Source organism: Thalassovita mediterranea (assembly GCF_001458435.1).
Classification (GTDB): domain Bacteria; phylum Pseudomonadota; class Alphaproteobacteria; order Rhodobacterales; family Rhodobacteraceae; genus Thalassobius; species Thalassobius mediterraneus.
On the sequence record NZ_CYSF01000005.1, the window covers coordinates 115343 to 170936 of the forward strand.

The window sequence follows — 55594 nt, forward strand, 5'->3', positions numbered from 1 at the left end:
ATCCGCAGTGCGGCTGGCACGGATAATGTCCGTGTAGGTACTGTCGGCCTCGACTTCGATGGCGACGTTGTTCATGGTGGTGACGGCCTCGATCGGGAAGGAGCCCGCGGCGGATTCCGCACTCAGCATGATCGCGTCAGAGCCTTCGTAAATGGCGGTCGCAACATCCGACACCTCGGCCCGCGTGGGCATGGGCGAGTCGATCATCGATTCCAGCATCTGCGTGGCAACAATCACCGGTTTCGCCGCCTTACGGCATTTGCGGATCAGACGTTTCTGGATTGGCGGCACGTTCTGCACCGGCAGCTCCACCCCCAGATCGCCGCGCGCAACCATGATCCCGTCAGAGACATCAAGAATCTCATCAAAGGCTTTCACCGCGGCGGGCTTTTCAATTTTGGACAGGATGGCAGCGCGTCCATCAGCCAAGGTGCGCGCTTCCCACACATCTTCGGGACGCTGCACGAAACTCAGCGCCAGCCAGTCCACACCAAGATCACAGACAAATTCCAGATCCGCCTTATCCTTTTCCGACAGCGCCGCCAGTGGCAGCACCACGTCGGGGACGTTCACGCCCTTACGGTTCGAAATTGTGCCACCGGCAACCACCTCGGTATCGGCAAAGTCAGGGCCGCAGGCGGTGACCTTGAGACGGATTTTACCGTCATTCACCAGCAGCGTGGTCCCCACCTCTAACGCATCAAAGATTTCTTTGTGCGGCAGGCAAACGCGCGTCACGTCCCCCGGCGTTTCGTCCAAATCCAGACGGAACGCGGCACCGTTCACCAGCTCTTCGGCGTCGTTGGCAAACACACCCACGCGCAGCTTCGGCCCCTGCAGGTCAGCCAGAATGGCGATCGGATTGTTCAGGTCGGCCTCAACCTGACGGATCATGGCGTGACGTTCGCGGATTTCCTCGTGGCTGCCGTGGCTCATATTCAGACGGAACACATCCGCCCCTGCCTCATGTAGGGCGCGAATTGTAGCATAGTCATTCGATGCCGGGCCCAGCGTGGCCACGATTTTCACATTGCGAAAGCGTCTCATCCTCGGTTTTCCTTCCTTCGCGGTCGGCGCATCAATACACCAATGTTACCGCTAACAATATCCGCTTTATACGCATGACGCAAAGCAGAAACAATTCCATTCCGTTGCAAATTGGCATAGAGCGTTTTCAAACCAAGTGAAAGTTTCATGACCTATCAGCCCTTCGACATTCACGGCGGCGATCGCGATAGCCGTTTCCTAATAACCTGCGACCATGCTGCCAATACCGTGCCAGATTTCATCAATGGTGGGGATCTGGGGATCAGTGCTGCGGATATGTCACGCCACATTGCCTATGACGTGGGCGCGGCAGGTGTGACACGCGCACTGGCGGATGTCTTGGGCTGTGCGGCGGTTCTATCCAACTTCTCACGTCTTGTGATTGATCCCAATCGTGGCGCCGATGACCCGACCCTGCTGATGAAACTGTCAGATGGCGCGATCATTCCTGCCAACCGCCATGCAGATGCCGATGAGGTCGAACGCCGCCGCAGCGCGCTCTACGATCCCTATCATGGCGCGCTAGCGGATCTGGCAGCACGACGTGAGGATACGATCATCATCGCCATGCATTCCTTCACCCCACAAATGCAGGGCCGCGCGCCACGCCCGTGGCACATCGGCGTTCTGTGGGCCGAAGATGGCCGTTATGCGCAACCGCTGATCCAACGTCTTGAGGAAGAGGACGATCTGTGTGTCGGCGATAACGAACCATACACCGGCTACCTGCCAGGCGATGCGATCGACACCCACGCCACAACCCACGGCCGCCCGAACGCACTAGTGGAAATCCGCAACGATCTGATCGAAACCGAACAGCAGCAAACCGGCTGGGCCAATCGCTTGGCGCCGATCCTGCTGGATGCCCTACATCGCAGCGGCGTTTAACCAAAGGAGCGCACAATGCCCCATCTTGTCCTAGAGTTTTCCAATGGTCTGGACGAAAGCCACGACATGCCGGCCCTGTGTCAGGCGCTGTTTGACACACTCGCCAAGCACACGACCTTTCCGCAGCCCGCAAACCTCAAGATCCGTGCCAGTGCAGCAACCTACAGCGTTATCGGCACAGATCCACAAAGTTTCGTGCATGCCACACTACGCCTCTTGCCGGGACGCGATGATGACACCAAATCGCAACTGACAAGCGCTGTACTGTCCACGCTACAATCCCACCTCCCTCAAGTGGGCAGCCTGACAGTCGAAACCGTGGAACTGCATGGCGCATCATATGCCAAACGTGTGCTGTAACCCCAGCACACGTCTTCAAAGGAGACCGGAATGGACGACCAAACCCGTATTGAGCTGGAAGCCGCAGCCTTCCGCACACTGCGCGAACACCTGATGGAAAAGCGCACCGATGTGCAGAACATCGACATGATGAACCTCGCCGGATTTTGCCGCAACTGCCTGAGCCGCTGGTATCAGGAAGCTGCCAACGAACGCGGGATTGAAATGGACAAAAACGAAGCGCGCGAAATTTTCTATGGCATGACCATGGATGAGTGGAAGGCGAACTACCAGACCGACGCCAGCCCGGAAAAGCAGGCTGAGTTCAAACAGGCGTTTGCAGAAAACGTCGGCGAACCCAAATCCTGAGCGGTTTCAAACACGCCCTATCGCGATACAACCTATAGGCAGCTTCTGCCCGCCCCCCGGCGGACAGAAGCCTAGGGCAACTCTCGCTGAAACAGCGCCACTCACATGAGTTGCCCCGGCAGTTGGTTATCTGCAATCCCACAAGCATTTCAACTGAAAAGCGCAAATGCTAAGGATTATAATCGTATATATTACATATATCTTTTTGATATTGATGCCTTATTCCGCAGGCCGTCGTAGGCTAAGTGTATGTCACAACGAAAAAAGGCGCCCCGAAGGAGCGCCTTGATATTTACGTAAAATGATCGCCTCAGACCTCAGATTGCGGTCTTCAGGCTTTCGTCCAAATAGATCTCGCGCAGGCGTTTGGCCACGGGGCCAACCTGACCATCGCCAACAGCGGCGCCATCGATTTCTACAACCGGCATAACGAAGGTCGAGGCCGAGGTTACAAACGCCTCATCCGCAGCCTGTGCTTCTTCGATCGTGTAGGGGCGTTCAACCACTTCCATCTGCGCCTCTTGGGCAAAGCGCAGAACAGCGGCGCGGGTGATGCCGTGCAGGATGTCGTTGCTAAGTCCACGGGTGATGATTTTACCATCCTTGACGATATAGGCGTTGTTAGAGGTGCCTTCGGTCACATAGCCATCCTCAACCATCCACGCATCATCGCAGCCTGCCTTCTTGGCCATCATCTTGCCCATCGACGGGTAGAGAAGCTGTACGGTTTTAATATCACGACGGCCCCAACGGATATCCTCGATCGAGATCACTTTGATGCCTTTGTCAGCCACAGGATTTGCCGCCAGACCGGGTTTGTTCTGGGTGAACAGTACCAGCGTCGGGCGGGTCGCTTCGGGATCGGGGAAGACGAAATCACGATCATCCGGCGCGCCACGGGTGATCTGCAGGTAGATCATGCCCTCTTCGATGCCGTTCAGCTCGACCAGTTTGCGGTGGATGTCCAAGAGATCATCAAATTCTTCGGGCTTCTGCATATCCAGTTCATTCAGCGAACGTTCCAGACGTTTAGCGTGGCCTTCAAAATCAATCAGCTTGCCGCCCAGAACACTGGTGACTTCATAAACGCCATCCGCCATCAGGAAACCACGGTCAAAGATCGACACTTTGGCCTCGGTCTCTGGCAGGTATTCGCCATTTACAAATACGGTACGGGTCATGCTGTTTCTCCTATGCTAGGCCCCTGTCGATGATTGACGCGGTGCCCCTCTCCTGTTTTGGCTTGGTTATCGGCCTAACGGCAAATCTCACAAAGGGGAAGTACCGATGCCTGCGACACACTCTGCCTTGATTATGCTGATCGCCGGGATCGGCGTGCCCATGTTGGCCGCGCTGAACGCTGCGCTGGGGCAAAAATTGGGGTCGCCGGTGGCGGCAGCGGTGATCCTTTTTGTTGTGGCCCTGTCCACGGCACTGGTGGTGTTCGCGGTTGCAAACCTGACAACAGGCGCCTCGATGAGGGGCGCGCTGAGCGCGCCGCCGCATCTGTTTCTGGGCGGCAGTCTGATTGCCTTTTACGTTTTGTCGATCACCTGGATTGCCCCCAGTTTCGGGGTCGGCAATGCGGTGTTCTTTGTGCTGCTGGGGCAGCTGATTTCGGCCGCGATCATCGACCATTTCGGCCTGTTTGGCGCAACGCCGAACCCGTTGACCGCAACCCGCATGGCCGGAATTGCGGTGATGGGCGCAGGCGTTTTCCTGACCCAAATCGCAGGGCGCGGTTAAACCGGCGCCCCGCAACGATCACCCCCAAAGCGCCGCATCAGGCCCATGCACCCCCGCATCATCAAAACGCAGCGGGCAGTCGCGATCTTCGGCCAGCAACAGCGGGCCATCCAGATCAGTGACCATCGCGCCCTGTGCCACAAGGGTCGCAGGTGCCATCGCCAGCGAGGATCCGACCATACAGCCAACCATTACCTTGTAACCCTCAGCCAGCGCCGCTTCGCGCAGTTTCAACGCCTCGGTCAGCCCGCCGGTTTTATCGAGCTTGATGTTCACCACGTCATATTTGCCTTTGAGCTTGGGCAGCGACGTGCGGTCGTGGCAGCTTTCGTCGGCGCAAACGGGAACGGGGCGTTCCATGCCGATCAGCGCATCATCTTCGCCTGCGGGCAATGGTTGTTCGACCAGATCAACGCCCAAACGCACCAGATGCGGCGCCAGATCGGCGTAGACCTCAGCGCTCCACCCCTCGTTGGCGTCCACAATAATCCGCGCATCCGGCGCGCCGGCGCGTACGGCCTCTAGACGGGCCATATCATCGGGCGTGCCCAACTTGATCTTCAGCAACGGACGATGGGCGTTCTTCGCCGCCTGTTCGCGCATCTCTTCGGGTGCGGCCAGCGACAAAGTGTAAGCGGTGATTTCAGGACGCGGCGCAGGCAGTCCAGCCAATTCCCAAACGCGCTTTCCGGCCTGTTTCGCCTCAAGATCCCACAGCGCACAATCCACCGCATTGCGCGCCGCGCCAGCGGGTAGCAACCCCTGCAAGGCCTCGCGCGTCACGTCACTATGCAGCGATGCGATTTCAGCAGCGACAGAATCCAGTGTTTCATTGTAGCGCGCATAAGGTACGCATTCGCCCCAACCGACATGACCGTCCCGTTCCACGCGCACCGTCAGCACCTGTGCTTCGGTGCGGCTGCCGCGGCTGATGGTAAAGACCTGCGCCAGTTTAAAGACGTCTTTCTGAACGGTGATGGTCACGCGCCATCCTCCCACTTTCAATGTTCTTCAAATACTCAAAAGGCCGGAGGGTTCTGCACACTCCGGCCTCTCAGAAAGGATTAGATCAGATCGCGTCCAACGCATCCACCAGTTTGCCCGCACCAAAGCGGAACGGATCGGTGGCGGGCAGGCCCAGCTCTGCCTCGACCTTGGCGCAATAGGCGCGCGCCTCATCCTCGGGCATGTTCTGGGTGTTGATCGAATAGCCGACAACCTGACAGGCAGGGTTTGCCACCTTGGCCAGCGACAGCGCCATGTCGCGCACCGCTTCCAGCGTCGGCAGTTGGTAATCGGGCAGACCGCGCATATGATCGCGGGTCGGTTCATGACACACCACCAGCGCGTCGGGTTGACCACCGTGGATCAGCGCCATGGTCACGCCCGAGTAGGACACGTGGAACAGGCTGCCCTGCCCTTCGATGATGTCCCAGTGATCGGCGTCATTGTCGGGGGTGATGTATTCAACGGAACCCGCCATGAAATCGGCAATCACCGCGTCCAGCGGCACACCGTCGCCGGTGATCAGGATGCCCGTCTGGCCGGTGGCGCGGAAGGATGCTTTCATCCCGCGTTCACGCATTTCCTTTTCCATGCACAGGGCGGTGTACATCTTGCCCACGGAACAGTCGGTGCCGACCGCCAGCAGACGTTTACCGGTGCGTTTCTTGCCGTTGGCAATTGGGTAATCCACCTCGGGCACGCGGACATCGTGCAGGTCCTGACCGGTGGCTTTGGCCACGGCAACCAGATCCTCTTCGTCCTGCAGCAGGTTGTGCAGGCCGGACGCCAGATCGAAACCCTCTTCCAGTGCCGTAACCAGCACCTTTTTCCACGCTTGGCTGATCACGCCGCCACGGTTGGCCACGCCGATCACCAGCGTCTTGGCGCCAGCGGCTTTCGCCTCTTCCAGCGTCATGTCCGGCAGGCCCATATCGGCCTTGCAGCCGTCCATACGGAATTGGCCAACGGCGAACTCAGGACGCCAGTCCTTGATGCCTTGGGCCACTTTGGCCGCCAGTTGGTCGGGCGCGTCGCCCAGGAACAGCAGATAGGGTGTCTTGATCATGGTCGCGCCTTTCCTTCATGTAGCCGACGCAGTTTTCCGGCTTTCGCGCGGGATTGTTTTGCGAATTTGAGTAAATTCTGCACCGCCACACAAAATATCATCACAAATGCGCAAAAAATCGGGAGCATCTTTCAAGTTTTCACTCTGCTTCCGAATTAATCACCGTCACGTATCGTAAAATGCCGCAGCTGCAAAATAACCTTGCGAGGCATCGCGCAATTTAATAACCCTATCTCAAATCAATCTGTAATTTCGTTACTCAGAGGAATCGCGATATGAGCTTCCGCCTGCAACCCGCTGCACCTGCCCGCCCCAACCGCTGTCAGCTGTTCGGCCCGGCCTCGAACACCAAACTGTTCGCCAAAATGGCGGCGTCCGCTGCGGATGTGATCAACATCGACCTCGAAGATTCGGTCGCGCCTTCGGACAAGGACATGGCCCGCGCCAACGCGATTGAGGCGATCAACACCATCGACTGGGGCAACAAGACTATTTCGGTCCGTATCAACGGCCTCGACACCCCGTATTGGTACCGCGATGTTGTGGACCTGATGGAACAAACCGGCGACCGTCTGGATCAGATCATGATCCCCAAAGTGGGCTGCGCCGCAGACATCTACGCCGTTGACGCGCTGGTCACCGCGATTGAGGCTGCCAAAGGCCGCACCAAGCGCATCGATTTTGAGGTGATCATCGAATCCGCCGCCGGCATCGCCCACGTCGAAGAGATCGCCGCAGCCTCCCCCCGTATGGCCGCGATGAGCCTGGGCGCTGCGGACTTCGCCGCCTCCATGGGTATGCAGACCACCGGCATCGGCGGCACGCAGGAAAACTACTACATGCTGCACGAAGGCCAAAAACACTGGTCCGATCCGTGGCACTGGGCACAGGCCGCCATCGTCGCCGCCTGCCGCACCCACGGTGTTCTGCCGGTGGACGGTCCGTTCGGCGACTTCTCCGATGATGAAGGCTACATCGCGCAGGCGAAACGTTCGGCCACGCTGGGCATGGTTGGCAAATGGGCCATCCACCCCAAACAGATCGCACTGGCAAACGAAGTGTTCACCCCGTCCGAGGAGGCCGTGACCGAAGCGCGCGAAATTCTGGCGGCGATGGAACAGGCCAAAGCCAACGGCGAAGGCGCCACTGTTTACAAAGGCCGTCTGGTGGACATCGCATCCATCAAACAGGCCGAGGTGATCGTTGCCCAGGCCGAGCTGATCGCAAACAGCTAAGACTGTGCCACAACATCAAAAACAAAGGGCGCCCCTGCACGGGCGCCCTTTTTCATGGGTTGCACGCGACCTAGCGCGTCATTTCAAAACGACACAGACCTCGGTCAGCAGATCCTCTGCCGCCGTGTCGATGGGGGAATTCAAATAGACCTCAAACGGCGCCAGGTCCGCCGCCTCTTCCCCACTTTCGGGCAACCAGCGGCCGTAAAGGTAATGATAGGCCTCTGACATGTTGGAATAGGGTCCCTTGTAGGTCAGCTTCGCCACCCGACCGGCGGGATATGTCTGCGCCTCCAGCCCCTCTGGCACATCCGCGTCTGGCCCCAGAATCAGCGCCGCATAGCTGCGCAGGTCCGCCTCTGGCGTTTCGCTCGGATCATGGCAGTAGATCCCCACCATACCCTGCATCTGCGGCCACAGCCCCCGCGTGGTGGCCAAGGCTGCCAATTCCTCAAACTTGGCACCGATACCGTTATAAGACCCCTCATGGGACAGCCCCGCAAACCGCGCTTCCTTACGCTCTTCAATCACAACTTCAAACATCCTGAACTCCTCTGGTTTCATCTGGCGCAGCGCCACCAGCGGCACGCCTTGTTTGCGAAACGTCAGAGGGGTCACGCCATAGGCGGCACGGAAGGCACGGCCAAAGCTCTGCGGGGTGGGATAGCCCACCTGCCGGGCCACCTCGGCCACAGGCAATTCACCACGCGCTAACATCAATGACGCCTGATGCAGCCGCACCCGCCGCACCATATCGGCGCAGGTTTCCCCCATCATGGCGTGAAACACCCGGTGCCAGTGAAACCGCGACATCGCCGCCACATCCGCCAGACGATCCAGCGACAGATCCCCCGCGGGGTTTTCGTGGATATAGCGCACCACACGGCGAATCCGGTCCTCGTAATTCTGGCTCATCACGCCCTCATCTCATTTCGCATGACCTGAATGCCTCACCTAGGATGAACAAGTCTTGCTGACCTGCCCCGCGCCTTTTCAATGTTCCAAAAATACTCTGGGGGAATGCGCCACAGGCGCAGGGGGCAAAGCCCCAACACACTCAAGCCCTCTCATCCTTAGGGGATCCCATGACGACAAAGGTGGTGATCGAATTCACCTGATCCAGCGTGCCCAGAACATCGGTGTGAAAACGTTTGTAATCCACCAGATCGCGCGCCTCGACCCGCAGCAGGTATTCAACCGTGCCGGTAATGTTGTGACACTCCCGCACCTCAGGCGCCAACGCGATCGAGCGTTCAAATGCCTCCTGCGCCTGTTTGGTGTGCAGGTTCAGCCCCACGGTCATATAAGCCACGAACCCTACATCCCGCGCTGCTGGGCTGATCACCGCGCGGTAGCCCTGAATGACGCCGCTGCGCTCCAGCTCTTGCACCCGACGCAGACAGGCCGAAGGCGACAGGCCCACACGATCCGCCAGTTCCAGATTGGACAGGCGGCCATCGCGCGACAACTCTTGCAATATCTTGTCGTTAATTCGGTCCTGCTTCGCCATTAGTTGCACCTTTTCCTATCACACACCATCAATCGCAATTTCATGGCGCAATCACCAGCATAATGTTGCCGTCATGACTTACGACCTGATCCCCGCCCTCGCCGCCTTTGCTTTTGTCACCTCGGTCACGCCGGGGCCGAATAACCTGATGCTGATGACCTCTGGCGCGAACTACGGGTTTCGCCGGTCAATCCCGCATATGCTGGGGATCGCGGTTGGGTTCACGGTGATGGTGGCATTGGTCGGCGTCGGGTTGATGGGGCTGTTTGATGCGGTCCCTGTGACCTACACCGTGCTGAAAGTGGCTGGCATCGCCTATCTGCTATGGCTGGCGTGGAAAATCGCAAATGCCGGCATGCCAGACACCAGCGGGCGTACGGGCAAACCGATGACCTTCCTACAGGCTGCGGCCTTTCAGTGGGTGAACCCCAAGGCGTGGCAAATGGCGCTGACCGCGATCACGCTGTATGCGCCAGATCGCAGCATGTGGTCGGTGCTGGTGGTGGCCATGATCTTTGGCGCGATTAACCTGCCCACGGTCAGCAGCTGGACCATCCTAGGCCAACAGATGAGTCGCGTGCTGTCGTCACCACTACGCTTGCGGGTGTTCAACGTCACGATGGCTGCTTTGCTAGTCGCGTCGCTGTTGCCCGTACTGTAATGCGCGATTTTACGGGGAATTTCCCGCTGCAAACGCCCTTACGTCACTTGGGATGTTGCATCTAGGGCCGCACAACGCCATATATCCTGCGTTCCAATACTGGAGAGTGACAGAACATGACCAACTACCTCGACTTTGAACGCCCGCTTGCCGAGATTGAAGGCAAAGCCGAAGAGCTGCGCGCCATGGCCCGCCAGAACGAGGAGATGGACATCGAAGAGGAAGCCGCCGCGCTGGACAAGAAAGCGTCCGACATGCTGGCCGACCTCTACAAGTCGCTGACGCCGTGGCGCAAATGTCAGGTGGCCCGCCACCCCGACCGCCCGCATTGCAAAGATTACATCGACGCGCTGTTCACCGAATACACCCCGCTGGCCGGCGACCGTAACTTTGCCGATGACCATGCGGTCATGGGCGGTCTGGCACGTTTTGGTGACACCCCCGTGGTGGTGATCGGCCATGAAAAGGGCAACGACACCAAGAGCCGCATTGAACGCAACTTCGGCATGGCGCGCCCTGAGGGCTACCGCAAGGCCGTGCGTCTGCTGGAAATGGCCGACAAGTTCAACCTGCCCGTCGTCACGCTGGTGGACACCCCCGGCGCTTACCCCGGCAAAGGCGCCGAAGAGCGTGGTCAGTCCGAGGCCATCGCGCGTTCCACAGAGAAATGCCTGCAAATCGGTGTGCCGCTGATTTCCATCGTCATCGGCGAAGGCGGATCGGGCGGCGCGGTTGCCTTTGCCACCGCGAACCGCGTGGCGATGCTGGAACATTCGGTTTACTCGGTCATCAGCCCCGAAGGCTGCGCGTCGATCCTGTGGAAAGACGCCGAAAAGATGCGCGAAGCGGCCGAGGCCCTGCGCCTGACCGCGCAGGATCTGAACAAACTGGGCGTAGCTGACCGCGTGATCGGCGAACCGCTGGGTGGCGCACACCGTGACGCAGACGCCTCGATCAAGGCCGTCGGTGACGCGATCCAGACCATGCTGAACGAACTGTCCGGTCAATCGCGTGAGAAACTGGTGAAAGATCGTCGCCAGAAATTCCTCGACATGGGCAGCAAGGGGCTGGCGGCGTAACGCCTCCCTTTCCTCGAAATAGAAAAGGCCGCGTCGCTACAAACGACGTGGCCTTTTTCTTACGGTGAGGCCCCGGGTCAGGCCCGGGGCGGGAGTGGCCTTGTTCGCGCCCCGGACGTGATCCGGGGCCTCACGCCCATCGCGTCAGATCAAACCCACTTCGCCATCGGCGGCAGGCTCATCAACACGGCGTTGGCGTCATGGCCAGTTTCCAGACCGAACTTGGTCCCGCGATCATAAACAAGGTTATATTCCGCATAGAGGCCGCGGTGCTGGAGCTGCTGATCCTTGTCAGCATCCGACCACTCTTGCGTCCGGCGCTTTTCCGTTACTGGCAGGAAGGCGGGCAGGAAGGCACGGCCAACGTCCTGAATGAAGGCAAAATCCTTTTCCCAGTCACCAGAGTTGTGATCATCAAGGAAGATCCCCCCAACCCCACGCGCACGGCCACGGTGCGGCACGAAGAAGTATTCGTCGGCCCATTCCTTCAGCCGCGGATAAAAGGCGGTATCGTGCTTGTCGCAGTATTCCTGCTGCACGGCGTGGAAGTGCGCCGTGTCCTCATCATATTCGATGCAGGGGTTCAGGTCCGACCCGCCACCGAACCACCACGCATGCGGGGTCCAGAACATGCGGGTGTTCATATGCACCGCAGGGGTATGGGGGTTCTGCATATGTGCGACCAGCGAAATGCCCGACGCCCAGAAGCGCGGATCCTCTTTCATCCCCGGAATGCCCTTGCGTGCGGCCATGGCGTTTTGCGCGCGTTCGCCCAACTCACCATAAACGGTGGAGATATTCACGCCGACCTTTTCGAACACACGGCCGCCGCGCATCACGCTCATCAAACCGCCGCCAGCATCTGATCCGTCCGCAGAGGCGCGTTTGGTTTCCGTCACTTCAAACCGGCCCGCAGGTTGATCTGCGAAGGGGCCGGTCGCCTGACTGTCCTCTAGCGCCTCAAAGGCGGTGACGATCTGATCCCGCAATTCGCGGAACCACGTACTGGCGCGTTGCTTTTCCTGTGCAAACTCTTCCGACATCTCGGCGCTCCTTCATCCTGTTGCAAGGGGTGTAGCAGGTGCGGCGAAGGGCGGAAAGCGTGCGATAGGTCGCGTGGAGATAAGAGTGCTACGGGAGGTTCGCGTCCGCCCCGAAGGCGGCTTGATATCTAGCTCTACCGCGCATCCAAACGAAACGCTTGCGTACTATGCAGTCGTCGGAAATTCGCGCCCGCCTTGGGGGCGGCCAGTTTTATTTTGGGGTGCGCGAACCGGCTCACTTCGTGACCCGGGCAGTTAACTCAGATCAGTGCGCAGGTGCCGTCACCGGATCCATCAGCGTACGACCACCATCCACGGTCATGATCTGACCGGTCATGAACCCCGATGCGTCAGAGGCCAGGAATTGCGCCGCCTCGGTCAATTCAGTGGGGGCAGCAATGCGGCCCAGTGGGGTGCGGTTTTCAATTTCATCGCGGAACTCACCGTTTTCGCGCAGGGTTTCCTTCAGGCTGTTCGACATAACAGACCCAAAAGCCAGACCGTTCACCCGAATGCGGTTCGGTGCCAGCGCCACGGCCATCGACCGGGTCATCTGATCCAGCGCCGCAGTGGACACCGAATAGGCCAGCAACTCTGGGCTGGTGCGTCGTGCCGCGATGCAGGAGATGTTTACGATGGTCCCCACCGTGCCTTCACCACCCTCTTCCGCCTGTTTGATCATCCGCTTCGCCACCAATTGCGACAGCTTGAGCGATGTCAGCAGGTTCTGCTGCAACATCATCTCCATCGCGTCGTCACTGTTCAATGGATCGGCGGCGATGATCTGGCGCGAGGCGTTGACCAGAATATCGACACTGTCAAAGGCATCCAAAGTGGCCGACAGGAGATTCGCTAGCGTCAGCTTTTCGCGCAGATCACCCGCGAAATAGCGATGCGCATTGCCTTCCTCATTCGGGCCAAGTTCCCGGATCAGGTTTTCCTCATCCATATCGGCAAAGATGACATTGGCACCCTTGTCCAAGAAGTGGCGGCCGATTGCCAGACCAATGCCGTTGGCCCCGCCAGTGACGATGGCCGTCTTGCCCGAAATCGCAAATGACATGGATGTCTCCTAAACGAAGCCTGAACTAGAGTTGCGTCTTACGCTTTGCCCACGCGACGCTTGCGCGCCGCATGTAGAACCTTGAATCGGTTATCGCCAGCTATTTCTTCCACATCCAGAAACAGTTGGGCAAGTGTTGCCTCATAGGGCAATTGGCGGTTTGCCACCAACCACAGCTGACCAGACAGCGCCAGATTGCGCGCCGCATTGGCGATAAACGCCTGACCTAATTGCGGTTCTGCCGCCCGTCCGGTGTGAAACGGCGGGTTCATGATCACCCCGTCCAGCAAACGGTCTGAGCGCCAATTGGTGGCATCTGCCCAATAAAACGACGCCCGTTCATCTGTCACGTTCTCACGGGCGCAGGACAGGCTGGTGTGATCTGCCTCAACCAGTGCCAGCGATTTCACCGTGTCACGGGATAGGATCGCGCGGGACAGATAGCCCCAACCAGCACCGAGGTCGGCCAGATGTTTGCCCAGTTTCGCAGGCAGCGCATCGACCAAGAGGCGCGACGCGGGATCAATGCCATCGGCGGAAAAGACGCCGGGCGCGGTGATCAACCCATCGCCAACCTCTTGCCGCGCAGGGGCGGCCCAAGCGTTGAGCGCATCGCCCAGATCACTTGCCGCAACCCAGAACAATTTGCCATGCGCCTTGGAGATGGAGTTTTGCAGCGGTGCGGCCTTGCGCACCTCTTTCAGCAGGCTGTCGATGCCTTCGGTCTTCAACCCGTCGATCACCAAGGTCTGCACGCCAAGGCCCAGCGCCTCGGCCACCATCGCCTTGGCCAGCTTCTTCGCACGAGGCAGGAAAACCAAACCAGTGGCAAAATCGCCTGACGGCGCGGTCACCACATCCCAGCCTGCGGCAGCGAAACGATCGTGGTCAGGCTTATACCCCACCACCAGCTGACATTGATCCTGCGGCAGGTCACGCAGATCCAGATCGCTGCGGGCGCCGAAAACAACAATGCGCCCCTCAGACAGGGACAGACCGCCCCCGTTCAGGGCCAGCGACAAACGCGGATGAGACATCAAATTAACCGGCGATCCGTGAACGGATCACTCCTTTTCCATGGTGCATTGCAGCGGGTGCTGATGGCGGCGGGCGAAATCCATCACCTGCGTCACCTTGGTTTCCGCGATCTCGTGGCTGAACACGCCCACGACGGCAACGCCCTTTTTGTGCACGGTCAGCATGATCTCAAACGCTTGCGAATGGTTCATGCCAAAGAAACGCTCTAGGATCTGCACCACAAATTCCATCGGGGTGTAGTCGTCGTTCAGCAGCATCACCTTATACATCGGCGGGCGTTTGGTTTTGGGGCGGGTCTGAAGCGCGACAGAGCTGTCACCGCCGAAATCGTCGTCTTTGTCCGAAGTCATCACGGTGATCTGTACATTGGGGTCAATCATGAGAAACGTCTTCAGCAATCATTTACAGGTTTTGCACGGCGTGCTTTTGAACGGTCTATATAACCTGTGTTTTAGGTTAGAAAAGAGGTCAGCCATCCGCTAGGCCCTGAAGGCACGCGATTCGAGGGTATTTTTCATGCAGAAGCTCACCACAATCGGCTTTGATGCCGATGACACGCTTTGGCACAACGAACGGTTTTTCCGCATCACGCAGGACCGATTCGCAGAATTGCTGCGCGAACACGTGGATGGCGACCATCTGAGCGACCGCCTACTGGCGGCAGAACGGCGGAATCTGGGCCACTATGGTTTCGGGGTGAAGGGCTTTGTCCTGTCGATGATCGAAACCGCCTTGGAGGTAACGGAAAATCGTGTGCCCGGTGAGGTGTTGCGCGAACTGATCGATGCCGGACAGGATATGTTGCAGCACCCGATCGAACTGCTGCCCCACGCAAAGGAGGCGGTAGAGGCCATCGCCAGCACCCACCGCGTGTTGCTGATCACCAAGGGCGACCTGTTGGATCAGGAACGCAAACTGGCACAGTCGGGTCTGGGCGATCTGTTTGATGGGGTCGAAATCGTCAGCGACAAAACCCCTGCCGTTTACACCCGTATCTTTGCCGATCATGGCGACGGAGCCGCGCGTGGATTGATGGCGGGAAATTCGATGAAATCCGATGTCGTGCCGATGGTGGATGCCGGTGGCTGGGGAATTTACGTCCCGCATGGCGAAGAATGGGCCTTTGAAAAGGCCCCTGCCCCAGACGCTTCGCCCAAATATCAGGCACTGGATCACTTGGGGCAGCTGCCAGCGTTGATTGAACGGATTGAACAAGGCTAAAGGTTGCCTTCTCTTTTGTGGTCAATATTCTCTTTTTTGAGAATCCCTAAGAGAACAACCCATGGATACCCTTCTCGCCCAACAGTTATGCCAGCTGCGCGGCCACTCAGGGTGGACGCTGGATCAGCTGGCGCAGGAAACCGGCGTCAGTCGTGCCACGTTGGCCCGTTTGGAAAAGGCACAGGTCAGCCCGACCACCGATACGCTTGCCAAGCTGTGCCGCGCCTATGGCACCTCTATGTCGCGCCTTTTGGCATTGGTGGAGGATCAGGCGCCCGCTGTCATTCCTGCCACGGCACGCAAATCATGGTCTGATCCCAAAACCGGATTTCAGCGCAGCGTGGTTTCCCCGCCCAGCGCCGATCTGGCAGGCGAATGGCTGGACTGCCGCCTGCCTGCTGGCCAACGGCTGAGCTATGACGCACCTCCGCGGGCGGGGCTGGAACACCACCTGTTGCTTCTGTCGGGACAGTTGGCCGTGACGGTCCAGGGTCATGCACACCACCTGAACACCGGCGACTGCCTGCGATACCGGCTCTACGGCGCCACCTGTTTTGAAACCAGCGCCGAGGACGCGCATTATCACCTGTTTTTACTGTGAGAGGGATCATGATCACCGAATGGACCGCTGAAGAGTTGCGCGCGGGGCTGGATGACCTAGCCGACATCTTGCACGCCTGTGTGCTGGATGGCGCCAGCGTTGGCTTTATCCTGCCTCATGATCTAAGCGACGCCCGCGCGTTCTGGCAGGGCCTGCTGGCAGAGGTGCAAACCGGCGCACGACGTCTGTTTGTGGCGGTGGAGGCAGGGCGCGCCGTTGCAGTGGTCACGCTGATCACCGCGATGCCGGGCAATCAGCCCCATCGTGCAGAGGTGTCCAAACTGTTGGTGCACCCCACACACCGCCGCAAAGGTCTGGCGCGGCAGTTGATGCAGCATCTGGAACAGGCAGCGCGGAATATGTGCAAGAGCCTGCTAACCCTAGACACCCGCACCGGTGACAGCGCTGAACCGCTTTACCGCGATCTGGGATTTCAGACCGCTGGGGTGATTCCCGGTTACTGCCTAGACATCACGGGCCAACAACTCGATTCGACCACCTATATGTTCAAGCCACTTAACTAGGGCCACCTCAGTGTCGTCAGGCCTGCCTAGGGCTACAGGCGGGATTGGATACCAAATCTGCCCAATTTTGACGTTTCCGACCACTGTTTACATCCGAAAGCGGTAACGCGGATGTAACAATGCGCGCTTTATTCAAAGGCCTCTCTATGCTAGCCTTAGGGAAAGCAAATTTAGCCAGACCGGACCAAATCCGGCAGTGCAGAGGCAGATATGGCAGTTACCGAACGACTCCGTCAGGGGCGGCATGTTCTATTTGGCATGCTGATTCTCACCCTCATTACGACCTTTGCTGCGCTTCCGCAGCGGGTGCAGGCAGCGCCCTATGCAGCGATGGTTGTCGACGCCCGCGATGGGCGCGTGATCCATTCGCGCAATGCTGACACACGGTTGCATCCCGCATCCCTCACCAAAATGATGACCCTCTACATCGCCTTTGAAGCGGTAGAGCGCGGTGAGATCAGTCTGGACACCAAGGTCCGCATTTCCAAACATGCAGCCTCTGAACCACCCTCGAAACTGGGGCTGGTGGCTGGTCAGCGCATCAAGCTGCGTTACCTGATCCGCGCGGCCGCGGTCAAATCCGCCAATGACGCCGCAACTGCGATCGGCGAAGCGATCTCAGGTTCGGAAAAAGCATTCGCAGCCCGGATGAACCGCACGGCCAAGGCCCTGGGAATGTCGCGCACCACCTTCAAGAACGCTCATGGCTTGACCCAAAACGGCCACATGTCCACCGCACGGGATATGACCACGCTGGGGCGGCACATCTTTTATGACTACCCAGAATACTACAACCTGTTCTCACGCAAATCGACCGACGCTGGCGTCAAGAAGGTGAACAACACCAACCGCCGCCTGCTTGCAAACTATCGCGGCGCGGATGGGATCAAGACCGGTTACACCCGCGCGGCAGGTTTCAATCTGGTGGCCTCCGCAGAGCGCGGCAAGGAACGCATTATTGCAACCGTTTTTGGTGGCCGCTCCACCGCGACGCGCAACAAACGGGTAGCGGAGCTGCTGGACATGGGTTTCCGCAAGGCGCCGACCCGCGTGGCGGTGCGCAAACCTGCACGCCCTGTCTATGGCGCAGAACCCGGCACTGGCAAAACCATCCGCACGGTCACCACGGTGAAGAAGAGCCTACGCCCCGTCGCCCGCCCAGGCGCTGCCCCTGAAAAGGCACCCGTACTGCTGGCGCTGAGTGATGAAATCAACCAAGCCGTAGCAGAAGCCAAAGCAAACACCCGCCCCAAACCCAAAATGGAGGCGAAAGAGGTCGTTCTGGCCAGCACCGCGCCCGCCGAACCTGTCGCCCCCGCGCCTACCCTGACCCCCACCCTAACCGAAGATGGGCAAGAGGTGGTTGCGCGCCTGTCCACATCGGGCGGCAACCATTGGGGCATCAACGTGGGCCGTTTCCCCAGCCGTTATGCGGCAGAACGGATGCTGGTCAAAACCGCACTGACGGAGATGACCACGCTGGACGGTTCGCTGCGCAAGGTAGTGAAACGCAAAGCAGGCTTTGACGCGCAGTTCATGGGCATGCCACGGGAAAAGGCCGATCTGGCCTGCCGCCGCCTACAGGCGCGGCAAGTAACCTGCTTCATGGTTGGGCCGGGTTAAATCGCCCCCGCAACAGCACAAAACAAAGCCCCCGCTGCGCATACGCCAGCGGGGGCTTTGTTTTGACGACCTGCAGAGCGTTAGCCTTTCGGCTTGTCGTCATACTCATCACTGAGAATACGCTGACTGTTGCCCTCGGGGTCGTCATACTGATTGCTGCGCACCGTGTAGACAAAAGCGCCAAGCCCCACGCCCCCAAGAAGGAGGGAGATCGGGATCAGATAGGCGATGATTTCCATCGAAAGGTTCCTTTGGTGCGGATGCCATAGCGGCGGTCAGACGCGCACCCTAACGATGACTGCAAACCGCCGCTTTGAGGTAGCGCAAGTTTTGCCGCGAAGTGGTTAACGCAGACGCAGCGCGTTCAAGGACACTGTAATCGAACTGGACGACATGGCCAAGGCCGCGACCAAGGGTGTGGCCAGACCAATCACCGCAATCGGCACAGCGATTACGTTGTAAAGCGTAGCAATCTGGAAGTTTTCGCGGATCCGTTTCGTCGCCGATTGCGCCGTGTCCAGCGCATCCGCGATGGGCGACAGGTCCCCGCCCAGCAGCACGATATCAGATGCCACCCGCGCCGCATCCAGGGCAGATGCAGGCGAAATAGACACATGCGCCGCCGACAAAGCGGCCGTGTCGTTCAGGCCGTCACCGACCATCAGCACCTTTTTGTCCTGCTGGGTCAGCATCTGCACCCGCGCGGATTTATCGGCAGGCAGTGCCTCGGCCATCCAGTTCTTGATGCCCAGCCGGTCTGCCAGCGCCTCCACCGCGCCGGTGGTATCACCAGAGATCAGCAACACGTCCTTACCTGCCGCTTGCAGGGCAGATACCGCCTCTGCCGCACCATCACGCAGACGGTCGGTGAAGGTGAAGGCCACGGGCGCCTCGCCCTCAATCGCCAACCAGCTAACGGTCAATGCGGCACTAACACTGGCGTTTTCCGCGCCCACCCATGCGGCACGCCCCAGACGGACCTGTTTGCCGTTCCAAACCGCCTCGGTCCCGTAGCCCGGAACCTCGCGCAGATCTGTCACCTCAGCCACATCTGCGCCCTCTGCAGCAGCGACCAGCGCGCGTGACAGCGGGTGCGATGACCCAGCCGCCAATGCCAGCGCCACAGATACATGCGCAGGCGTATGGTCGGACAGGTTGGTCAGTTCCGGCGTGCCAGCGGTCAGCGTGCCGGTTTTGTCGAACACCACCGTGTCTACCTGTGCCAGCCGCTCTAACGCGGTGGAGTGTTTGATCAGCATTCCCTTGCGGAACAACCGGCCAGAGGCCGCAGTGGTCACCGCAGGCACAGCCAGACCCAACGCACAAGGACAGGTGATGATCAAAACCGCAGCCGCAATATTCAGCGAGGTGCGCATGTCACCGGAATAAATCAGCCAACCAAGGAAGCTAAGCGCCGACAGGATATGCACACCGGGCGCATAGAGTTTCGCCGCACTATCCGCCAGCGAGGTGTAGCGCGACCGTCCCGATTCCGCGATGGCGACCAGTTCGGCCATCTGATGCAGCGACGTATCCTTACCCACGGCGGTGGCACGCACCACCAGCGGGCCGGTCAGGTTGACCTCCCCGCTGGACACGATCTGTCCGGCGGCTGCGAAGACCGGCAGGGTTTCACCCGTCAGCAGCGACCGGTCCAGTTCTGAGGTGCCTTCGACAATTTCCCCGTCCACCGGCATCCGCCCACCCGGGCGCACCAGCACCAGATCGCCAACGGCAACTTCGGCCACGGGCACGGTTACCTCTTCGCCGTCACGCAGCAGGATCGCGCGGGGCACCTCAAGCGCGGCCAGCTCTTCGGCGGCAGAACGGGCAACGGCGCGGGTGCGATGGTCCAGATAACGGCCCGCCAACAGGAAAAACACCAATGTTAGAGCCGCATCAAAATAGGCATGTTCGCCCGACAGCGAGGTTTCCCAAAGCGATGTGACAACCGCCAGCACAATCGCCAGCACAATCGGCACATCCATATTCAGACGCCCCGCCTTCAGCGCAGACCAAGCATTGCGGAAAAATGGCTGACCGGAAAACACAATGGTCGGCAGTGCAATTGCGGCAGAGATCCAGTGGAACATGTCCCGCGTCGCGGCCTCTGCCCCCGACCAGACGGACACCGACAGCAACATCACGTTCATCGAGGCAAAGCCAGCAACCGCCAGCCGCATCAACAGTTCGCGCCCTGCCTTATCCGTTTCAGTCGCGCTCAGCGCGCCTGCATCCAGCTCATGCGCTTGATAACCCACATCCTCCAACGCGGCGATCAGCGGGGTTGGCGTCACCTCTGGATCCGCCTCGACCAATGCCCGTTTCAGCGTCAGGTTGACCCGTGCCTCACGCACCCCTGGCACCGCCGCCAATGCCTTTTCCACCGTGGTGATACAGGCGGCGCAATGCACCGCAGGTACGGACAACGCCAGCCGCGCCTCTGTCGGGGCACTAGCATCAGCAATTGCGTCGGCCGAGGGCGCGGCGACACAGGCGGGACAGGCTGCCAGTTGGGGACGCAGGGCTTCGGTCATGGGATCAGCGCACCACGCTTACAATGACGCGCTGATTGAACGGCGTACCATCCGCCGATTCAGCCCGCATGCGCAGGTTCCAGTTGCCATCGGCCAATTCCATCGGCGCCACATAATCCGTGCCATCGAAGGTAAAGGCAGGTTCGACGTCATCGGCCACATGGGTCGCGCGCCCCAGCACCGCATAGAGCGACGACACCTCAACAGGGGTGCCGTCAGCGTTGCGGATCGACAGGCGCAGTACGCCTGCCTCATGGGTGCCGGCCACATCCCAGCCCAGCGCCTCTTGCGCCGCTTTGCGTTCGTCGAACTGCTGCGAAGCGACGTAAGAGTTCTTTACCTCCAGCCCAGGGAAGGTTTTCACCGCGTTCACCGCAAGGGTGATGTTCACCGCGATGATGACCCCGAAGGCCACGACAAAGATTGCCAGAACATGTTTACCGGTCAGTTCCTTGGTCACGGTCAGTTTCCTTTTCCGTTAAAGATAGTGTCTTTGAACGCACGATCCCCATTGCTGGTGTCTTCGACCCAAATACGGAAATCGACACGTTCTGACAGCGACGCCTCTGTGCCCTTGGGCGCAGTCACGTAGACACGTTGCAGGCTCATGGTATCAGCCGGAACGTTTACAGTCTGCCCTTCGACACCTTCTAGGCGGACCGACAGGTCGTCGTTGCCGGAAATGGTAATCTCGAACAGGCGATCATCGCCATTTTTGTTCCGCAAACGCACATCATAGGTGTTGCGGATGGTTCCATCAGACAACAGCACATAGGTCGGGTTGCGCACCGGTGCGACGGTCAGTTCAATGACCGGACGAATGAACAGCGCCACCAACAGCGCCACACCCACGGCAGACCACAACGAGGTGTAGAGGATCGTACGCGGACGGAAGATGTGCTTCCACACCGATTTGGGCGGTTTGCCAGCCTGTTCGGCGGTCTCATCGGTCAGCGCCAGATAATCGATCAGACCACGCGGCTTGCCGATTTTGGCCATCACATCGTCACAGGCGTCGATGCACAGACCACAGGTGATACATTCCATCTGCTGCCCATCGCGAATGTCGATGCCCATCGGGCAGACGTTCACACAGGCCATACAGTCGATACAATCACCCTGCGGTGCTGCATCCGCAGCCTGCGCCTTCTTACCCTTCAGCTTGCCGCGCGGCTCACCACGCCAGTGGCGGTAGCCGATGGTCAGGGTGTCTTCGTCCATCATCGCGGCCTGAATACGCGGCCAGGGGCACGCGTAGATACAGATCTGTTCACGCGCGATCCCACCAAAGAAGAAGGTGGTCGCAGTCAGGATCAGCATGGTGGAATAAGCAATCGGGTGCGCATTCATTGTCACCAGATCCATCGCCAGCTGCGGTGCATCGGTGAAGTAGAAGACCCACGCACCGCCCGTGGCCAGCGCGATCAGGAACCACAGGACAAACTTGGTCACACGCAGCCGAAGCTTACGCGCGTCCCACTTTTTCTGACGGTGCAAACGCAGACGGGCGTTACGGTCGCCCTCGACCCAGCGTTCAACCAGAATGAACAGGTCGGTCCAAACAGTCTGTGGACAGGCATAGCCACACCATACACGCCCCAATGCCGAGGTGAACAGGAACAGCCCCAATCCCGCCATCACCAAGAGGCCGGCAACAAAGTAAAATTCGTGCGGCCAGATCTCGATCCAGAAGAAATAGAAGCGGCGGTGCGCCAGATCGACCAAAACAGCCTGATCAGGCAGATTCGGGCCACGATCCCAGCGGATCCAAGGCGTCAGGTAATAGATACCCAAAGTGATCGCCATGATCACCCATTTCATATTGCGAAAGGCACCGCTGACACGACGCGGGAAGACAGGCTCGCGGGCGGCATAAAGGCTCGGGGGGGTATCGGGTTGGGTTTGCGACACGGACTCGCTCCGTTTGGCTAGAGAATTCAGTATCTTTTCACAGACTCACCCGACTGAATACTTTGACCTGCATCAAACTCACATCTGGAATTCACCTATTGGCCGCTTTGTCGCACCAACCAATTCGCAAATATCTTTAGCGGCGGACGCTGCACACCGGGTCGGGTGACCATATGATAGCCCTTGGCGCGCTCTGTACTTTTGTCTTCTTCGAACAACACGCGCAGGCGGCCTGCCTGAATATCAGGTTCGATCAAGGCGCGGGCGCAAACCCCTACCCCTTGCCCCATGCGCAGCGCCTCAAGCATCAGGTTGCCCGGCATCGACGACATACCCAATGCGGGATCGCTCATCACACCGCGCTGGCGCAACAATTTGCTGGCCTCATGCGTGCCCAACTCTTGCAACCACGGCAGGCCCAGTAAATCTTCGGGCAGTAGGTCCGGCGTTTTGGGCACCAGATCTGACGCTGCAACCAAAACTACCGGCGATGGAACCAATAATCGCACCGCGAGCCCAGGCCAAATCCCGTCGCCATAGCGCAACGCAACATCAATCCCGCCCGGTTCCAACGGTTTCAGATCTGCCGAGGGATCAATCATCAGCGCAACATCTGGGTGCTTGCTACGAAAATCCGCCAATCGTGGCATCAACCAAGCTGCGGCAAACGACGGTGTGACCGAGATTTGCAAGGGCCGCGTCGAATCGCCTGCGGTCAACTCCTCAACCACGCGCTCCATTTCCCCAAATCCGCGCGCTGTTGCCTCTGCCAGCTGTTGCCCGGCAGCGGTTAGATGGGTCTGCCGCCCACGCCGATCCAGCAGGGTCAGCCCCAGCTCCGCCTCTAGGGCCTTGATCTGCTGTGATATTGCCGCATGGCTGACATTCAACGACCGACCAGCGGCAGACATATTGCCGGTTTCATGAAAGGCCAGAAAGGCCCGCAATGCCGTCATCGGCGGTAGGGAGCGCCAACCCATATGTAACACCACCTTACATATCAAAATCCTAAGTGCAGTCGTCAAAGCCTAACTAACAGGCCAAAGATTACCAGGACAGCACACAGAAGGATTAGATCATGTTTAACATCTTTGCACAAAGCTTCCTGACTGCAACCCGCCAAACAGGTCAGCCCAGCGCGCGTCAGGTAACGGGTAGAAGAGACCCCAAACATCGTTCAGCGGACCATCGCGCAGCCAAACCACGGCTGCGTGCAGGGGGCAAGATCGGCCAAAATCAAACGTCCATTTCAGGCCGTAGGCATTAAAAAAGCCCCGGCAAAATTGCGGGGCGGAACCAAATACCTAACAAAAGCGGCACCGGCCTTCCAGGAAACGCGCGAACAGGACGGAAGGGCCGGTGCCAGCCCCTGGGGCGTCGGGAAACGCCCCGGGGTATTTCGGTGTTACTGACCACCACCACGGGTGTGGACGTAGGTGGCAACCGCGCGGATCTCTGCCTCGGAGAGGCGCTCTGCCCAGGCTGGCATAGCGCCATAACGGGCATTGTAGACCGACTCGCGGATGGCGTCGTAACTGCCGCCATAGAGCCAGATTGCATCCGAAAGCTTCGGCGCACCTTGATCTATGTCACCTTCGCCGCTTTCACCGTGGCACGATGCGCAGTTTTCTTCGAAAACAACGGCACCATCGGCAACCATTGTGGCGTCTTTCGGTTCACCCGACAGAGACATCACATAGTTCACGACCTGATCGATCTGCTCAACTTCCAGCAGTTCGTCTTTGCCGAAGGCCGGCATTTCCGACTGACGCAGGTAGTCTTCGTCGGTGGGCTGACGCACGCCAACAGTGATCGTGGTGTGGATCGATTCGATGTCACCACCCCAGAGCCAATCATCGTCGATCAGGCTGGGATAGCCGACTGCACCGTCTGCACCGGAACCGTGACACTGTGCACACCAGGTTTTGAAAACTGCAGCACCGGCCGAGTTTGCATAGCCTACCAGCTCTGCGTCATCAGCAATTGCAGTCAGCTCGGCCGAAGCCAGCTTGGTGTTCATCGGCGCCTGACGGGCTTCGAACTCGGCGATGTCTTGAGCGACTTCACCGCGGGTCGAGAAGCCCAAGAAGCCGGGGGTGGCTTCTTTCAGCAGCGGCCATGCAGGGTATGCAGCCACATAGTAGAGGCCCCACACGATACAGGCGTAGAAGGTCCACAGCCACCAGCGCGGCAGCGGCGTGTTCAGTTCCTCGATGCCGTCCCAGGAATGGCCCGTGGTGCCGACGTCTTGGTGTTGCGTTGGTTTTTTAGCCATTTCTCACGCCTCCTTGGCGTCACCGCTGCGTACAGCGGGCTTGTCTTCGTGCCGGAAGGGGATATCCGCGACGTTGCTGTAGGTCTTGGTGCTTCCGGGGCGCATTACAAAGAACACGACCCCCATGAAGAACCCAAACAGCGTCAAGAGCATCCAGCTATCCGCAAACTCTCTGAGCAGGGAATAGGTTTCCATGTCCTGATCCCTCCTTAGCGGCTTGCATCAGGGGTGAAGGTCGAGAAATCAACCAAGGTGCCCAGCATCTGCAGATAGGCGATCAGCGCATCCGCTTCGGTCAGTTCTGCAGTGCCGTCGAAGTTACGCACCTGAACCGAGTCCTCACCGTAGCGTTCCAACAGACCGTCATAGTCGCTGTCAGGATCCGCCTGAGCGGCAAAGTCAGCCTCGGCGTTGGCGATCATGTCGTCGGTGTAAGGCACACCTACGATACGGTTGGTCGCCATCAGTTCACCGATGTAACGGCTGTCCAGCTTTGCATGCTCAAGGAAGCCATACTTCGGCATCACCGATTCAGGCACCACGGCCTGCGGATCGCGCAGGTGGTCTGCATGCCATTCATCCGAATAGCGACCACCAACACGGGCCAGATCAGGACCGGTCCGTTTGGAGCCCCACTGGTGCGGGTGATCGTATTTCGATTCCGCAGCCAGCGAATAGTGACCGTAACGTTCATGTTCATCGCGCATCGGGCGGATCATCTGACTGTGGCAGACGTAGCAGCCTTCGCGCATATAGATTTCACGGCCAGCCAGTTCCAACGGGGTGTAGGGGCGCATGCCCTCTACATCCTCGATGGTGTTTTCCAGCCAGAACAGCGGTGCGATTTGCACGATGCCGCCGATGGTTACGACCAGAAAGGCAAAGATTGCCAACAGGGTAACGTTTTTCTCGAGGATCGCGTGTTTATCAAGAATTGCCATCTGTCCGGCCCTCCTTATTCAGCCGGGACTGCAACGGGACCCTGTGCCTCAGTGGCAGGGGAGCGTTTCACAGTCATCCAGAGGTTGTAGCACATGATGATTGCACCAGCGAGGAACATAACCCCACCCAGGCCGCGCACAACATACATCGGGAACTTGGCGCTTACGGTGTCGGCGAACGAGTTCACCAGGAAGCCGTTTGCATCAACTTCACGCCACATCAGGCCTTCCATGATGCCGGTCACCCACATGGAGGCGGCGTAGAAGATGATGCCGATGGTGGCCAGCCAGAAGTGCCAGGATACCAGGCGCAGGCTGTAAAGACCGGTGCGGTTCCACAGCTTGGGTACCAGGAAGTACAGCGCACCAAAGGTGATCATGCCGTTCCAACCCAGAGCGCCAGAGTGTACGTGACCAATGGTCCAGTCAGTGTAGTGCGACAGCGAGTTCACGGCGCGGATCGACATCATCGGACCTTCGAAGGTCGACATGCCATAGAAGCCGATCGAGATCACCATCATACGGATCACAGGGTCGGTGCGCAGCTTGTCCCATGCACCCGACAGGGTCATCAGACCGTTGATCATGCCGCCCCAGCTGGGCATCCACAGAACAACCGAGAACACCATGCCAAGGGTCGAAGCCCAGTCAGGCAGCGCGGTGTAGTGCAGGTGGTGCGGACCAGCCCAGATGTACAGGAAGATCAGCGCCCAGAAGTGGATGATCGACAGTTTATAGGAATAAACCGGACGCTCAGCCTGTTTGGGAACAAAGTAGTACATCATGCCGAGGAAACCCGCGGTCAGGAAGAAGCCCACAGCGTTGTGGCCGTACCACCACTGAACCATTGCGTCCTGAACACCGGCGAAGACCTGAACCGACTTGGAGCCGAAGATCGAAACCGGGATCGCCAGGTTGTTGACGATATGCAGCATCGCGATGGTGATGATGAAGGCGAGGAAGAACCAGTTTGCCACGTAGATGTGGGGCTCTTTCCGCTTCATGATGGTGCCAGCAAAGACCAGCAGGTAGCAAACCCAAACAATGGTCAGCCACAGGTCGATGTGCCATTCGGGTTCAGCGTATTCTTTCGCGTTGGTTGCACCCAAGAGGTAGCCGGTTGCTGCCATCAGGATGAACAGCTGGTAACCCCAGAAAACGAACCACGCCAGATTGCCGCCCCAAAGACGTGCAGCAGAGGTCCGCTGTACAATGTAGAAAGAGGTGGCCAGCAGTGCGTTACCGCCGAATGCGAAAATAACCGCCGAAGTGTGCAGTGGGCGAAGACGACCAAAGTTGGTGTAGCCCTGCATGAAATCGAGGTTGAGTGCCGGGAAAGCCAGCTGGAATGCGATGACGACACCCACGAGGAAGCCCACCACCCCCCAGAAGGCGGTCGCGATCACGCCGAAGCGGATCACACCATCCAGATATTCACCCGATACGTCTGCACCAGCCGGCTCATCGGTCCGGCGCAGTGTGTAAATAAAGGCCACGATCGCGAACGATGCTGCAATCAGCATATTCACGGTGTAGGCCAGATCGCGACCATAGTTGGCCGCGATCAGCGCCCCAAGCGCAGCCAAACCAAGCACGATCAGCTTGATATAGTTAACCATTTTGCGTCCCTTCGTCTCTGAACCCACGTGATTCTTTATCGCGCGGGCGGTTCCAGACTGGCGGTTTTTTGCGTTTCCACGCGTTTCAGCGCCTTGATCTGCATCAAGACTCCGCTCTGTAAACATCATCTAACATGGGCAAAACGCACATTGATGCGTATCAAAGTCGCATCAGTTTCCCGAGGTTAGGCTGCGCGACATCCAATTCGGACAGGAGATTTCGCAAATGGCCTATAAAACACTGTTCTCTGCGCTGTCGGATCCTGACCTGATGCCCAGTTTGATAGATCAATCTGCGGCGCTTGCGCGAAAGTATGACGCACACTTTGATGCGCTTTGCCTTGGCGTCGATCGGACCCAAGCGGGATATTATTATGGCGGCGGTAACGCGATGGTCATTCAGCAATCGCTTGAACGTGCCCATGACGAAGTGAAAGCGCTAACCGAAGAAGCCGAACGCCGCCTGCACACCCAAGATATCCTTTGGGGTTTAGACAACGGCGTGACCCAACTGGCAGATATGGGACGCCATATCGGCAATCGCGCCCGCTTCAGCGATCTGGGGATCGCTGCGCGCCCCTATGGCGAAGGCATGGGCATCGAACTGGAGGGTATCGTCGAAGCGATGCTGTTCGACGGCGGCATTCCCGTGATGGTGATCCCGACCGAGGCGAAACCCATTGTAACGCCAAAAGTGATCACCCTAGCGTGGAACGAAAGCCCCGAAGCATTGGCCGCAACCCGGGCGGCCTTGCCAATTCTGCAAGAAGCTGACCGCGTGCGCGTTGCGGTGATTGATCCCCCGCAACATGGCCCAGAACGATCCGATCCCGGTGGCCGCCTATCACAGTTTCTGGCCCGCCACGGTGTGCGGGCGGAAATCGACGTGCTGTCCAAAACCATGCCGCGCGTTGCAGATGTCATTCTGCGCCATGTCGCGGATGGCGCCTCTGATCTGGTGGTTATGGGCGCTTATGGGCATTCGCGCTTCCGCGAGGCAATCCTTGGCGGTGCGACAAGGGACATGCTGGAACTGTCCCCCGTGCCAGTCTTCATGGCACATTAAAACCCAGCCAGGCTTTCAAAACACAAAAGGCGGACCATCAGGTCCGCCTTTTCTATACTCATCATTGATAACGGATCAGGCAAACATACCGCCGTCGCTGTCATCACCTGCCTCGATCAGCAGGCGATCCAGATCCGGTACCGTCACGTGACGTTTGCCTTCCAGTTGGATCACACCATCCCGCTTGAGCGCAGAGATTTGGCGGCTCACGGTTTCCAGCGTCAGACCCAGATAATCAGCCATTGCCTCACGGGTTAGCGGCAGATCAAAAACCAGTTTACCTTTGGCAGGGCGCAAATGTAGCGTCGCATCACGGCGCGCGATAATCGACAACAGGCTGGCGATCTTTTCACGTGCAGTTTTACGGCCCAGCACCAGCATCCATTCACGCGCCGCGTCCAGTTCATCCAGCGTCATTTCCAACAGACGCTGAGCAACATGCGGCGTTTCCACCATCATCTTCTCAAACGGCTTCTTGCGGAAACAGCACATCACCAGATCGGTCGTCGCAACCACGTCATAGGCAGACCCCTCGCGTCCCGGACGACCGACAAAGTCGCTGGGCAGCAGCAGGCCAACCATCTGGGTGCGCCCATCTTCCATGGTTTGGGTCAAGGTCGCGATGCCGGAAACGACGGACCCGACAAAGTCCATCTGATCCCCCGACCACACGACAGTCTGACCTGCCTGAAAGCTGCGATAGTATTTTATGGCATCCAGCTGTTCCAATTCATCCGCATCGCAACGGGCACAAACAGCCCTGTGGCGAATCGGACAGTCCGCACAATCGTGCGCCTCAGGCAGGGAAATCTCTTTGTACATTGGACCGTTCGCGCTTGATCTGGGTCAAGGATAGCATGACCTCGTTCTCATAAATGCTATTCGCATGGAAACGAAAACGCAACTTGCCAAACTGGGACTGTTTGACGCGAAGGTCCCGCGTTACACATCTTACCCGACGGCCCCGCACTTCTCGACCGAGGTTAACGGCTCGGATTATGCCAACTGGATCAGTGCCTTGGCACCTGAATCCAGTGTCTCTCTCTATGTGCATGTGCCATTTTGTCGCCGGTTGTGCTGGTTCTGTGCCTGCCGCACTCAAGGGACCCAAAGTGATTCTCCCGTCGCCGCCTATTTGGAGACGCTGAAGGCGGAACTGAAGCTGCTGAAACAGCAATTGCCGGACGGCATCACCCTATCACGGCTGCATTGGGGCGGTGGGACGCCCACCTTGTTGAGCCCTGAGATGATGAACGATCTGGCAGAAGCAATCGCGGACGTTGCACCCTTTGCGCCCAACGCAGAGTTTTCAGTCGAGATTGACCCGAACGAAATCGACGATGCCCGCCTGAAGGTGTTGGCCGCAGCGGGGATGAACCGCGCTTCGATCGGGGTTCAGGATTTTGATGACGAAATCCAGCAAACCATCGGCCGTATCCAGGGCTATGACGTCACCCGCGACGCGGTCGAGGCGATCCGGTCCCATGGTGTTTACAGCCTGAACGCCGACATTCTGTTTGGCCTGCCGCACCAAAGCCAAGAACGCATTACGGAAAGCGTACAGAAGCTTCTGTCGCTGGAACCTGATCGCGTTGCCCTTTACGGCTACGCCCATGTGCCGTGGATGGCCAAACGCCAGCAGATGATCCCGTCGGATGCCCTGCCCACCCCCGAAGAGCGGTTGGAGCTGTTTGAAACCGCCCGTCGTCTGTTTGTCTGGGACAACTACGCCGAAATCGGCATCGACCACTTCGCCACGCAGGACGATGGCCTGACCATCGCCCAGAAAGCAGGGCGTTTGCGCCGGAATTTTCAGGGCTACACCGACGACACCGCCGAGGTGCTGATCGGGGTTGGTGCGTCTTCCATTTCGCGGTTCCCGCAGGGGTTCACTCAGAACGCACCGGCCACTGGCGCGCATACCGCCGCGATCCGCGAAGGGCGGTTTTCGGTCACCAAGGGCCACCGTTTCACCGATGAGGATCGCCTGCGCAGCCGGATGATCGAGATGATCATGTGCGACTTCAAGATCGACAGTGCGGAGTTGATGGAAAGCTTCGATGTCTCGCGCCTGCGTCTGCAAGGTATGCTGGACGAGGCGGATCAGGCTTTCGCCGGATTGCTGGATCGTCGCAATGGCGACCTGTTCATCCCCGAGGCGGCACGCCCCCTGACCCGCATGATCGCCCGCGCCTTTGACGCCTATGATCTGTCAAAGGCTGGGCATAGCTCGGCGATTTAAGACAGAGCGCAAGAAGCAAAATGCCAAATCAAAGATTTGGCAGCGCCCGAACCGCCCCCAACGGGGCCGGCGCTTCGCTTCGCCCCCGCGGTTCGAACGCGGGGCGCTCCCAATCACATCGTCGCCGCCAATAGCGTTTGCGCATACTCCGTCTGCGGGTTGGTGAACAACGCTTCGGCCTCTCCAGCCTCGACCACGTCACCGTGCTGCATCACGATCATCTTGTGACTCATCGCGCGGACCACATGCAGGTCGTGGCTGATAAACAGATAGGCCAGCCCATAGCGCTGTTGCAGATCGCGCAGCAGATCAACGATCTGCACCTGCACCGTCATATCCAGCGCCGATGTCGGTTCATCCAGCACCACCAGACGCGGGTTCAGGATCATCGCGCGGGCAATCGCGATCCGCTGACGCTGACCGCCGGAAAACTCATGCGGGTAGCGGTCCATCGTGGCGGGATCCAGCCCCACCTCTTCCATCACAGCGGCCACTTTATCGCGGGGATCACCACCGTCGGTGCCATGCACACCCAGCCCTTCGGCGATGATCTGGGCACAGCTCATTCGGGGCGACAGGCTGCCGAAAGGATCCTGAAACACGATCTGCATGTCCTTGCGCAGCGCGCGCAACGCCTTGGTCGACAGATCGCGAATATCGCGTCCCTCAAAATTGATGCCACCCTCAGAAGCGATCAATCGCATGATCGCCAAGGCCAGCGTCGTTTTGCCCGACCCCGACTCGCCGACAATGCCAAGTGTTTCACCGGCACGCAGGGACAAAGACGCCTCATTCACCGCCTTTACATGGCCCACTGTACGTTTGAAAAACCCACGTTGGATCGGGAACCAGACGCGCAACTGGTCCGTGGTCAGAATCGTCTCTGCCGTTGCTGACACAGGCGTCGGAACACCACCGGCACGGGCTGACAGCAGCGTTTTGGTATATTCATGCTGCGGGTTGGAAAACACCTCAGCCGTAGGGCCGGTTTCAACAATCTCACCGTCCTTCATCACACAAACCCGATCGGCCAGCTTCTGCACGATGCCAAGGTCATGGGTGATGAACAACAGCCCCATGTTTTCGCTTTCCTTCAGCTCCACCAGCAGATCCAGGATCTGCGCCTGAATGGTCACATCCAGCGCGGTGGTCGGCTCGTCCGCGATCAGCACGTCGGGTTTATTGGCCAATGCCATCGCAATCATCACCCGCTGGCGTTGCCCACCGGACAGTTGGTGGGGATAGCTGCTCAGGCGACTTTCAGCGTCACGAATGCCCACCTTTTCCAGCAATTCCAGCACCCGCCCCCGCGCCGCATCAGCGGCAATCGCCTGATGCAGCATCAGCGATTCTGCCAACTGCTTTTCAATCGTGTGCAGCGGGTTCAGGGACGTCATCGGTTCCTGAAAGATGAAGGAGATGTCGTTGCCGCGCACGCGTTGCAGCTCTGCCTCAGACGCGCCGATCATCTGGGCGCCATCATAGGTGACCGACCCACCAACAGTAGCGTTTTCACCGAGGAGCGACACAGTCGACATCGCCGTCACCGATTTTCCCGATCCGCTTTCACCCACCAGCGCAACGGTTTCGCCGCGATCCACCGTGAAGGACACGCCTTTCACGGCCATGTTGACCTTACCTTCCTGACGGAAGCTGACGGTCAGATCTTTGACCTCAAGAATGCTCATTGAAAGGTTTTCCTTGGATCAAACGCATCGCGCACACCCTCGAAGATGAAAACAAGGAGGGACAGCATAATGGCAAAGACAAAAAACGCGGTGAAGCCAAGCCACGGCGCCTGAAGGTTCTGTTTCGCCTGCAAGGTCAACTCGCCCAGCGACGGCGCCGAGGACGGCAAGCCGAAGCCGAGGAAATCGAGGCCCGCCAGCGTCGCCAGAGTGCCGGTGACGATGAAGGGCAGCAGCGTGACGGTGGCGACCATCGCATTAGGCAGCATGTGGCGGAACATGATGGTGACGTTCGACACCCCCAGCGCCTTGGCCGCACGGACGTATTCCAGATTGCGGGCGCGCAGGAATTCGGCACGCACAACGCCCACCAGATTGATCCAGCCGAACAGCACGGTGATAAAGACCAGCAACCAGAAACTTCGCCCGATGATCGCAAACAGGATGATGATCACGTAGAGCGACGGGGTGCCGGACCAAATCTCGATAATCCGTTGGAAAATCAGATCAACCCAACCGCCGAAATACCCCTGCACTGCCCCCGCAATGATGCCGATGATGCTGGACAGTGTGGTGACGATCAGCGCGAACAGGATCGACAGGCGGAAGCCATAGATTACCCGCGCCAGCACGTCGCGTTTGGTGTCATCGGTGCCCAGCAGGTTGTCGCCATTGGGCGGCAGTGGTGCCGCGCCGGGGCGGTCCGCCTGTGTGGTGTAGCTGTAGCGGATCGGCGGCCACAGCGTCCAACCCTCATGGAACCCTTCGGCCTGATAGGTGCCCGCAGCGATCTGTTCAACGATCCCCTCTGGATCATCCCAGCAGTCCTGCACGCCACCTGTTTGGATCAGGCATTCAATTTCGGGATCGGTATATTTCGCCTCGGTCCGGAAATCGCCGCCAAAGGTGGTTTCGGGATAGAACTTCGCCACGGGCGCAAACAACTCACCGCGATAGCTGACTAGGATCGGCTTTTCATTCGCCACCAGTTCCGCAAACAGCGAAATGGTGAACAAAACGCCAAAGATGATCAGCGACCAGTAGGCGCGGCGGTTGGCCTTGAAGTTTGACCAGCGGCGGCGGTTGAGGGGCGACAGGGTAAAGAAACGCGCCATGGCCTCAGCCCTCCCGCTTTTCAAAGTCGATGCGCGGATCGACCAGCACATACATCAGATCGGAAATGATCCCGACCACCAGCCCGATCAGGCCAAAGACAAAAAGTGAGCCGAACACAATCGGATAATCCCGTTGCACCGCCGCCTGAAAGCCCATGCGTCCCAGACCATCCAGGCTGAACAGCGTTTCAATGATCAACGACCCACCGAAAAAGACGCCGATAAACACCGCAGGGAAGCCCGCGATCACGATCAGCATCGCGTTGCGGAACACATGGCCATAAAGGACGCGATGTTCGCTCAACCCCTTGGCACGGGCGGTAATGACGTATTGCTTCTTGATCTCATCAAGGAAGCTGTTTTTCGTCAGCAGCGTCAGCGTGGCAAAGGCAGAAATGGTCGACGCCAGAACCGGCAGCGTGATGTGCCAGAGGTAATCCACGATCTTGCCCCAAAGGCTCAGCTGATCCCAATTGTCCGATGTCAGCCCCCGTAGCGGGAAGATTTGCCAGTAGGATCCGCCGGCGAACAGAACCAGCAGCAGGATCGCGAACAGAAAGCCCGGAATCGCATAGGCCACGATGATCAGGCCGGACGTCCATGTGTCAAAGCGTGATCCATCGCGCACCGCCTTGCGGATGCCCAGCGGGATCGACACCAGATAGGCGATGACGGTGGACCACAGGCCCAGCGTGATTGACACCGGCAGCTTTTCGATCACCAGATCAATGACCGAGGCAGAGCGGAAGTAGCTTTCGCCAAAATCAAACCGGATGTAGTTCCACATCATGTTCAGGAACCGTTCCAGCGGCGGCTTGTCGAAGCCGAACTCTTCCTCCAACTCGGCGATATATTCCGGCGGCAGACCACGGGCGCCCTGATAGGTGTCATTGCCGCTGCCGACATCCGTGGCGGATACCTCGGACCCTGAACCGTCAAAGCTTTCAAAGACGTTCCCTTCGCCCTGTTGCTGGGCAATGATCTGTTCGATCGGGCCACCGGGCACAAATTGCACGAGGGCAAAGTTGACGATCATCACCCCCAGAAGCGTCGGGATCACCAGCAACAGCCGGCGCAGGATATAGGCACCCATTTGTTTTGTTACCTCAGCGCGCCGGCGGCGATCAGCGCCTCATGCTTTTCTGCGTTGAACCACCAGAAATCCAATTCGCCCCGTGCAAAGGGGGTCAGGGGTTCGGGGTATTCAAACATGTCGTAATAGGCAACGGTGTGGCTGTTCTTGAACCACTGCGGCACCCAGAACCGTTTGGCGCGCAGCACACGGTCCAGCGCGTGAACCGCGGTCTGCAATTCGGCCTTGCTGGTCGCAGACGTGACATGTTCGATCAGCGCATCCACCGCCGGATCCGCAACGCCCATCAGGTTACGGGAACTTTCGTTCACACCTTCGGAGCCGAACCACTGTTTCAGGTTGGTCGAAGGCTCACGCGCCATGCGGCCATTATGGGTGGTCATGTCGAAATCATACTTACGGCTGCGCTCAGTGGCCTGCGCAGGATCCACACGGTTCAGCACTGCCTCGATCCCCAACCGTTTCAGGTTTTCGACAAACGGCAGGGTGATGCGATCAAAGGCTGGGGAGTCGTCAAGGAATTCGATCTGCAACAGCTGTCCGTCCTTGCGGCGCATACCGTCGTCGCCAACCATCCAGCCCGCCTCATCCAACAGCGCAGAGGCGCGGCGCAGGTTCTTGCGGTCCAGCTGGCGGCTGCCAGAAACTGGCGGGATCACCGCTTCGTCCGTTAGGATCGACGCTTCCAGCAGCCCCTGATCGACCAGCGGCTGCAACAGCGCCAGTTCATCCGCATCCGGCGCGCCGATGGCCTGCAGGTCAGAGTTGCCCCAAAAACTGGTCACACGGTCGTAGAGACCATAGAACAACGACTCGTTCGACCATTCGAAATTGAACATCAGACCGACAGCTTCGCGGACGCGGGGATCCTGAAACTTCTCTCGGCGCAGGTTGAAAACGTAGCTCTGCATCAACGACAACGAACCGTCGGCAAGCTCTTCTTTTTTGACGTAACCGTTGTTGAGGCCGGGGAAATCATAGCCCGTCGCCCATGTCTTGGAGCTGTTTTCTGAGCGGAACGTGTAGGCCCCCGCCTTGAACGCCTCAAAAGCAGCGACAGAATCACCGAAGTACTCGACGCGAATCCGGTCAAAGTTGTTGCGCCCCTTATTCACCGGCAGGTCCGCCGCCCAGTAGTTGGGATTGCGTGCATAAGTGATGCGGCTGGGGATGTCGTAGCTGTCCAGCATGTAGGCGCCGGTGCCCATGATCGGCAGCACATTGGCGTCCTGCAGCTTATAGTCATTGTCTTCAAACCACTTCTGCGAAAAGGCGGGCATGCCACCCGCCAGACCGATCCGGTCACGTTCAGGACTGTCGGGCGAGAAGCGGAAGCGCACCTTGTAGGTGTCCAACACCTCGACTTCTTCCACAAAGGCGCCAAAGGCCGCGCGGAAAGACGGCAGGCCATCGGTCATGAACAGATCAAAGGTGAATTTCAGGTCATGGCCCGTCCACGGTGTGCCATCCGCCATGGTGACGTCGTCACGCAGGTTGAAATCCACCCATGCGATGCCTTCGGGGTATTCCATCGTGGTACAGAGGAAACAGTAAACCGCCGTTGGATCATCCGCATAGGTCGTCAGCACATTTTCATGGCCAATAGTGGCCAACGCACCTGCGTTACCCTTGCGGGTATAAAGGTTGAAGCTGTCAAAGGTTCCAGGTGCCCATGTGGAAATCTCCCCCCCCTTTGGGGCGTCAGGGTTCACGTAGCGCAGATGATCAAAATCAGCCGGATATTCCAGTTCACCAAAGAAGTTATAGCCGTGAGTGGTAATCACCTCTTCTGCCGCAGCCTGCTGCGCCCAGCTCATCAAACCCAGCACAGTCGCACCTGCCCCAAGCCAGAAGGCCTTACTTGCATCAAACGAAGGACGCGCAGCGGCTTTCACACGGGATCGGGCTTGCGGTTTGGGTGATACCATTCGAGAGTTCCTCCAGCTGATGGAACGCATGACGCGCACCTCTTTGCACTTCAAGCTAAAGCGCTGGCACGGGCACATCAAGGTACCCCTCACCGGATAGTGAAGCAATGCCAGCCGCTTGCCGCATATTGCCAAAGAAAGATGCCGTCGAACCAGCCGCACCAGCACGCCAAAACAAAAAGACCGCTGCAATCAGCAGCGGCCTTTCATGATTTCTACGCGGGATCGCAGCTTACTGCAGGCTTTGCAGATAGGCGATCAGGTTGGCGCGGTCTTTCTCTTTCTTCAGGCCAGAGAAGGACATTTTGGTGCCGGGCGCGAATTTCTTGGGGTTTTCAACAAAGCCGTTCAGGTTGTCGACCGACCAAGTGTCCGCCACAGCCACCAGGCTGCCCGAGTAAGCAAAACCGTCTGCCGAAGACACAGCGCGGTCTACAATCCCGAAGAGGTGCGGGCCAGTGCCGTTCGCGCCATCTTCCAGTTTGTGGCAAGCTTTACATTTGCCAAAAACTTTTGCGCCTTTGGCTACGTCCGCTTCGGCCAGCAGGGTGGCGAAGTCGGGGCCTTCTTCGGCTGCGCGGCCGTGGCTGTCATCTGCACCTGTGTCGATCACGTAAGCCTGCGCATGGTGATCACCATGGCCGCCTGCATGCGTGCTGTAGAGTGCCTCTGCCGCCCAGTTGCCAAGCAGGAATACCAGCAGCGCACCACAAAATGCACCTCCGGCTTTGGTAAGGGTCATCGTATCAAGCATGGGTCGCCCGTCTGTTACATAAGTTCAGGCGCGTATCTACCTGCTTCCCCTATCGTTGCGCAAGGTATAGTTTGCGCGACCAAACGCCCTAGTGCGCCCTATTTGACAGGAAAACAACACTTATGACCAATCGCATCGCCTTTCAGGGGGACTTAGGCGCCTATTCACATGAGGCCTGCCGCAACACCTACCCAGAGATGGAAGCCCTGCCCTGCCGCACGTTTGAAGACGTTATCAACGCTGTGCGCAACGGTGATGCGGACATTGCGATGCTGCCGATTGAGAATTCCACCTACGGGCGCGTGGCTGATATTCACCGCCTGCTACCCGAAAGCGGACTGCATATCATTGGCGAAACCTTTGTGCGGGTCCGCATCGCCCTGATGGCCCATCATGGCGTCGACATCGCTGATCTGGAAAAGGTTCAGGCCCATTTGGTCCTGCTGCCGCAATCCGCCAACTTCCTGCAGAAACATGGGATTCGCGGCGAAGCGGCCGCTGACAGTGCTGGTGCCGCTGCCGATCTGTCGAAACGAGAGGATCGCACAACCGGCGTGCTTGCGTCAGAACTGGCGGCAGAGATTTACGGGCTGAACGTGCTAGCCAAGGATATTGAGGATCACGGCCACAACACCACCCGCTTTGTCATCATGTCGCGTGAGCCCAATCACGCGCGGCGCGGTGACAGTGGGATGATCACCACCTTTGTGTTTGAGGTCCGAAACATTCCCGCAGCGCTTTATAAAGCGATGGGTGGATTTGCCACCAACGGCGTCAACATGACCAAGCTGGAAAGCTACATGAAGAACGGTTCCTTCACCGCGACTCAGTTCTATGCGGATATTGAGGGTCACCCGGATGACGCCAATGTGCAGCTGGCCTTGGATGAGTTGAGCTATTTCACCAATGAGCTGAAAATCGTCGGCGTTTACCCTGCTGCGCGGCCGCATCACGGCAGCTGAGGTAAGCGAACCGTCCCCGAAAGGACAAGACCATGCACATCCGTCCCTTTCGGACCGAGGACGCAGCAATCCTGGAACAAATCTTTCACCGCGCGGTGCAGGCCACTGCGCGGGAGGACTATTCACAGGATCAGCTCAACGCCTGGAGCCCTGTTTCCGCGGGCCCCGAACGCTATTTGAACCGCATCACCCGTGGTGGTCATCAGGTTTGGGTGGCGGTCACTGACACCGACACCCCCATCGGCTTTATTGAGTTGCAGGCAGACGGCCATATCGACTGCTTCTACCGCGATCCCGATCACCGGTCTGCGCGGGTCGGTGAGGCGCTTTATGAAGCGCTGGAGGCAGAGGCACGCACCACAGGCCTCGAGCGGCTTTATGTTGAGGCCAGCGAGGCGGCAAAGCGATTCTTCCTACGCCACGACTTCACAACGTTGGAACGTAATGAGTTCGAACGCGCAGGCGTAATGATGCACAATACCCGCTTGGAAAAGCATCTGCGCTAAACACGCATCCCTCCAAAACCAAAACACCCCGCAGCGAAGCCACGGGGTGTTTTGAATTTCGATGTCCCAAAAACCGCTTAGTGCAGTTTTGCGTCCACTTCGCTGATGGCAGCGTCGATCAGCTTGTTCGCGGCGGTTGCGTTCATCTGCTTGGCGACAACGTCACCGGCAGCGGCAACAGCAACGGAAATCGCTGCGTTACGCACGTCACGCACAGCCGAAGCTTCGGCGGATGCGATCTGGTCCTTTGCAGAAGCCAGACGACGTTCGATCGACTTTTCCAGATCTGCTTTCGCTTGCTCAGCAAAGGCGGCTGCATCGGCTTTGGCTTGCGCCACGATGCGGTCTGCCTGTTCCTGAACTTCCTTCGACTTGCGCTCATAAGAAGCCAGGATACCCTGTGCTTCCTCACGCAGGGCGCGGGCTTCGTCCAGTTCGTTTTTGATGTCATCGGCGCGTTTGTCCAGCAGACCGGCGATAGTGGCCGGAACTTTGAACTTCAGCAGGATGGCAACGAACAGGATGAACGCCAGCAACACGATGAAATCGGTGTTGCGCAGCGAGAAGAACGGGCCAGAAGCAGCAAAGGCGGGGCTGGCCGCGGTCAGAGCGACGAGAGTTGCAAGTTTACGCATTCCCTTACCCTTTCATGCGGGCAGCCACAGCTGCGTCTACGTCTTTGGCATCGGCTTCACCGCCCAGGGCAGTGATGAGTTCCGCTGCAGTATCCTTGGCAACCGCTTCAACGGAGGCCACGGCGTTCGCACGGATCTCGGCGATAGCTTTTTCACTTTCGGCCAGTTTGCCGGCGATCTCTGCATCGGCCTTGGCGGTCGCTGCGTCGAGTTCGGCCTGCATTTCAGCCTTGGTTTCGGCGGCGATGCGCTGTGCTTCTGCACGGGCGTCGGCCAGAGCCTTGTTGTAGGCTTCTTCCGCTTCAACCGCTTTCGCTTTCAGCTCTTCGGCTTTGGCGATGTCGTTTGTGATGGTCCCCTGACGCTCGGCCAGAACCGCGGCAATGCGCGGCAGCGCGATGCGCGACAGGACGAAATAGATCACGACCAGCGTGACCAGAAGCCAGAAAATCTGGTTGCCCCAGTTGGAGAAGTCCAGCTGCGGCATGCCCGGTGCCGAAGCAGCTGCCTCGGTGCCGTGTGCGGCGGTGGTTTCTTTCGCCATAACGTCCTCCTTAGGGAACTTCGTTACACGGGGTGAATGCGATACCGCATCCACCCCGCCGTAAGGATGTGTTCCGTAAGGCTTAGACGGCGAACATCAGCAGCAGAGCAACCAGGAACGAGAAGATGCCCAGTGCTTCTGCAAATGCGATGCCGATGAACAGGGTCGCGGTCTGCGACGCTGCTGCCGACGGGTTGCGCAGTGCGCCTGCCAGGAAGTTAGCAGCAACGTTGCCAACACCCAGAGCTGCGAGACCAGTACCCAGACCTGCCAGACCGGCGCCGATGTGTGCGAGTTCACCTTCCATTGTGTATCTCCTTACGATTGGAAGTTAGAATAAGTGGTGTTCAGTGTTCAGACCGTGGCCGTCGATTAGTGCGACGGGTGCAGTGCGTCCTTCAGGTACACACAGGTCAGAATGGTAAAGACGTAGGCCTGAATGAAGGCCACCAGGACCTCAAGACCGTACATTGCGGTGATCGCCAGGATCGACACGGGGCTGACAACGGCCAGCGCAGCGAAGCCTGCGAACACTTTGATAACCGCGTGGCCGGCCATCACGTTGCCTGCCAGACGAATGCTGTGGCTCACGGGGCGCACGAAGTAGGAAATCAGTTCGATGATCGCCAGGATCGGACGCAGCGCCAGCGGTGCGGAGCTGACCCAGAACAGACCCAGGAACGACATGCCGTTCTTGATGAAACCAACGGCGGTCACGGTTACGAAAACCAGAAGGGCCAGCGCGATGGTCACAGCGAAGTGCGACGTGGTGGTGAAGCTCATCGGGATCAGGCCAAGGAAGTTGGCGAAAACGATGAACAGGAACAGGGTCATGATGTAGGGGAAGAACTTTACCGCGTCCTTACCAGCAACGTCCTCGACCATCTTGTAGATGAAGCCGTAGGCCAGTTCGCCGATCGACTGGCTGCGCGACGGGATCATGGCGCGGCGCGAGGTGCCGACAACCATCATTGCGATGATCGCAACAACAGCCAGCGCCATCCACAGGGTCACGTTGGTGATGGTGTACCATGCAATCTCGTCACCGCCGAACAGCGGCTTGACGATGAACTGATCCATGGGGTGGAAAACCAGACCACCTTCTTCGGCGCCATGTGCTTCGCTTGCCACGTCTTATGCCCTCTCATCCTTTTCGGCCTCTTCGGCCAATTTCTTCGTTTCGATCTCACGTGCGGTGCGGATCATCGTCTGCACACCCGCCGCTAGACCCAACAATGTGAATATGACAAGGAAAATCGGGATCGTTCCCAGCAGGCTGTCCAGCCCGTATCCTATGCCAAACCCGATCCCAAGACCGGAAACCATTTCGACCACCATCCGCCAAGCCTGATTGGCCATGGAATAGTGTTCATCCGCCCGGGGCCCCGGTGATTGTGCCTCTTTGGCTGCCTCGATCTTCGCTTCCAGCGCTTCTAGTCGCTGTTTTTGCTCAGGATCGGTCACGCGCAAAGCCCCTATGGATGACTGGCGCCTTGCTAAGGGGATGAAGGCGCAGAGTCAACAGTGCAGAATGGCGCATAGAATGACCGCTAAGCCTATGATTTAAAACACTTACCAAAACACCCGTCGCGCCCCCCAAAACGCCGATAGCGCCAACAGCGCGCCTATCGGGGCGAAATTCCATATTCAACCCTTTGGTTGATCTTTCTCAGCCCCACAAACCACACCACCACGCCCCATTGACCGCGCCCGCATAGAACCGCTAGGCAAAGGCATGGTTCAAAAGCCCACCCTCGACACCGTCTTTGCTGCCCTCGCCGATCCGACCCGCCGTCAGATCCTGTCGATGCTGCTAGAAGACGACATGGCCGTCACCGATGTGGCGGACCCGTTTGAGGTGTCGCTGGCCGCGATTTCCAAACATCTGGTGATCCTCGCCAATGCGGGTCTGATCAGTCAGGAAAAACGCGGGCGGGTGAAATGGTGCAAGCTGGAACCGGACGCCCTGCGCGAGGCGAGCGTTTGGATGCAAAGCTTTGGCCAGTTTGAGGCGATCAATCTGGATGCCTTTGAACGCTTTCTGGAGGTTGAGCTGTCCGACGAGGGCACCGAGGTCGCGGGCGATTAAGCCGCCGCGCCATGCTGCCCTTATGCCGGCGCCTCATCCTTCAGCAGCATGACCAGCGCCACGATCGTCAATGCCACGCCACCCAGCACCAGAATCTGTGGCACACCGTTGCCCAACGCCACCTCCCAGACCAAAACCCATGAGGGCACCAGATAGGTGTAGGCCATCACCTTGGCCGCAGGCAGGCGCAGGGCGGCGAATTGCAACAGCACAAAGGTTGCCGCTGACGCCGCCAGCGCGACGTATAATATAGTGATCCACACAATCGACGGCAGCGCGCCCCAGTTGGTGGCTGCAAGGTCGCCCCAACCCCAAATGAGCGCGACAAAGAAACAGGCCAGCGTGACGCCAAAGGAAAACTGCAAAGCGGTTTCACCGCGGTTCAGCTTTTTCACCAGTGGGGTGTAGATCGCATGTGCCGCGCAGCCGATGAAATAAATCGCTTCGCCCTTGCCGACCTCAAATCCCAACAGGGACGACAGATCCGCGCGAAAGATCACCCAAAGCGCGCCAACCGCGCCAATCAACAGCGCCAATGCCATGTGGCGCGTGGTGACCTGCCGCAAGAGGATATACCCCGCCAGACCGCTCATGATAGGGGTCAGGGTAAAGACCGCCGCAGCTGACACAGGTGGCGCGGTTTTCAACCCCTCAAACATCAGGATGAAGTAGCTGGCAAACACCACAGCCAGCGCGCCGTAGCGCCACGGCGCCTGCCACATCCCACGCGGCAGGCCCACGGTCGCCTTGGCAGCCAGCCCCAATACCGCCGCTGCGATGGCAAAGCGCACCGCGTTCAGCGCAGCAGGCGCCATTTCATTCGCCGCCAGAGAGCCCAACGAAAACGAACCCGCCACCAACGCAGAAAAGCACAGCATCGCCAGATGCCCGCGCATGACTTGCGACATATTAGGACCAGTCTTTCGCGTATTCCTTAAGATGATTGAGGAAGGCCTGAACTTTGGTGGTGCGATGCAAATCCACGTGGGTCACCAACCACAGGGGTGTGGGCCATGTCTGGGCATGTGCTGTAATCTCGACCAATTCGGAATTGCGCTGTGCGCTCCACGTGGTGGTGACGCCGATGCCCATCCCTTCATGCACCGCCAATTGCAACGCCCGAATATCAGACGAGCGGAAGACAATGTTTTCTTCTGGGATGTTTTCCCATATCCAGCGAATGAACGGCGCGCGGCTGTTGCGATCATCGGCACAGATAAAGCGGTGGTTGACAAAATCCGCCACCGTTTCAGGCATACCAAACCGGTCGATATAGCTCTTGGCGGCATAAAGCGTGGTGTTCTGTTCGATCAGCGGCTGAACCACATTGTCCGGCTCTTCGGGCACAGCGCCCGCACGAATCGCGACGTGCGCTTCGCCATATTCCAGACGGAACAGGCGATCGCCGGTCAGGAAGCGCAGGATCACATCGGGGTATTTGTCCTGAAAGTCCGCCAATGCCGGCATTAACAACGGCGCCAGACCGGATAGCGAGGTAATGACCAACTCCCCCGACACATCATTGCCCTGCCCCTTCACGCGGCTGGCAAGCTGGCTCAGTTGCTCATCGGTGGTCTGGGCCACACGCATCAGATCGGTCCCCGCCTCGGTCGGGGTGTAACCACGCGCGTGCCGCTGGAACAGCTTCACGCCCAGGCGGGCCTCTAACGCATCAATGTGCCGGATCACTGTCGCATGGTGAACGCCCAGGATCTCTGCCGCACCACTCACTGTGCCCATCTTGGCCACCTGATAGGCGGTACGTACCTCATCCCAGTTTTCCATGCTGCTCTCCGTTCATATATAATGTGATATGTAGAGTGTGTCCCGATCCGCTGGGATCTGTGCAAAATATCACACACAGGCACAGCTTGCGCAAGTTGTGTTCGCCAACGCCAGATGAGATCACCAATGGGTCGATCACCCGCGATCCGGCGTCAGTTGGGCGATGCGCAACAGCGGTAGAGTCAACATTGCTTGACTCTGTGCCCCAATCGGCGTATCGCCACCCCAACATCCGGAAGCCCCTATTGTCTTCCGGTCCTATGCTTTTGCAAGGATCGCCCCCCGTCAGCGAGTTTCGCCCACGGGGGACATTGGCATATGGGGCTTTGCTGCCTACCTGTAGGGCAGTTGGAATTAGGTGAAGTTTAGGAGCGGCGCCAATGTTTGAAAATCTATCTGAACGCCTTGGCGGCGTCTTTGATCGTCTGACCAAACAGGGCGCCCTGTCCGAAGAGGACGTCAAAACCGCCCTGCGCGAAGTGCGCGTTGCCCTGTTGGAAGCGGACGTTTCCCTACCCGTCGCCCGTGACTTCGTTAAGAAAGTACAGGAACAGGCCACCGGTCAGGCCGTCACCAAATCGGTGACGCCCGGTCAGCAGGTCGTCAAGATCGTTCACGACGCCCTGATCGACGTGCTGCGCGGCGAAGGTGATCCCGGCGCGCTGAAGGTGGACAACCCGCCCGCCCCGATCCTGATGGTCGGTCTACAGGGCTCGGGTAAAACCACCACCACCGGTAAGCTGGCCAAACGGCTGAAGGAAAAAGACGGCAAACGCGTCCTGCTTGCCTCGCTCGACGTCTACCGTCCGGCAGCGATGGATCAGCTGGCGGTTCTGGGCCAGCAGATCGGTGTGGACACCCTGCCGATCGTTCCGGGCCAAAAACCCGTGGATATCGCCAAACGCGCCAAACAACAGGCCGTCATGGGCGGCTATGATGTCTACATGCTGGACACCGCCGGTCGTCTGCAGATCGACGAAGTTCTGATGCAAGAGGTTGAGGATGTCCGCGATGTCGTCAGCCCCCGTGAAACCCTGCTGGTCGTCGATGGCCTGACCGGTCAGGTCGCCGTTGAGGTGGCAGAAGAGTTCGACAATAAAATCGGCATCTCCGGCGTTGTGCTGACCCGTATGGACGGTGACGGTCGTGGCGGTGCAGCTCTGTCGATGCGCGCTGTCACTGGCAAACCGATCAAATACGTCGGCCTTGGCGAAAAGATGGACGCGCTCGAAACGTTTGAGCCGGACCGGATCGCGGGCCGTATCCTTGGCATGGGTGACATCGTTGCCCTGGTGGAAAAAGCGCAGGAAACCATCGAGGCCGAACAGGCTGAACGGATGATGAAGCGCTTCACCAAGGGTCAGTTCAACATGAACGACCTGAAGATGCAGCTGGAACAGATGCTGAAAATGGGCGGCATGGAAGGCATCATGGGCATGATGCCCGGCATGGGAAAAATGGCCAAGCAGGTGCAGGACGCCGGTTTTGACGACAGCATCATCAAACGTCAGATCGCCCTGATCCAGTCGATGACCAAGAAAGAACGCGCCAACCCTGCCCTGCTGCAAGCGAGCCGCAAAAAGCGTATCGCAGCCGGTGCTGGCCAACAGGTCAGCGACCTGAACAAACTTCTGAAAATGCACCGCCAGATGGCGGACATGATGAAGAAGATGGGCAAAATGGGCAAAGGCAAGATGATGAAACAGGCCATGAAAGGTCTGATGGGCAAAGGCGGCTCGCCTGCTGACATGGCCGCAATGGGTGGCATGGATCCCAGCCAGATGGACCCCAAAGCACTAGAAGCCGCAGCAAAGGCGATGGACGGCGGCAAAGGCCTGCCCGGCGGTCTGCCTGGCCTTGGCGGTCTGGGCGGCTTGCCCGGTGGCCTGTCCGGTTTTGGCAAGAAGAAGTGATAGGATAATGGCGATGAAACCCCTTCTCCTTTCTTCGGCACTGTTGCTGGCTGCCTGCGGCGACTTCGTTACCGTTGATTTGGCGCCGCAAAACGATGGCCCCGTGCGTGGTGATTACCGCACGGTTCTGGATGGCATCCCCGCCACCATCACCGCACGCCGCGATGAGGCCGAAGTGGTCTTTGAAGAAACTGGTGCTTCGCTTGGCTACACACAGCTGTTTGCCCGCGCGGATACTGAACTGCGCCGCAAAACCGGCTGCCGTGAGGTCCGCATCCTCAGCCGTGACGCACAGCCAAACGCAGGCGGCGTAACCACCAGCATGATCTTTGAACTGGACGAGTGTCCGTTCATCCCCGCCAACTGATTGCAGCCGGATCGACACACACCGTGACCCAGACCAGCACACATATCCCCACCTTGGAAACAGATCGCCTGATCCTGCGCGCGCCGTCGATCAGCGATTTTGAACCGCTTTGCGCGTTCTATGATTCCGAGCGGGCCCGCTATGTGGGCGGCCAGATGGACCGTGAAAAGGTCTGGCGTCATCTGGCGTTGGAAGCAGGACATTGGAACCTGATGGGCTATGGCCGCTGGACGCTGGTGGAAAAATCCTCTGAACAGCCATGCGGCATGGTTGGCCTGTGGAACCCCGAAGGCTGGCCCGAGCCGGAAATCGGCTGGGATCTGTTCGACGGCTTCGGTGGCAAAGGCTACGCGACAGAGGCCGCACTGGCCGCGCGTAGCTTCGCCTATGATGTCCTTGGCTGGCAGACGGTGATTTCGCTGATCGCGCCAGAAAACCACGCCTCGCGCAGTGTTGCGCAGCGCATGGGGGCGGCACAAGACGGCGTGTTCAGTCACGTTCGCTTTGGCGATGTCGAGGTTTGGCGCCATATGGCCCCTGCAGACATCGAAAACGGTGGAATGGAGGCCTACGCATAATGCCTGTAGAAATCCCCGTTCTGGAAACCAAACGCCTGATCCTGCGTGGCCCCACGCCGGAAGCGTACCCCAGTTTCAAATCCACCTTCACCAGCTACCGCGCCCGTTTCATGGGCGGGCCGCTGAATGATTATGAAACATGGATGCTCTACGCGGCAGAGATCGGCCATTGGCAGATCCGCGGCTATGGCATGTGGGTCATCTACGATCGCGACAGCGGCAAGACGCTGGGCATGGCTGGCGGCTGGAAACCGGCGAAATGGCCCGAGGCCGAGCTGGCCTGGATCATCTGGCCTGAGGTTGCCGGTCATGGCTACGCCCTAGAGGCAACGCACGCGGTGCGTGACTACCTCTATGCGGAAATGAACTGGGACACCGCCGTTTCGTATATCGATCCCAAAAACCTCGACTCGATCCGTCTGGCAGAACGTCTGGGCGCGATCAAAGACCCAGAGGCCGCCACCGTTGACGGCCACGACATCGTTTACCGCCATCCCACCGCCGATCAGCTGCGCGACAGCCAGCTGAGCCACGGCATCGAGATGGAGATCGCCAACTACGCCGACCCACTGTTCAAACCGAAAGGATTTGCACTTGACTGACGCCGTGACCCGCGCCGCCGAGGTGCTGAAAGAGCACCGCGAAAGCATCGACCGTCTGGATGCGATCCTCGTCTACACTCTGGGCGAGCGGTTCAAACACACGCAGGCCGTGGGCAAGCTGAAAGCGACCCACGATCTGCCACCGTCCGATCCGGCCCGTGAGGCCAAACAGATCGCACGCCTCGAAGATCTTGCAAAACGGGCCGATCTGGACCCCGAGTTTGCCAAGAATTTCCTGAATTTCATCATTGCTGAGGTCATTCAGCACCACAAGAAACATCAGGAATAACAAACCGTTGGGCAGGCACCACCCTGTCCTTCGACCCAACCCGCACCGATCCGGTGCACCCAAATATGCACAATCGTGCACACGCCATTATAGGAGATACACCCATGGCTATGAAAATTCGTCTCGCCCGCGGCGGTTCCAAAAAGCGCCCCTTCTACCGCGTTGTTGCAGCAGACTCGCGCATGCCGCGTGACGGCCGCTTCATCGAAAAGCTGGGCACCTACAACCCGCTGCTGCCCAAAGACAGCGAAGAGCGCGTAAAACTGAACATGGAACGCGTTCAGTACTGGCTGGACCAAGGCGCACAGCCGTCCGACCGTGTATCGCGTTTCCTGGAAGCGGCTGGTGTTCTGGCGAAGAAAACCCGCAACAACCCTGAAAAAGCTGTTCCCGGCAAGAAAGCTCAAGAGCGCGCTGAAGAAAAAGCCGCCAAAGCAGCTGAAGCGGCAGAAGCCGCTGCAGAAGCAGCAGCCGAAGAGTAAGAACAGAGGGCGCTGGGATGCACACCTTCCCGGAATCATTCCAGCGCGATCTGGACGATCTGCTGCGGTGGCGACGCGATGTGCGCCACTTCCGCAGCGATCCTGTGGACGAGGCACTGCTACAGCAGTGCCTCGACGCATTTCTGGTCGCTCCTTCGGTGGGGCTGTCAGAACCCTGGCGGATCATTCGGGTGGAAAGCGATGCTGCCCGCGCCGCCGCTTTAGCGAATTATCAGACCGCCAATGCCGAGGCATTGACCGGCTACAGCGACGACAAAGCCGCGCTTTATGCGCAGCTGAAACTGTCGGGCATGCAAGAAGCGCCAGTGCAACTGGCCGTTTACTGTGATGAAAGCACCGAAAAAGGTGCAGGCCTTGGCGCAGGCACCATGCCGGAAATGCGCCGCTATTCTGTTGTGTCTGCGATCAACCTGTTCTGGCTGGCCGCCCGCGCCCGTGGCATCGGGGTGGGCTGGGTATCTGTTCTGGATCCAGACCAGTTGAACCGTGACCTTGACGTACCCGCAGGTTGGCTCTTGGTGGGCTACCTCTGCGTCGGCTACCCCGAGGATGTGAACGACACCCCCGAGTTGGAGCGCAAAGGCTGGGAAGACCGCCGCAACGCCCTGCCGATTGAGCGCCGCTAACGCGCTGTGCTCATTCAGCTTCTCCACATCGAATTGCCCCCACGCCTCAGAGGCGCTATCACTGTTTCAACTGGCGTAGCGAAGGTTTCACTACCATGAGCGAGAATGAAGATCTGATCTGTGTAGGCTCCATCGCTGGGGCCTTTGGCGTACGTGGTGAGGTGCGGCTGAAAAGCTATACCGCCGATCCTGCCGCGATCGAGGATTACAATCCCCTGACGACCGAGGACGGCAGCCGTTCCTTTGACGTTGGCGTGTTGCGGGTGATCAAGAACGGCCTGTCGGTGCGTCTGTCGGATGTCAGCACCAAGGAAGAGGCCGACGCGCTGCGCGGGCTGAAACTCTTCGTGCCGCGTGACCGCCTGCCGTCGCTGCCGGATGATGAATTTTACCACACCGACCTGATGGGGCTGGACGTGTTTGACACCGGCGGCACCAAACTCGGCGTGGTGAAGGCGGTGCAGAACCACGGCGCAGGTGATCTGTTGGAAATCCACGGGCCAGGTCTGAAAACCACCGTGCTACTGCCCTTCACCCTCGCGGCGGTGCCGACGGTGGATCTGGGCGCAGGTCGCATCATTGCCGATCCGCCGGACGGGCTGTTTCCAGAATAATCGACAGGGATTAGGGGCAAGATGGCGATGCGGCGCATTCTGGTTCATGCAGGATTTTACAAAACCGGCACCACCAGCCTGCAGGCACAGCTGGCCCGTCTAGCCGACGCTCTGGAACCCTATTTCCATTTTTACGGCCCCGGTGCGCTGCAGCGCAGTGGCGCCTTGGCCCGTGAATTCGCTCGCTCGCAGACAGATGAATCACGGCGCGCCTTTCGCCGCAGCTTCAAACGCTTTGCCGAGGCACTTCCTGACACCGGTAATATCGTCATCAGCCGTGAAAATTTCGCCGGTATCATGCCCGGCCATCGCGGCGTGGATGGCGAAGTCCTGACCGGCATCAACCCCGCCGCACGGATGTTGGCGCGCGACATCCGCGCCGGACTGGAACGGCGGTTTGGCGATCAGATGGATCTGCACTTCCTCTATTCTGTACGGGACCGTACGGACTGGCTGAAATCGGTGCATGGGCATCAACTGCGTTCTACCGGACTGCGCGATGACCTTGTGCGGTTCTCTGAACTGTTCCCGAATAATTTCGACCTGCGCAAAGATGCGGACAAGGTCGCGCAGGCCTTGGCACCGACACCTGTCCACATCCGCGCGCTAGAAGATTACCGCGCCCATCCCCAGGGCCCAGCTGCGATGGTTCTGGACCTAATGGACGTCCCACAAGAGGTGATCGATACCTTGCCACCCGCCGAGCGCCAGAATGCAGGTCAGGACGCCGCCCTCAGGGCGGAATTCCTACGTCTCAACCGGCTGGGCATGGACCGCACCGCATTGCACGCCGCCAAACATGCGCTGTTGCCGCCGGACCCAAGCACGGGGTAAGAGCAGCCCATGACTGATACGCCCGAACCAAAACCAAAATCCCACGGCCGTCTGGCTGTGCGCCCCACCTTCAAACCGCGCGAGTTGATTGAAACCAATCCGCGACTGGCAGGCGTGTGGACCGCGCGGATCATCACGCTGTTTCCTGATGCCTTCCCCGGTGTTCTGGGCGCAAGCCTGACGGGCAAGGCGCTGCGCGATGGCAAATGGCAGTTAGAAACCACCAACCTGCGCGATTTTGGCGTCGGCAAACACCGCAACGTGGATGACACCCCCGCCGGTGGCGGCGCGGGTATGGTGCTGCGTCCTGATGTGCTGGGCAACGCGATTGATCAGACCATGCAGGGCGCGCGGGGCCGTTGGCCACTGGTCTACCTGTCGCCGCGCGGGCGCCGGTTTGATCAGGCAATGGCGCGTCACTGGGCGGGCTGTGACGGTGTGACCCTGCTGTGCGGACGGTTTGAAGGCGTCGATCAACGCGTGCTGGATCACTACCAGATCCAAGAGGTGTCACTGGGCGATTTTGTCCTAACGGGTGGCGAGATTGCCGCGCAGGCCATGCTGGATGCCACCGTGCGCCTGCTGCCGGATGTCCTCGGCAATGCCGAAAGTATCGAGGATGAAAGCCATTCCAACGGCCTGCTGGAGCACCCCCAATACACCCGCCCCGCCGCGTGGAACGACCGCACAATCCCTGATGTGCTGATGTCCGGCCACCACGGCAAAGTGGCCGAGTGGCGCCAAGAGATGAGCGAAGAGATCACCAAACAGCGCCGCCCAGATATGTGGGAACGCTATGACGCCCAGCAGGAGCCCAAGAAGCCCCGCAAATAGGGTCTAACACAGGTCTTTTTTCACCTTTCTTGCGCTTCTTGCGCCGCGACCTTGCACCAAAGCGCCGGAAGGCTCAGCTATTGGGGAACGCAAAGCGAGATAAGGGGTTCACATGCCACAGCACGGTCATTTCATCTGGGCAGATCTGTCCAGCTATCGCCCCGATGTGACACGCCCCTTTTACACAGCCACATTTGGCTGGCAGTTTTCAGAGGCAGGCGGCTACGCCACCGCGACCTGTGACCACGCATCTGTGGCCGGCCTCTACCAGATGCCGAAGACGTTCATCGACATGGGCATGCCTAGTTTCTGGATGTCTTATATTCAGGTGGATGATGTCGCCACCACGGTAGATCTGGCACGCGCAAACGGGGCAAAGGTAGAGCTGGGGCCAGATACCTTCCAGAACGGTGGTCAGTTTGCATTGATCCGCGACCCGCTGGGGGCGGGGTTCACCGTTTATCAGGGACCGAACATGTCTGACGTGGGCGCCGCCTCCGGCACACGGAAATCACATGCACTGTTCGTGTCGGACGCCGCACAGGTGATGGAGTTCTATGAAACACTATTCGGCTGGCAATTCCGCCCCCTTTCGGATGACAGCTGGCAGATCGAGGGCAGCGGCAGCGCAAAGGCGCACCTTTACCAAGTGCCCGACGCTGCTATTCGCGGCAAAGAGCAATATTGGGCCGTTATGTTCAACGCCGATGCAGAAACAAGCATCCGCGCCGAAGCTGCGGGCGGGCAAGTGATCGCTGATATGGACCTGCACGACGGCGCGACACAAGTGATCGCCGATCCAGACGGCGGGCGGTTCTTTGTACAGGTCACATCAGACATCGCACCGAAGGTCACTGCCAAACCACCTATCAAATGGAAGGCATGGGTCGGCCTCGCCCTCATCGCACTGTCAGTCGCAACGGGGTGGGCGTGGATATCGGCCCTGTTCTTTGCCATCTGGGCCGGGCTTGGCCTGCGCGATCATGCCACCTACCTGTTGGAACCTATCAGCCGCGCAGAGGCCCCCGTGCTTTACTGGCTGACCCTTGCGACCTACGCAGCGCTTGTGCCGTTGATCTTGATCTGGGGCTAGGCGCACCCGAAACTGTTGATTGCGCACGGATTTTACCGCACTCTGCGATCATATTTATCCGCAACCCAAAGGGTGCGGCAGACATAGGAGACAGTGACATGGCCGGAAAATTCGAACTTTATCAGGACAAAGCAGGCGAATATCGCTTCCGCCTCAAGGCAGGCAACGGCGAAAACATCCTGGCCTCCGAAGGGTACAAACAGAAAGCCAGCTGCGAAAACGGTATCGCGTCAGTGCAGAAGAACGCCGCAGATGACGACCGCTATGAACGCAAGGAAACCAGCGCGGGCAAGTTCATGTTCAACCTCAAGGCCACAAACGGTCAGGTGATCGGCACCTCGCAAAGCTACACCAGCGCCTCTGGCCGCGACAACGGGATCGAGTCGGTGAAGAAAAACGCACCGGACGCCGAAGTGGTCGAAGTCTAAGGACGTATAAAAATAAGCACGCCAGAGAGGGTGTCTGGCGTGCTTTGCTGCGGGGGGCAATCGGAAGGAAAACCACACGACAGCTTTTGAATAACGGTGATGCCCCTTGGGACGACAGGGCCTGCAGACGCACAACGCTTCTTGCCAGCCCGCCCTCAGAACAAATTAATATGTAGTGCAATTTCTTACGCGGCAGCTTTTATCGGGCGGTTCCCCACTCGCACAACCTATCGAAACCGATACCCAGCGCCGATACCCTCCACCCTCAGGGCGTTATCTGCTTGGTGCGGATCGCTTCGACCAAGGCTTGCTCGCGGGTTTTGGCGCCAAGTTTCTTACGCGCCGCCGTCACATGCGACCGCACTGTTACCTCTGCGATCCCAAGGCGATAGGCAATCTCATCGTTGCGACATCCAACCGCCAATAGCGCAAGCACATCCCGTTCCCGCGTAGACAAAGCCGGCTGCCCAGCACCACCTGACAGCGCCGGGTCCACATATACGGCAGTATCGACAAATGACGCGATCAAACCGGCAACCTGCGCCAGCTCGTGCGCGGTATGGGCTCGGTGAAAGTCGTGTTCGCGCAGATCCCCTGCAAACACCACCAGCCGCGTTTGCGCAGTATCCTTGTCACCATAGGTCTGCGCCAACAGCTGGTCATAACCATAGCGCTCCAGCCCCGCGCATAAGGCACGGGACTTTGCCCCAGCGTGAGCACCAGCCAGAATTTGTTCACGGCTCAACGATCGACATTGCATACCGCGGCCTACGCTCATGCCCATGATCAACGGATCGACTGACACGAACCCCTCGCTGACGTATTCCTCCAGCCACTGCGCCGACATCGAACTGCGCGCAGACTGAATGGTACGATCTGCATCGGAAACACTGGCAATGTTCAGCGCCGAGCATCCCAGCTCCTGCGCCAGTGCCTGCGCCACATTCCACCGCTCCTCGCCACTCGTCGCTCCGAGGAAACGCTCAACAGCTGACAGAACCAGCGCACTCATCTACAGCCTCACTATGTCCCTTAGAGGCGCCTGCCCCTGACGATCACGCGATCTAGCAGAGTTCGCAGCCCCCCGTAAACAGGAGCAGAAAACACGCCCCGCAAACACGCCCCAGTCGCCTTATTTTCCTGCGTATTTTCTATGCTTTCCCCGCGCAAAACGCTTGATCCCTGCCCCACCTGCCCCTATACACCGCCCGTCTGCGGTCGGAATCGGCTTGCGGACCTGTTTGTTATGCTCCTGAGGGCTTCTTCGGCCTCACTCTGGACCTGACTGCAGAAAATAAGAAAACGATCCTATCTCTGGCGGGCGCTGCGGCGGACCCGGTCGAAGACCAAGAGCTCTCGGGACGGCATTCACCTTTGCGGAACAACCGCAAGCATCAAAGGAGATGGTCAATGGACCTGATCGCACAGCTGGAGGCGGAGCAAATCGCCGCCCTGGGAAAAGACATTCCCGATTTCAAAGCCGGTGACACCATCCGTGTCGGCTTCAAAGTGACCGAAGGCACCCGTAGCCGTATTCAGAACTACGAAGGCGTTTGCATCAGCCGTAAAAACGGCGCAGGCATTGCCGGTTCGTTCACTGTTCGCAAGATTTCGTTCGGTGAAGGTGTGGAACGTGTGTTCCCGCTGCACTCGACCAACATCGACTCGATCACCGTTGTACGTCGTGGCCGCGTTCGTCGCGCCAAACTGTACTACCTGCGTGCCCGTCGCGGTAAATCCGCACGTATCGCCGAAGTTACCAACTACAAAGCCCCCAAGGCTAAAGCGTAAGGACTGGTTCGATGAAAGCAGATACCCACCCCGATTACCACTTCATCGACGTAAAGATGACCGACGGCACCATCATCAAGATGCGTTCGACCTGGGGCGCCGAAGGCGACACCCTGGCGCTGGACATCGACCCCACCGTACACCCGGCATGGACCGGTGGCGGTGCCCGCCTGCTGGACGCCGGCGGCCGCGTGTCGAAATTCAAAAACAAATACGCTGGTCTGGGCTTCTAAGCCAAACCATCGATTTGATACGGAAAACCCCGCCATTGTGCGGGGTTTTTTGTTGCCTGCACATCGGCTGACATTTGCCTGCACATGCTCACGTTATGGTCACGCGAAGATGAGCCGCGACAGGCAAAGCGTTACCACACGTTAACCATTTCGCCGTTACAGTCCCCCTCACACATCTGGAGAGGACTGTAATGAAAACGATTTTTGGCGGCCTTGTGGCCCTGACCCTTTCGACCACTGCTGCACTGGCTGGCAACTGGACACTGGACAACGACGCATCGCGTCTGGCGTTTGGATCGATCAAAAGCAACTTCATCGGCGAAGTGCACCATTTCGGCAAACTGTCAGGCAGCGTTGATGAGGCAGGCAATGCCAAGGTCGCGATCGACCTGTCATCGGTGGAAACCAACATCGACATCCGCAACAGCCGCATGATCGAACATGTGTTCAAAGCGGCAGGCAGCGCCGATCTGACCAGCACGCTGGACCTGACCACGATTGAGGCTCTGCCCGTCGGCGGCACCACCGTGGTAGAGACCGAGGCAACGCTGGACTTGATCGGCACCGAGGTCGAGATGGACGTATCCCTGTTCGTCGCCCGTCTGGCCGAAGACAAAGTTCTGGTCACCAGCAACGACTTCCTCTTCCTCGATACTGATGAGGCGGGCATTGATCCGGCCATCGACATCCTGAAAGAACTGGCCAGCCTTGAAAGCATCACCCGCGTAGCGCCTGTATCTCTACGCTTTGTCTTTACCAAAGAATAACGCTTTCGGCGCTAACGACGGTGAGGGGCGCGAAAAACACCGCGCCCCCTTCCATATCCTGACAACAGATGTCATTCAGTCTGTCCAAGAAGCTAACAAGGCTTTGCAAATGGCGCGCGCCCTCATACGCTGGGACAAAACCGCCAAATAAGGGCAGATAAGGGACAGATCGCAATGGCACACATCATTGTTGTCGGCAACGAAAAGGGCGGTGCGGGCAAATCCACCGTATCTATGCATATCGCAACCGCATTGGCCCGCATGGGCAAACGGGTTGGGGTGCTGGATCTGGACCTGCGCCAGAAAAGCTTTGGCCGCTACGTGGAAAACCGCCGCGCCTTTATGGCTCAGGCCGGTTTGGACCTGCCAACGCC

65 protein-coding genes (2 of these 65 cut by a window edge) are annotated in these 55594 nt (G+C 58.7%); 32 read left to right on the forward strand and 33 right to left on the reverse strand.

Annotated features, from left to right (window positions below; translation table 11 throughout):
* Window positions 1-1047 carry the 5' portion of a pyruvate kinase gene (gene pyk, locus TM5383_RS03525; protein WP_058317669.1) on the reverse strand. The gene continues 402 nt to the left of window position 1, outside the view, so the window shows 1047 of its 1449 coding nt (coding positions 1-1047); the start codon lies at window positions 1045-1047; its stop codon lies beyond the left edge, outside the window.
* A 147-nt stretch (window positions 1048-1194) separates the two neighbouring features.
* On the opposite strand from pyk, the gene TM5383_RS03530 reads away from it, so the two are divergent.
* The 3 genes from TM5383_RS03530 to TM5383_RS03540 are packed head-to-tail and all read left to right on the forward strand — an operon-like array spanning window position 1195 to window position 2643.
* Window positions 1195-1935 carry an N-formylglutamate amidohydrolase gene (locus TM5383_RS03530; protein ID WP_058317670.1) on the forward strand — a complete coding sequence of 247 codons (741 nt, stop codon included), beginning with the start codon at window positions 1195-1197 and terminating at the stop codon, window positions 1933-1935.
* 15 nt (window positions 1936-1950) lie between these two features.
* On the forward strand, window positions 1951-2295 hold the full coding sequence (locus tag TM5383_RS03535) for a 5-carboxymethyl-2-hydroxymuconate Delta-isomerase (RefSeq protein WP_058317671.1): 345 nt from the start codon (window positions 1951-1953) through the stop codon (window positions 2293-2295).
* Window positions 2296-2325: 30 nt separating this feature from the next.
* A complete protein-coding gene (locus TM5383_RS03540; protein ID WP_058317672.1) occupies window positions 2326-2643 on the forward strand; it encodes a DUF1244 domain-containing protein in 318 nt (105 codons plus the stop codon).
* 317 nt (window positions 2644-2960) lie between these two features.
* Here TM5383_RS03540 and TM5383_RS03545 read toward each other — a convergent pair whose 3' ends face one another.
* Window positions 2961-3824, reverse strand: a complete 864-nt coding sequence (locus TM5383_RS03545) for a D-amino-acid transaminase (RefSeq protein WP_058317673.1) — start codon at window positions 3822-3824, stop codon at window positions 2961-2963.
* A gap of 106 nt (window positions 3825-3930) precedes the next feature.
* On the opposite strand from TM5383_RS03545, the gene TM5383_RS03550 reads away from it, so the two are divergent.
* Window positions 3931-4389, forward strand: a complete 459-nt coding sequence (locus tag TM5383_RS03550; protein WP_058317674.1) for a DMT family transporter — start codon at window positions 3931-3933, stop codon at window positions 4387-4389.
* Window positions 4390-4407: 18 nt separating this feature from the next.
* Here TM5383_RS03550 and dgcA read toward each other — a convergent pair whose 3' ends face one another.
* Window positions 4408-5373: an N-acetyl-D-Glu racemase DgcA gene (dgcA, locus tag TM5383_RS03555; RefSeq protein WP_058317675.1), complete on the reverse strand. Its 966-nt coding sequence runs from the start codon at window positions 5371-5373 to the stop codon at window positions 4408-4410.
* A gap of 85 nt (window positions 5374-5458) precedes the next feature.
* The gene (gene dgcN / locus TM5383_RS03560) at window positions 5459-6460 is read right to left on the reverse strand and encodes an N-acetyltransferase DgcN (protein WP_058317676.1); all 1002 of its coding nucleotides are present in this window, start codon (window positions 6458-6460) and stop codon (window positions 5459-5461) included.
* A 275-nt stretch (window positions 6461-6735) separates the two neighbouring features.
* Between dgcN and TM5383_RS03565 the strand changes: the two genes are divergently transcribed.
* A complete protein-coding gene (locus TM5383_RS03565) occupies window positions 6736-7695 on the forward strand; it encodes an L-malyl-CoA/beta-methylmalyl-CoA lyase (protein ID WP_058317677.1) in 960 nt (319 codons plus the stop codon).
* A 78-nt stretch (window positions 7696-7773) separates the two neighbouring features.
* On the opposite strand, the gene TM5383_RS03570 is transcribed toward TM5383_RS03565, so the two are convergent.
* Entirely contained in the window at window positions 7774-8610 is an 837-nt protein-coding gene (locus TM5383_RS03570; RefSeq protein ID WP_058317678.1) for an AraC family transcriptional regulator, read from the reverse strand.
* A 142-nt stretch (window positions 8611-8752) separates the two neighbouring features.
* Complete coding sequence (locus tag TM5383_RS03575) at window positions 8753-9205, reverse strand: Lrp/AsnC family transcriptional regulator (protein WP_058317679.1); 453 nt, start codon at window positions 9203-9205, stop codon at window positions 8753-8755.
* Between the two features lie 73 nt (window positions 9206-9278).
* Between TM5383_RS03575 and TM5383_RS03580 the strand changes: the two genes are divergently transcribed.
* A complete protein-coding gene (locus TM5383_RS03580; protein WP_058317680.1) occupies window positions 9279-9866 on the forward strand; it encodes a LysE family translocator in 588 nt (195 codons plus the stop codon).
* Window positions 9867-9982: 116 nt separating this feature from the next.
* Window positions 9983-10945: an acetyl-CoA carboxylase carboxyltransferase subunit alpha gene (locus TM5383_RS03585; RefSeq protein ID WP_058317681.1), complete on the forward strand. Its 963-nt coding sequence runs from the start codon at window positions 9983-9985 to the stop codon at window positions 10943-10945.
* A gap of 149 nt (window positions 10946-11094) precedes the next feature.
* Here the strand turns inward: TM5383_RS03585 and hemF are convergent, their stop codons facing one another.
* From hemF to clpS, 4 genes are all read right to left on the reverse strand, one after another.
* Window positions 11095-11988, reverse strand: coding sequence for an oxygen-dependent coproporphyrinogen oxidase (gene hemF, locus TM5383_RS03590; protein ID WP_058317682.1), 894 nt, complete (start codon window positions 11986-11988; stop codon window positions 11095-11097).
* Between the two features lie 265 nt (window positions 11989-12253).
* Complete coding sequence (locus TM5383_RS03595; RefSeq protein ID WP_058317683.1) at window positions 12254-13051, reverse strand: SDR family NAD(P)-dependent oxidoreductase; 798 nt, start codon at window positions 13049-13051, stop codon at window positions 12254-12256.
* Between the two features lie 38 nt (window positions 13052-13089).
* Entirely contained in the window at window positions 13090-14088 is a 999-nt protein-coding gene (locus TM5383_RS03600; RefSeq protein WP_058317684.1) for a class I SAM-dependent methyltransferase, read from the reverse strand.
* A gap of 27 nt (window positions 14089-14115) precedes the next feature.
* Window positions 14116-14439, reverse strand: a complete 324-nt coding sequence (gene clpS, locus TM5383_RS03605; protein WP_197407359.1) for an ATP-dependent Clp protease adapter ClpS — start codon at window positions 14437-14439, stop codon at window positions 14116-14118.
* Window positions 14440-14605: 166 nt separating this feature from the next.
* Here clpS and TM5383_RS03610 point away from each other — a divergent pair, with 166 nt between their 5' ends.
* The 4 genes from TM5383_RS03610 to TM5383_RS03625 all read left to right on the forward strand — a co-directional run bounded on the left by TM5383_RS03610 (window position 14606) and on the right by TM5383_RS03625 (window position 18058).
* On the forward strand, window positions 14606-15310 hold the full coding sequence (locus tag TM5383_RS03610) for an HAD family hydrolase (RefSeq protein ID WP_058317686.1): 705 nt from the start codon (window positions 14606-14608) through the stop codon (window positions 15308-15310).
* Window positions 15311-15371: 61 nt separating this feature from the next.
* Window positions 15372-15911 (forward strand): helix-turn-helix domain-containing protein, encoded by a 540-nt coding sequence (locus TM5383_RS03615; protein ID WP_058317687.1) that lies wholly within the window; start codon window positions 15372-15374, stop codon window positions 15909-15911.
* 8 nt (window positions 15912-15919) lie between these two features.
* Entirely contained in the window at window positions 15920-16435 is a 516-nt protein-coding gene (locus TM5383_RS03620) for a GNAT family N-acetyltransferase (RefSeq protein ID WP_058317688.1), read from the forward strand.
* 258 nt (window positions 16436-16693) lie between these two features.
* Window positions 16694-18058, forward strand: coding sequence for a D-alanyl-D-alanine carboxypeptidase family protein (locus TM5383_RS03625; RefSeq protein ID WP_231725022.1), 1365 nt, complete (start codon window positions 16694-16696; stop codon window positions 18056-18058).
* Between the two features lie 80 nt (window positions 18059-18138).
* On the opposite strand, the gene ccoS is transcribed toward TM5383_RS03625, so the two are convergent.
* From ccoS to ccoN, 9 genes are all read right to left on the reverse strand, one after another.
* Window positions 18139-18297, reverse strand: coding sequence for a cbb3-type cytochrome oxidase assembly protein CcoS (ccoS, locus tag TM5383_RS03630; protein WP_058317690.1), 159 nt, complete (start codon window positions 18295-18297; stop codon window positions 18139-18141).
* 105 nt (window positions 18298-18402) lie between these two features.
* The gene (locus TM5383_RS03635) at window positions 18403-20595 is read right to left on the reverse strand and encodes a heavy metal translocating P-type ATPase (RefSeq protein ID WP_058317691.1); all 2193 of its coding nucleotides are present in this window, start codon (window positions 20593-20595) and stop codon (window positions 18403-18405) included.
* A gap of 4 nt (window positions 20596-20599) precedes the next feature.
* Window positions 20600-21061, reverse strand: a complete 462-nt coding sequence (locus TM5383_RS03640; RefSeq protein WP_058317692.1) for a FixH family protein — start codon at window positions 21059-21061, stop codon at window positions 20600-20602.
* Entirely contained in the window at window positions 21058-22506 is a 1449-nt protein-coding gene (ccoG, locus tag TM5383_RS03645) for a cytochrome c oxidase accessory protein CcoG (protein ID WP_058317693.1), read from the reverse strand. The genes TM5383_RS03640 and ccoG overlap by 4 nt, the downstream gene beginning before the upstream one ends.
* A 95-nt stretch (window positions 22507-22601) precedes the next feature.
* Complete coding sequence (locus TM5383_RS03650; RefSeq protein ID WP_058317694.1) at window positions 22602-23486, reverse strand: LysR family transcriptional regulator; 885 nt, start codon at window positions 23484-23486, stop codon at window positions 22602-22604.
* Between the two features lie 425 nt (window positions 23487-23911).
* Entirely contained in the window at window positions 23912-24781 is an 870-nt protein-coding gene (ccoP, locus tag TM5383_RS03655) for a cytochrome-c oxidase, cbb3-type subunit III (RefSeq protein ID WP_058317695.1), read from the reverse strand.
* Window positions 24782-24784: 3 nt separating this feature from the next.
* A complete protein-coding gene (locus tag TM5383_RS03660; RefSeq protein ID WP_058317696.1) occupies window positions 24785-24976 on the reverse strand; it encodes a CcoQ/FixQ family Cbb3-type cytochrome c oxidase assembly chaperone in 192 nt (63 codons plus the stop codon).
* 14 nt (window positions 24977-24990) lie between these two features.
* Window positions 24991-25722 (reverse strand): cytochrome-c oxidase, cbb3-type subunit II, encoded by a 732-nt coding sequence (gene ccoO / locus TM5383_RS03665; RefSeq protein WP_058317697.1) that lies wholly within the window; start codon window positions 25720-25722, stop codon window positions 24991-24993.
* 14 nt (window positions 25723-25736) lie between these two features.
* Window positions 25737-27341: a cytochrome-c oxidase, cbb3-type subunit I gene (gene ccoN, locus TM5383_RS03670; RefSeq protein WP_058317698.1), complete on the reverse strand. Its 1605-nt coding sequence runs from the start codon at window positions 27339-27341 to the stop codon at window positions 25737-25739.
* A gap of 226 nt (window positions 27342-27567) precedes the next feature.
* On the opposite strand from ccoN, the gene TM5383_RS03675 reads away from it, so the two are divergent.
* On the forward strand, window positions 27568-28407 hold the full coding sequence (locus TM5383_RS03675) for a universal stress protein (protein WP_058317699.1): 840 nt from the start codon (window positions 27568-27570) through the stop codon (window positions 28405-28407).
* A 75-nt stretch (window positions 28408-28482) separates the two neighbouring features.
* Here the strand turns inward: TM5383_RS03675 and fnrL are convergent, their stop codons facing one another.
* Window positions 28483-29229: a transcriptional regulator FnrL gene (fnrL, locus tag TM5383_RS03680; protein WP_058317700.1), complete on the reverse strand. Its 747-nt coding sequence runs from the start codon at window positions 29227-29229 to the stop codon at window positions 28483-28485.
* 64 nt (window positions 29230-29293) lie between these two features.
* Here fnrL and hemN point away from each other — a divergent pair, with 64 nt between their 5' ends.
* Window positions 29294-30649 carry an oxygen-independent coproporphyrinogen III oxidase gene (hemN, locus tag TM5383_RS03685; RefSeq protein WP_058317701.1) on the forward strand — a complete coding sequence of 452 codons (1356 nt, stop codon included), beginning with the start codon at window positions 29294-29296 and terminating at the stop codon, window positions 30647-30649.
* A gap of 113 nt (window positions 30650-30762) precedes the next feature.
* Here the strand turns inward: hemN and TM5383_RS03690 are convergent, their stop codons facing one another.
* From TM5383_RS03690 to TM5383_RS03710, 5 genes are all read right to left on the reverse strand, one after another.
* Window positions 30763-32337, reverse strand: a complete 1575-nt coding sequence (locus TM5383_RS03690) for an ABC transporter ATP-binding protein (protein WP_058317702.1) — start codon at window positions 32335-32337, stop codon at window positions 30763-30765.
* Window positions 32334-33452: an ABC transporter permease gene (locus TM5383_RS03695; RefSeq protein WP_058317703.1), complete on the reverse strand. Its 1119-nt coding sequence runs from the start codon at window positions 33450-33452 to the stop codon at window positions 32334-32336. The genes TM5383_RS03690 and TM5383_RS03695 overlap by 4 nt, the downstream gene beginning before the upstream one ends.
* 4 nt (window positions 33453-33456) lie before the next feature.
* Window positions 33457-34545 (reverse strand): microcin C ABC transporter permease YejB, encoded by a 1089-nt coding sequence (locus TM5383_RS03700; RefSeq protein ID WP_058317704.1) that lies wholly within the window; start codon window positions 34543-34545, stop codon window positions 33457-33459.
* Window positions 34546-34553: 8 nt separating this feature from the next.
* A complete protein-coding gene (locus tag TM5383_RS03705; protein WP_058317705.1) occupies window positions 34554-36473 on the reverse strand; it encodes an extracellular solute-binding protein in 1920 nt (639 codons plus the stop codon).
* Between the two features lie 232 nt (window positions 36474-36705).
* Complete coding sequence (locus TM5383_RS03710) at window positions 36706-37227, reverse strand: c-type cytochrome (protein WP_058317706.1); 522 nt, start codon at window positions 37225-37227, stop codon at window positions 36706-36708.
* A 122-nt stretch (window positions 37228-37349) separates the two neighbouring features.
* Here TM5383_RS03710 and TM5383_RS03715 point away from each other — a divergent pair, with 122 nt between their 5' ends.
* Together TM5383_RS03715 and TM5383_RS03720 are read left to right on the forward strand one after the other, a co-directional pair.
* Window positions 37350-38189, forward strand: a complete 840-nt coding sequence (locus TM5383_RS03715) for a prephenate dehydratase (RefSeq protein WP_058317707.1) — start codon at window positions 37350-37352, stop codon at window positions 38187-38189.
* A gap of 32 nt (window positions 38190-38221) precedes the next feature.
* A complete protein-coding gene (locus tag TM5383_RS03720; protein ID WP_058317708.1) occupies window positions 38222-38695 on the forward strand; it encodes a GNAT family N-acetyltransferase in 474 nt (157 codons plus the stop codon).
* Between the two features lie 77 nt (window positions 38696-38772).
* Here the strand turns inward: TM5383_RS03720 and TM5383_RS03725 are convergent, their stop codons facing one another.
* The 5 genes from TM5383_RS03725 to TM5383_RS03745 form a co-directional block, all read right to left on the reverse strand.
* Window positions 38773-39330 (reverse strand): F0F1 ATP synthase subunit B, encoded by a 558-nt coding sequence (locus TM5383_RS03725; RefSeq protein ID WP_058317709.1) that lies wholly within the window; start codon window positions 39328-39330, stop codon window positions 38773-38775.
* Between the two features lie 4 nt (window positions 39331-39334).
* Window positions 39335-39874, reverse strand: a complete 540-nt coding sequence (locus TM5383_RS03730) for a F0F1 ATP synthase subunit B' (protein ID WP_058317710.1) — start codon at window positions 39872-39874, stop codon at window positions 39335-39337.
* 82 nt (window positions 39875-39956) lie between these two features.
* Window positions 39957-40181, reverse strand: a complete 225-nt coding sequence (locus tag TM5383_RS03735) for a F0F1 ATP synthase subunit C (RefSeq protein ID WP_058245531.1) — start codon at window positions 40179-40181, stop codon at window positions 39957-39959.
* Window positions 40182-40246: 65 nt separating this feature from the next.
* Window positions 40247-41005: a F0F1 ATP synthase subunit A gene (locus tag TM5383_RS03740; protein WP_058317711.1), complete on the reverse strand. Its 759-nt coding sequence runs from the start codon at window positions 41003-41005 to the stop codon at window positions 40247-40249.
* 3 nt (window positions 41006-41008) lie between these two features.
* Window positions 41009-41338: an AtpZ/AtpI family protein gene (locus TM5383_RS03745; RefSeq protein ID WP_058317712.1), complete on the reverse strand. Its 330-nt coding sequence runs from the start codon at window positions 41336-41338 to the stop codon at window positions 41009-41011.
* A 271-nt stretch (window positions 41339-41609) separates the two neighbouring features.
* Between TM5383_RS03745 and TM5383_RS03750 the strand changes: the two genes are divergently transcribed.
* Window positions 41610-41963: an ArsR/SmtB family transcription factor gene (locus tag TM5383_RS03750; protein WP_058317713.1), complete on the forward strand. Its 354-nt coding sequence runs from the start codon at window positions 41610-41612 to the stop codon at window positions 41961-41963.
* A gap of 20 nt (window positions 41964-41983) precedes the next feature.
* Here TM5383_RS03750 and TM5383_RS03755 read toward each other — a convergent pair whose 3' ends face one another.
* Window positions 41984-42871: a DMT family transporter gene (locus TM5383_RS03755; RefSeq protein ID WP_058317714.1), complete on the reverse strand. Its 888-nt coding sequence runs from the start codon at window positions 42869-42871 to the stop codon at window positions 41984-41986.
* A 1-nt stretch (window position 42872) separates the two neighbouring features.
* A complete protein-coding gene (locus TM5383_RS03760; RefSeq protein WP_058317715.1) occupies window positions 42873-43748 on the reverse strand; it encodes a LysR family transcriptional regulator in 876 nt (291 codons plus the stop codon).
* 380 nt (window positions 43749-44128) lie between these two features.
* Between TM5383_RS03760 and ffh the strand changes: the two genes are divergently transcribed.
* The 12 genes from ffh (at window position 44129) to TM5383_RS03820 (ending at window position 52429) form a co-directional block, all read left to right on the forward strand.
* Window positions 44129-45661, forward strand: a complete 1533-nt coding sequence (ffh, locus tag TM5383_RS03765; RefSeq protein WP_058317716.1) for a signal recognition particle protein — start codon at window positions 44129-44131, stop codon at window positions 45659-45661.
* A gap of 13 nt (window positions 45662-45674) precedes the next feature.
* Window positions 45675-46028 carry a hypothetical protein gene (locus TM5383_RS03770; RefSeq protein ID WP_058317717.1) on the forward strand — a complete coding sequence of 118 codons (354 nt, stop codon included), beginning with the start codon at window positions 45675-45677 and terminating at the stop codon, window positions 46026-46028.
* A 23-nt stretch (window positions 46029-46051) separates the two neighbouring features.
* Window positions 46052-46606, forward strand: coding sequence for a GNAT family N-acetyltransferase (locus tag TM5383_RS03775; protein WP_058317757.1), 555 nt, complete (start codon window positions 46052-46054; stop codon window positions 46604-46606).
* Window positions 46606-47208, forward strand: a complete 603-nt coding sequence (locus TM5383_RS03780; RefSeq protein WP_058317718.1) for a GNAT family N-acetyltransferase — start codon at window positions 46606-46608, stop codon at window positions 47206-47208. Before TM5383_RS03775 ends, TM5383_RS03780 begins: the two co-directional genes overlap by 1 nt.
* Complete coding sequence (locus tag TM5383_RS03785) at window positions 47201-47497, forward strand: chorismate mutase (RefSeq protein WP_058317719.1); 297 nt, start codon at window positions 47201-47203, stop codon at window positions 47495-47497. The genes TM5383_RS03780 and TM5383_RS03785 overlap by 8 nt, the downstream gene beginning before the upstream one ends.
* Window positions 47498-47601: 104 nt before the next feature.
* The gene (gene rpsP / locus TM5383_RS03790; protein WP_058317720.1) at window positions 47602-47979 is read left to right on the forward strand and encodes a 30S ribosomal protein S16; all 378 of its coding nucleotides are present in this window, start codon (window positions 47602-47604) and stop codon (window positions 47977-47979) included.
* 17 nt (window positions 47980-47996) lie between these two features.
* The gene (gene bluB / locus TM5383_RS03795; protein ID WP_058317721.1) at window positions 47997-48626 is read left to right on the forward strand and encodes a 5,6-dimethylbenzimidazole synthase; all 630 of its coding nucleotides are present in this window, start codon (window positions 47997-47999) and stop codon (window positions 48624-48626) included.
* A 95-nt stretch (window positions 48627-48721) separates the two neighbouring features.
* Entirely contained in the window at window positions 48722-49240 is a 519-nt protein-coding gene (gene rimM / locus TM5383_RS03800) for a ribosome maturation factor RimM (protein ID WP_058317722.1), read from the forward strand.
* A gap of 27 nt (window positions 49241-49267) precedes the next feature.
* Window positions 49268-50074, forward strand: coding sequence for a hypothetical protein (locus tag TM5383_RS03805; RefSeq protein WP_143570309.1), 807 nt, complete (start codon window positions 49268-49270; stop codon window positions 50072-50074).
* A 9-nt stretch (window positions 50075-50083) separates the two neighbouring features.
* Window positions 50084-50908 (forward strand): tRNA (guanosine(37)-N1)-methyltransferase TrmD, encoded by an 825-nt coding sequence (trmD, locus tag TM5383_RS03810; protein ID WP_058317724.1) that lies wholly within the window; start codon window positions 50084-50086, stop codon window positions 50906-50908.
* Between the two features lie 112 nt (window positions 50909-51020).
* Window positions 51021-52001, forward strand: coding sequence for a VOC family protein (locus TM5383_RS03815; RefSeq protein WP_058317725.1), 981 nt, complete (start codon window positions 51021-51023; stop codon window positions 51999-52001).
* A gap of 98 nt (window positions 52002-52099) precedes the next feature.
* The gene (locus TM5383_RS03820) at window positions 52100-52429 is read left to right on the forward strand and encodes a YegP family protein (RefSeq protein WP_058317726.1); all 330 of its coding nucleotides are present in this window, start codon (window positions 52100-52102) and stop codon (window positions 52427-52429) included.
* A 265-nt stretch (window positions 52430-52694) separates the two neighbouring features.
* Here the strand turns inward: TM5383_RS03820 and TM5383_RS03825 are convergent, their stop codons facing one another.
* A complete protein-coding gene (locus TM5383_RS03825; protein ID WP_058317727.1) occupies window positions 52695-53441 on the reverse strand; it encodes a response regulator transcription factor in 747 nt (248 codons plus the stop codon).
* A 398-nt stretch (window positions 53442-53839) separates the two neighbouring features.
* Between TM5383_RS03825 and rplS the strand changes: the two genes are divergently transcribed.
* The 4 genes from rplS to TM5383_RS03845 form a co-directional block, all read left to right on the forward strand.
* Window positions 53840-54220 carry a 50S ribosomal protein L19 gene (gene rplS / locus TM5383_RS03830; RefSeq protein WP_058317728.1) on the forward strand — a complete coding sequence of 127 codons (381 nt, stop codon included), beginning with the start codon at window positions 53840-53842 and terminating at the stop codon, window positions 54218-54220.
* Between the two features lie 11 nt (window positions 54221-54231).
* Window positions 54232-54453, forward strand: coding sequence for a 50S ribosomal protein L31 (gene rpmE / locus TM5383_RS03835; RefSeq protein WP_058317729.1), 222 nt, complete (start codon window positions 54232-54234; stop codon window positions 54451-54453).
* A 191-nt stretch (window positions 54454-54644) separates the two neighbouring features.
* Entirely contained in the window at window positions 54645-55220 is a 576-nt protein-coding gene (locus TM5383_RS03840; RefSeq protein WP_058317730.1) for a YceI family protein, read from the forward strand.
* A 174-nt stretch (window positions 55221-55394) separates the two neighbouring features.
* Window positions 55395-55594 carry the 5' portion of a division plane positioning ATPase MipZ gene (locus TM5383_RS03845; protein ID WP_058317731.1) on the forward strand. 610 nt of this gene lie beyond the right edge of the window, so only the first 200 of its 810 coding nucleotides appear in the window; it begins with the start codon at window positions 55395-55397; its stop codon lies off the right edge, out of view.

Coding starts and splice junctions, on each gene's coding strand:
- TM5383_RS03530 (WP_058317670.1), top strand. CDS start 1,195: ATGACCTATCAGCCCTTCGACATTCACGGCGGCGATCGCGATAGCCGT.
- TM5383_RS03535 (WP_058317671.1), top strand. CDS start 1,951: ATGCCCCATCTTGTCCTAGAGTTTTCCAATGGTCTGGACGAAAGCCAC.
- TM5383_RS03540 (WP_058317672.1), top strand. CDS start 2,326: ATGGACGACCAAACCCGTATTGAGCTGGAAGCCGCAGCCTTCCGCACA.
- TM5383_RS03545 (WP_058317673.1), bottom strand. CDS start 3,824: ATGACCCGTACCGTATTTGTAAATGGCGAATACCTGCCAGAGACCGAG.
- TM5383_RS03550 (WP_058317674.1), top strand. CDS start 3,931: ATGCCTGCGACACACTCTGCCTTGATTATGCTGATCGCCGGGATCGGC.
- dgcN (WP_058317676.1), bottom strand. CDS start 6,460: ATGATCAAGACACCCTATCTGCTGTTCCTGGGCGACGCGCCCGACCAA.
- TM5383_RS03565 (WP_058317677.1), top strand. CDS start 6,736: ATGAGCTTCCGCCTGCAACCCGCTGCACCTGCCCGCCCCAACCGCTGT.
- TM5383_RS03570 (WP_058317678.1), bottom strand. CDS start 8,610: ATGAGCCAGAATTACGAGGACCGGATTCGCCGTGTGGTGCGCTATATC.
- TM5383_RS03575 (WP_058317679.1), bottom strand. CDS start 9,205: ATGGCGAAGCAGGACCGAATTAACGACAAGATATTGCAAGAGTTGTCG.
- TM5383_RS03580 (WP_058317680.1), top strand. CDS start 9,279: ATGACTTACGACCTGATCCCCGCCCTCGCCGCCTTTGCTTTTGTCACC.
- TM5383_RS03585 (WP_058317681.1), top strand. CDS start 9,983: ATGACCAACTACCTCGACTTTGAACGCCCGCTTGCCGAGATTGAAGGC.
- hemF (WP_058317682.1), bottom strand. CDS start 11,988: ATGTCGGAAGAGTTTGCACAGGAAAAGCAACGCGCCAGTACGTGGTTC.
- TM5383_RS03595 (WP_058317683.1), bottom strand. CDS start 13,051: ATGTCATTTGCGATTTCGGGCAAGACGGCCATCGTCACTGGCGGGGCC.
- TM5383_RS03600 (WP_058317684.1), bottom strand. CDS start 14,088: ATGTCTCATCCGCGTTTGTCGCTGGCCCTGAACGGGGGCGGTCTGTCC.
- clpS (WP_197407359.1), bottom strand. CDS start 14,439: ATGACTTCGGACAAAGACGACGATTTCGGCGGTGACAGCTCTGTCGCG.
- TM5383_RS03610 (WP_058317686.1), top strand. CDS start 14,606: ATGCAGAAGCTCACCACAATCGGCTTTGATGCCGATGACACGCTTTGG.
- TM5383_RS03615 (WP_058317687.1), top strand. CDS start 15,372: ATGGATACCCTTCTCGCCCAACAGTTATGCCAGCTGCGCGGCCACTCA.
- TM5383_RS03620 (WP_058317688.1), top strand. CDS start 15,920: ATGATCACCGAATGGACCGCTGAAGAGTTGCGCGCGGGGCTGGATGAC.
- TM5383_RS03625 (WP_231725022.1), top strand. CDS start 16,694: ATGCTGATTCTCACCCTCATTACGACCTTTGCTGCGCTTCCGCAGCGG.
- ccoS (WP_058317690.1), bottom strand. CDS start 18,297: ATGGAAATCATCGCCTATCTGATCCCGATCTCCCTCCTTCTTGGGGGC.
- TM5383_RS03635 (WP_058317691.1), bottom strand. CDS start 20,595: ATGACCGAAGCCCTGCGTCCCCAACTGGCAGCCTGTCCCGCCTGTGTC.
- TM5383_RS03650 (WP_058317694.1), bottom strand. CDS start 23,486: ATGGGTTGGCGCTCCCTACCGCCGATGACGGCATTGCGGGCCTTTCTG.
- ccoP (WP_058317695.1), bottom strand. CDS start 24,781: ATGGCTAAAAAACCAACGCAACACCAAGACGTCGGCACCACGGGCCAT.
- TM5383_RS03660 (WP_058317696.1), bottom strand. CDS start 24,976: ATGGAAACCTATTCCCTGCTCAGAGAGTTTGCGGATAGCTGGATGCTC.
- ccoO (WP_058317697.1), bottom strand. CDS start 25,722: ATGGCAATTCTTGATAAACACGCGATCCTCGAGAAAAACGTTACCCTG.
- ccoN (WP_058317698.1), bottom strand. CDS start 27,341: ATGGTTAACTATATCAAGCTGATCGTGCTTGGTTTGGCTGCGCTTGGG.
- TM5383_RS03675 (WP_058317699.1), top strand. CDS start 27,568: ATGGCCTATAAAACACTGTTCTCTGCGCTGTCGGATCCTGACCTGATG.
- fnrL (WP_058317700.1), bottom strand. CDS start 29,229: ATGTACAAAGAGATTTCCCTGCCTGAGGCGCACGATTGTGCGGACTGT.
- hemN (WP_058317701.1), top strand. CDS start 29,294: ATGGAAACGAAAACGCAACTTGCCAAACTGGGACTGTTTGACGCGAAG.
- TM5383_RS03690 (WP_058317702.1), bottom strand. CDS start 32,337: ATGAGCATTCTTGAGGTCAAAGATCTGACCGTCAGCTTCCGTCAGGAA.
- TM5383_RS03695 (WP_058317703.1), bottom strand. CDS start 33,452: ATGGCGCGTTTCTTTACCCTGTCGCCCCTCAACCGCCGCCGCTGGTCA.
- TM5383_RS03700 (WP_058317704.1), bottom strand. CDS start 34,545: ATGGGTGCCTATATCCTGCGCCGGCTGTTGCTGGTGATCCCGACGCTT.
- TM5383_RS03705 (WP_058317705.1), bottom strand. CDS start 36,473: ATGGTATCACCCAAACCGCAAGCCCGATCCCGTGTGAAAGCCGCTGCG.
- TM5383_RS03710 (WP_058317706.1), bottom strand. CDS start 37,227: ATGCTTGATACGATGACCCTTACCAAAGCCGGAGGTGCATTTTGTGGT.
- TM5383_RS03715 (WP_058317707.1), top strand. CDS start 37,350: ATGACCAATCGCATCGCCTTTCAGGGGGACTTAGGCGCCTATTCACAT.
- TM5383_RS03720 (WP_058317708.1), top strand. CDS start 38,222: ATGCACATCCGTCCCTTTCGGACCGAGGACGCAGCAATCCTGGAACAA.
- TM5383_RS03725 (WP_058317709.1), bottom strand. CDS start 39,330: ATGCGTAAACTTGCAACTCTCGTCGCTCTGACCGCGGCCAGCCCCGCC.
- TM5383_RS03730 (WP_058317710.1), bottom strand. CDS start 39,874: ATGGCGAAAGAAACCACCGCCGCACACGGCACCGAGGCAGCTGCTTCG.
- TM5383_RS03735 (WP_058245531.1), bottom strand. CDS start 40,181: ATGGAAGGTGAACTCGCACACATCGGCGCCGGTCTGGCAGGTCTGGGT.
- TM5383_RS03750 (WP_058317713.1), top strand. CDS start 41,610: ATGGTTCAAAAGCCCACCCTCGACACCGTCTTTGCTGCCCTCGCCGAT.
- TM5383_RS03755 (WP_058317714.1), bottom strand. CDS start 42,871: ATGTCGCAAGTCATGCGCGGGCATCTGGCGATGCTGTGCTTTTCTGCG.
- TM5383_RS03760 (WP_058317715.1), bottom strand. CDS start 43,748: ATGGAAAACTGGGATGAGGTACGTACCGCCTATCAGGTGGCCAAGATG.
- ffh (WP_058317716.1), top strand. CDS start 44,129: ATGTTTGAAAATCTATCTGAACGCCTTGGCGGCGTCTTTGATCGTCTG.
- TM5383_RS03770 (WP_058317717.1), top strand. CDS start 45,675: ATGAAACCCCTTCTCCTTTCTTCGGCACTGTTGCTGGCTGCCTGCGGC.
- TM5383_RS03780 (WP_058317718.1), top strand. CDS start 46,606: ATGCCTGTAGAAATCCCCGTTCTGGAAACCAAACGCCTGATCCTGCGT.
- rpsP (WP_058317720.1), top strand. CDS start 47,602: ATGGCTATGAAAATTCGTCTCGCCCGCGGCGGTTCCAAAAAGCGCCCC.
- bluB (WP_058317721.1), top strand. CDS start 47,997: ATGCACACCTTCCCGGAATCATTCCAGCGCGATCTGGACGATCTGCTG.
- rimM (WP_058317722.1), top strand. CDS start 48,722: ATGAGCGAGAATGAAGATCTGATCTGTGTAGGCTCCATCGCTGGGGCC.
- TM5383_RS03805 (WP_143570309.1), top strand. CDS start 49,268: ATGCGGCGCATTCTGGTTCATGCAGGATTTTACAAAACCGGCACCACC.
- trmD (WP_058317724.1), top strand. CDS start 50,084: ATGACTGATACGCCCGAACCAAAACCAAAATCCCACGGCCGTCTGGCT.
- TM5383_RS03815 (WP_058317725.1), top strand. CDS start 51,021: ATGCCACAGCACGGTCATTTCATCTGGGCAGATCTGTCCAGCTATCGC.
- TM5383_RS03820 (WP_058317726.1), top strand. CDS start 52,100: ATGGCCGGAAAATTCGAACTTTATCAGGACAAAGCAGGCGAATATCGC.
- TM5383_RS03825 (WP_058317727.1), bottom strand. CDS start 53,441: ATGAGTGCGCTGGTTCTGTCAGCTGTTGAGCGTTTCCTCGGAGCGACG.
- rplS (WP_058317728.1), top strand. CDS start 53,840: ATGGACCTGATCGCACAGCTGGAGGCGGAGCAAATCGCCGCCCTGGGA.
- rpmE (WP_058317729.1), top strand. CDS start 54,232: ATGAAAGCAGATACCCACCCCGATTACCACTTCATCGACGTAAAGATG.
- TM5383_RS03840 (WP_058317730.1), top strand. CDS start 54,645: ATGAAAACGATTTTTGGCGGCCTTGTGGCCCTGACCCTTTCGACCACT.